At 50.3% G+C, this 57,671-nt stretch carries 49 protein-coding genes, 2 pseudogenes and 1 riboswitch (1 of these 52 running past the window's edge); of the genes and pseudogenes, 31 read left to right on the forward strand and 20 right to left on the reverse strand.

Translation table 11 applies throughout. From position 1 onward, the window contains the following. Positions 1–229: 229 nt before the first annotated feature. The 8 genes from PHQ97_06900 to PHQ97_06935 form a co-directional block, all read right to left on the reverse strand. Positions 230–1,114 (reverse strand): hypothetical protein, encoded by an 885-nt coding sequence (locus tag PHQ97_06900; GenBank protein MDD4392462.1) that lies wholly within the window; start codon positions 1,112–1,114, stop codon positions 230–232. A gap of 196 nt (positions 1,115–1,310) precedes the next feature. After that, positions 1,311–3,095, reverse strand: a complete 1,785-nt coding sequence (locus PHQ97_06905; GenBank protein ID MDD4392463.1) for a DUF262 domain-containing protein — start codon at positions 3,093–3,095, stop codon at positions 1,311–1,313. A gap of 435 nt (positions 3,096–3,530) precedes the next feature. Then, on the reverse strand, positions 3,531–3,773 hold the full coding sequence (locus tag PHQ97_06910; GenBank protein ID MDD4392464.1) for a hypothetical protein: 243 nt from the start codon (positions 3,771–3,773) through the stop codon (positions 3,531–3,533). Positions 3,774–3,827: 54 nt separating this feature from the next. Then, positions 3,828–4,640: a hypothetical protein gene (locus PHQ97_06915; protein ID MDD4392465.1), complete on the reverse strand. Its 813-nt coding sequence runs from the start codon at positions 4,638–4,640 to the stop codon at positions 3,828–3,830. Positions 4,641–4,962: 322 nt separating this feature from the next. Next, positions 4,963–5,331: a hypothetical protein gene (locus PHQ97_06920; GenBank protein MDD4392466.1), complete on the reverse strand. Its 369-nt coding sequence runs from the start codon at positions 5,329–5,331 to the stop codon at positions 4,963–4,965. Between the two features lie 80 nt (positions 5,332–5,411). Then, positions 5,412–6,035: a hypothetical protein gene (locus PHQ97_06925; protein MDD4392467.1), complete on the reverse strand. Its 624-nt coding sequence runs from the start codon at positions 6,033–6,035 to the stop codon at positions 5,412–5,414. A 236-nt stretch (positions 6,036–6,271) separates the two neighbouring features. Next, complete coding sequence (locus PHQ97_06930; protein ID MDD4392468.1) at positions 6,272–6,769, reverse strand: tyrosine-type recombinase/integrase; 498 nt, start codon at positions 6,767–6,769, stop codon at positions 6,272–6,274. Positions 6,770–6,792: 23 nt separating this feature from the next. Beyond that, on the reverse strand, positions 6,793–7,491 hold the full coding sequence (locus PHQ97_06935) for a phage integrase N-terminal SAM-like domain-containing protein (protein ID MDD4392469.1): 699 nt from the start codon (positions 7,489–7,491) through the stop codon (positions 6,793–6,795). Positions 7,492–8,268: 777 nt separating this feature from the next. Between PHQ97_06935 and PHQ97_06940 the strand changes: the two genes are divergently transcribed. Further along, a complete protein-coding gene (locus PHQ97_06940; GenBank protein ID MDD4392470.1) occupies positions 8,269–9,153 on the forward strand; it encodes an ABC transporter ATP-binding protein in 885 nt (294 codons plus the stop codon). Between the two features lie 277 nt (positions 9,154–9,430). Beyond that, positions 9,431–10,480 (forward strand): ABC transporter permease, encoded by a 1,050-nt coding sequence (locus PHQ97_06945; GenBank protein MDD4392471.1) that lies wholly within the window; start codon positions 9,431–9,433, stop codon positions 10,478–10,480. Between the two features lie 70 nt (positions 10,481–10,550). Here PHQ97_06945 and PHQ97_06950 read toward each other — a convergent pair whose 3' ends face one another. Then, a complete protein-coding gene (locus PHQ97_06950; protein MDD4392472.1) occupies positions 10,551–11,447 on the reverse strand; it encodes a prenyltransferase in 897 nt (298 codons plus the stop codon). Between the two features lie 534 nt (positions 11,448–11,981). Between PHQ97_06950 and PHQ97_06955 the strand changes: the two genes are divergently transcribed. From PHQ97_06955 to trpB, 4 genes are all read left to right on the forward strand, one after another. Then, positions 11,982–12,626: a lactate utilization protein gene (locus PHQ97_06955; protein MDD4392473.1), complete on the forward strand. Its 645-nt coding sequence runs from the start codon at positions 11,982–11,984 to the stop codon at positions 12,624–12,626. 23 nt (positions 12,627–12,649) lie between these two features. Next, positions 12,650–13,579 (forward strand): DMT family transporter, encoded by a 930-nt coding sequence (locus PHQ97_06960; protein MDD4392474.1) that lies wholly within the window; start codon positions 12,650–12,652, stop codon positions 13,577–13,579. A 429-nt stretch (positions 13,580–14,008) separates the two neighbouring features. Beyond that, positions 14,009–14,248 (forward strand): PAS domain-containing protein, encoded by a 240-nt coding sequence (locus PHQ97_06965; GenBank protein ID MDD4392475.1) that lies wholly within the window; start codon positions 14,009–14,011, stop codon positions 14,246–14,248. 203 nt (positions 14,249–14,451) lie between these two features. Further along, positions 14,452–15,669 (forward strand): tryptophan synthase subunit beta, encoded by a 1,218-nt coding sequence (gene trpB / locus PHQ97_06970; protein ID MDD4392476.1) that lies wholly within the window; start codon positions 14,452–14,454, stop codon positions 15,667–15,669. Positions 15,670–15,905: 236 nt separating this feature from the next. On the opposite strand, the gene PHQ97_06975 is transcribed toward trpB, so the two are convergent. The 5 genes from PHQ97_06975 to thiM all read right to left on the reverse strand — a co-directional run bounded on the left by PHQ97_06975 (position 15,906) and on the right by thiM (position 20,158). Continuing rightward, positions 15,906–16,859, reverse strand: coding sequence for an ABC transporter substrate-binding protein (locus tag PHQ97_06975; GenBank protein MDD4392477.1), 954 nt, complete (start codon positions 16,857–16,859; stop codon positions 15,906–15,908). Beyond that, a complete protein-coding gene (locus PHQ97_06980) occupies positions 16,843–17,607 on the reverse strand; it encodes an ABC transporter permease (GenBank protein MDD4392478.1) in 765 nt (254 codons plus the stop codon). The genes PHQ97_06975 and PHQ97_06980 overlap by 17 nt, the downstream gene beginning before the upstream one ends. Further along, entirely contained in the window at positions 17,604–18,398 is a 795-nt protein-coding gene (locus tag PHQ97_06985; protein MDD4392479.1) for an ABC transporter ATP-binding protein, read from the reverse strand. Before PHQ97_06985 ends, PHQ97_06980 begins: the two co-directional genes overlap by 4 nt. A 52-nt stretch (positions 18,399–18,450) precedes the next feature. Continuing rightward, positions 18,451–19,275, reverse strand: a complete 825-nt coding sequence (gene thiD, locus PHQ97_06990) for a bifunctional hydroxymethylpyrimidine kinase/phosphomethylpyrimidine kinase (protein MDD4392480.1) — start codon at positions 19,273–19,275, stop codon at positions 18,451–18,453. A gap of 76 nt (positions 19,276–19,351) precedes the next feature. Continuing rightward, on the reverse strand, positions 19,352–20,158 hold the full coding sequence (gene thiM, locus PHQ97_06995) for a hydroxyethylthiazole kinase (GenBank protein ID MDD4392481.1): 807 nt from the start codon (positions 20,156–20,158) through the stop codon (positions 19,352–19,354). Between the two features lie 186 nt (positions 20,159–20,344). Further along, positions 20,345–20,437, reverse strand: a riboswitch (TPP riboswitch). 488 nt (positions 20,438–20,925) lie between these two features. On the opposite strand from thiM, the gene PHQ97_07000 reads away from it, so the two are divergent. The 6 genes from PHQ97_07000 to PHQ97_07025 all read left to right on the forward strand — a co-directional run bounded on the left by PHQ97_07000 (position 20,926) and on the right by PHQ97_07025 (position 27,737). Further along, positions 20,926–22,368 carry an exodeoxyribonuclease III gene (locus PHQ97_07000; protein MDD4392482.1) on the forward strand — a complete coding sequence of 481 codons (1,443 nt, stop codon included), beginning with the start codon at positions 20,926–20,928 and terminating at the stop codon, positions 22,366–22,368. Between the two features lie 494 nt (positions 22,369–22,862). Continuing rightward, entirely contained in the window at positions 22,863–23,114 is a 252-nt protein-coding gene (locus PHQ97_07005) for a DUF3820 family protein (GenBank protein ID MDD4392483.1), read from the forward strand. A gap of 10 nt (positions 23,115–23,124) precedes the next feature. Then, complete coding sequence (locus PHQ97_07010; protein ID MDD4392484.1) at positions 23,125–23,343, forward strand: RNA-binding S4 domain-containing protein; 219 nt, start codon at positions 23,125–23,127, stop codon at positions 23,341–23,343. 113 nt (positions 23,344–23,456) lie between these two features. Then, positions 23,457–24,197, forward strand: coding sequence for an NYN domain-containing protein (locus PHQ97_07015; GenBank protein MDD4392485.1), 741 nt, complete (start codon positions 23,457–23,459; stop codon positions 24,195–24,197). Between the two features lie 292 nt (positions 24,198–24,489). After that, positions 24,490–24,798, forward strand: coding sequence for a serine dehydratase beta chain (locus tag PHQ97_07020; GenBank protein MDD4392486.1), 309 nt, complete (start codon positions 24,490–24,492; stop codon positions 24,796–24,798). Between the two features lie 239 nt (positions 24,799–25,037). Then, the gene (locus PHQ97_07025; GenBank protein MDD4392487.1) at positions 25,038–27,737 is read left to right on the forward strand and encodes a PAS domain S-box protein; all 2,700 of its coding nucleotides are present in this window, start codon (positions 25,038–25,040) and stop codon (positions 27,735–27,737) included. Positions 27,738–27,773: 36 nt separating this feature from the next. On the opposite strand, the gene PHQ97_07030 is transcribed toward PHQ97_07025, so the two are convergent. Both PHQ97_07030 and PHQ97_07035 read right to left on the reverse strand, forming a co-directional pair. Continuing rightward, positions 27,774–29,660, reverse strand: coding sequence for a DEAD/DEAH box helicase (locus tag PHQ97_07030; GenBank protein MDD4392488.1), 1,887 nt, complete (start codon positions 29,658–29,660; stop codon positions 27,774–27,776). A 406-nt stretch (positions 29,661–30,066) separates the two neighbouring features. Further along, entirely contained in the window at positions 30,067–32,574 is a 2,508-nt protein-coding gene (locus tag PHQ97_07035) for a glycogen/starch/alpha-glucan phosphorylase (GenBank protein MDD4392489.1), read from the reverse strand. Between the two features lie 211 nt (positions 32,575–32,785). On the opposite strand from PHQ97_07035, the gene PHQ97_07040 reads away from it, so the two are divergent. The 10 genes from PHQ97_07040 (at position 32,786) to PHQ97_07085 (ending at position 43,035) form a co-directional block, all read left to right on the forward strand. Further along, on the forward strand, positions 32,786–32,914 hold the full coding sequence (locus PHQ97_07040) for a hypothetical protein (protein MDD4392490.1): 129 nt from the start codon (positions 32,786–32,788) through the stop codon (positions 32,912–32,914). 326 nt (positions 32,915–33,240) lie between these two features. Then, entirely contained in the window at positions 33,241–34,266 is a 1,026-nt protein-coding gene (locus PHQ97_07045) for a hypothetical protein (GenBank protein ID MDD4392491.1), read from the forward strand. 368 nt (positions 34,267–34,634) lie between these two features. Beyond that, the gene (locus PHQ97_07050) at positions 34,635–35,558 is read left to right on the forward strand and encodes a chemotaxis protein (protein ID MDD4392492.1); all 924 of its coding nucleotides are present in this window, start codon (positions 34,635–34,637) and stop codon (positions 35,556–35,558) included. 92 nt (positions 35,559–35,650) lie between these two features. Beyond that, positions 35,651–36,400, forward strand: a complete 750-nt coding sequence (locus tag PHQ97_07055; GenBank protein MDD4392493.1) for an enoyl-CoA hydratase/isomerase family protein — start codon at positions 35,651–35,653, stop codon at positions 36,398–36,400. Positions 36,401–36,755: 355 nt separating this feature from the next. After that, positions 36,756–37,544 (forward strand): cytochrome c3 family protein, encoded by a 789-nt coding sequence (locus PHQ97_07060; protein ID MDD4392494.1) that lies wholly within the window; start codon positions 36,756–36,758, stop codon positions 37,542–37,544. A gap of 82 nt (positions 37,545–37,626) precedes the next feature. Further along, positions 37,627–38,883 carry a cytochrome c3 family protein gene (locus PHQ97_07065; protein ID MDD4392495.1) on the forward strand — a complete coding sequence of 419 codons (1,257 nt, stop codon included), beginning with the start codon at positions 37,627–37,629 and terminating at the stop codon, positions 38,881–38,883. An 81-nt stretch (positions 38,884–38,964) separates the two neighbouring features. Then, positions 38,965–39,819, forward strand: coding sequence for a hypothetical protein (locus PHQ97_07070; protein ID MDD4392496.1), 855 nt, complete (start codon positions 38,965–38,967; stop codon positions 39,817–39,819). Between the two features lie 94 nt (positions 39,820–39,913). Continuing rightward, a complete protein-coding gene (locus PHQ97_07075) occupies positions 39,914–41,002 on the forward strand; it encodes a hypothetical protein (protein ID MDD4392497.1) in 1,089 nt (362 codons plus the stop codon). A 12-nt stretch (positions 41,003–41,014) separates the two neighbouring features. Further along, a complete protein-coding gene (locus PHQ97_07080) occupies positions 41,015–42,226 on the forward strand; it encodes an ATP-binding protein (GenBank protein MDD4392498.1) in 1,212 nt (403 codons plus the stop codon). Between the two features lie 11 nt (positions 42,227–42,237). After that, the gene (locus PHQ97_07085) at positions 42,238–43,035 is read left to right on the forward strand and encodes a VWA domain-containing protein (protein ID MDD4392499.1); all 798 of its coding nucleotides are present in this window, start codon (positions 42,238–42,240) and stop codon (positions 43,033–43,035) included. A gap of 245 nt (positions 43,036–43,280) precedes the next feature. Here PHQ97_07085 and PHQ97_07090 read toward each other — a convergent pair whose 3' ends face one another. Then, positions 43,281–43,736 carry a hypothetical protein gene (locus PHQ97_07090; GenBank protein ID MDD4392500.1) on the reverse strand — a complete coding sequence of 152 codons (456 nt, stop codon included), beginning with the start codon at positions 43,734–43,736 and terminating at the stop codon, positions 43,281–43,283. A 361-nt stretch (positions 43,737–44,097) separates the two neighbouring features. Here PHQ97_07090 and PHQ97_07095 point away from each other — a divergent pair, with 361 nt between their 5' ends. The 3 genes from PHQ97_07095 to PHQ97_07105 all read left to right on the forward strand — a co-directional run bounded on the left by PHQ97_07095 (position 44,098) and on the right by PHQ97_07105 (position 47,392). After that, positions 44,098–44,517 (forward strand): hypothetical protein, encoded by a 420-nt coding sequence (locus tag PHQ97_07095; protein ID MDD4392501.1) that lies wholly within the window; start codon positions 44,098–44,100, stop codon positions 44,515–44,517. Positions 44,518–44,586: 69 nt separating this feature from the next. After that, a complete protein-coding gene (locus PHQ97_07100; GenBank protein MDD4392502.1) occupies positions 44,587–45,852 on the forward strand; it encodes an outer membrane protein transport protein in 1,266 nt (421 codons plus the stop codon). Between the two features lie 127 nt (positions 45,853–45,979). Next, complete coding sequence (locus PHQ97_07105) at positions 45,980–47,392, forward strand: NAD(P)/FAD-dependent oxidoreductase (protein ID MDD4392503.1); 1,413 nt, start codon at positions 45,980–45,982, stop codon at positions 47,390–47,392. 58 nt (positions 47,393–47,450) lie between these two features. Here PHQ97_07105 and PHQ97_07110 read toward each other — a convergent pair whose 3' ends face one another. Continuing rightward, on the reverse strand, positions 47,451–49,001 hold the full coding sequence (locus tag PHQ97_07110) for a B12-binding domain-containing radical SAM protein (protein MDD4392504.1): 1,551 nt from the start codon (positions 48,999–49,001) through the stop codon (positions 47,451–47,453). Positions 49,002–49,152: 151 nt separating this feature from the next. Here PHQ97_07110 and PHQ97_07115 point away from each other — a divergent pair, with 151 nt between their 5' ends. The 6 genes and pseudogenes from PHQ97_07115 to PHQ97_07140 all read left to right on the forward strand — a co-directional run bounded on the left by PHQ97_07115 (position 49,153) and on the right by PHQ97_07140 (position 56,635). Beyond that, entirely contained in the window at positions 49,153–49,344 is a 192-nt protein-coding gene (locus PHQ97_07115; protein MDD4392505.1) for an NAD(P)-binding protein, read from the forward strand. Between the two features lie 51 nt (positions 49,345–49,395). Then, on the forward strand, positions 49,396–53,139 hold the full coding sequence (locus PHQ97_07120) for an FAD-dependent oxidoreductase (GenBank protein MDD4392506.1): 3,744 nt from the start codon (positions 49,396–49,398) through the stop codon (positions 53,137–53,139). Positions 53,140–53,198: 59 nt separating this feature from the next. Next, positions 53,199–53,576: pseudogene (locus PHQ97_07125) on the forward strand (hydrogenase iron-sulfur subunit). Positions 53,577–53,596: 20 nt separating this feature from the next. Next, a pseudogene (locus tag PHQ97_07130) lies at positions 53,597–54,817 on the forward strand ((Fe-S)-binding protein). A 51-nt stretch (positions 54,818–54,868) separates the two neighbouring features. After that, complete coding sequence (locus PHQ97_07135; protein MDD4392507.1) at positions 54,869–55,531, forward strand: methylenetetrahydrofolate reductase C-terminal domain-containing protein; 663 nt, start codon at positions 54,869–54,871, stop codon at positions 55,529–55,531. Positions 55,532–55,696: 165 nt separating this feature from the next. Beyond that, a complete protein-coding gene (locus tag PHQ97_07140) occupies positions 55,697–56,635 on the forward strand; it encodes a methylenetetrahydrofolate reductase (protein ID MDD4392508.1) in 939 nt (312 codons plus the stop codon). 31 nt (positions 56,636–56,666) lie between these two features. Here PHQ97_07140 and PHQ97_07145 read toward each other — a convergent pair whose 3' ends face one another. Together PHQ97_07145 and thrS are read right to left on the reverse strand one after the other, a co-directional pair. Further along, a complete protein-coding gene (locus tag PHQ97_07145) occupies positions 56,667–57,068 on the reverse strand; it encodes a VanZ family protein (protein ID MDD4392509.1) in 402 nt (133 codons plus the stop codon). A gap of 173 nt (positions 57,069–57,241) precedes the next feature. Next, positions 57,242–57,671: the 3' end of a threonine--tRNA ligase gene (thrS, locus tag PHQ97_07150; protein MDD4392510.1), read on the reverse strand. It continues 1,487 nt past the right edge of the window; the window shows 430 of its 1,917 coding nt (coding positions 1,488–1,917); the start codon falls outside the window, past its right edge — the gene reads right to left on this strand; the stop codon is at positions 57,242–57,244.

The following is a 57,671-nucleotide window of genomic DNA, read 5'->3' on the forward strand; positions in this document are numbered from 1 at the left end:
GCTCAATCCCTCGAACAATGATGTGATGCAAGGCTCCGGGAGCATCGATGCGTGCTTTACGTGGCATGCAACCTTCATATCACAGCAGTCTTAATTTTTAAAGTTATAATTTTATGGGCGTCCCCAACCCCCCATTTTTGCTCTCGCCATATCTATATTGCCGTTTTTGGCCCCAAAAAGTTCGATATAGCCCTGTTTTGAGGGGTATTTTTAAACTTATTTTTAATATTTATAACGACTTAACTTGGCCCGACCCCAAATGCACGTCTGAGTAAATTGGCGCAGAGTCGAGGGTTATTGGCTCACCCCAACCAAGATGCATACCTGGGGGCGGCCCTAAGGCCATCGACACAAAACGATGTAGGACCCTTTTTAGGTCGTTTTGAGAAAGTTTTTCCGCGTGTGTCAAAACCACGTCGATAGCTAAAGGTGATTTATCGTAATTGCTCACCAAGCGTACTGCCACCGAGAGCTTTTCTTCAGGTTCTAATGGCGCCCTGAGCAACGCTTTTGCGGCAGGTATAGAATACGGCAAAGTCTCGTGCAGCACTGCTGGCAAGAGATGCTCGATCACCTTTCTGGTGAAGGTCTCAGGAGCAAGGTTTGCAAGTTGCTCCAGACGCGGATCATCCCTTGGTATGTCTTCTTTATCAAGCTCATCCAGCAGATCGAAAACGAAGGTTTCATCCAAAGAGAGTTCGTGGCGAAGTTTCGCCCGTTCTTGCTGTCTCTCGGTCTGTTTCTGCTTTCTGTTTCTTTCTTCTTCTTCGCGTGCGTTTTTTCTCTGTTCGGCAGCCTTTTCCCTTGGAAGAATAAAATCCAATATATTGGGAATTCCTACAGGAGCCCGGTTTTCACAATTCTTGCAGTTGTTTAGGTAAAAGTCGTACGCTGCATCTTCCAGTAACCAACAATGCATCGAATTTTTTTTGGAAAATTTGCACTCGACACCCATGTGTCCGATTGGGAGACCAGTTGCAGCTTCAATCATTCCCCTACCAGGAGACCTTACTAATTCGGCGTGGAAACACCAATTGCTAAGCAGCTTAGTTGCCCGAAGGTTGCGCTGGCCTGCTTCAACTGCGTTTTTATAGCTGTCTTCAAAATCGTCCATCTTGACTCCCTCACAAGCACAATTTCACCAATGCCAGCAGGAAAAAGGGATGGGGGCACTGGGCAACAGGGTCGTTCAAAATAAGTTCTTGTATTGTTGCATTGCCACCTACCATTTGATTTGTTTCATTTGAACATAACGCCGCTGCTCAGGGGCCGCGTAGTTCCAGCGGTCCCTTGCAGCAGCATGGTTAGCGCTATTTGGTTATTCTTCTACGAATACGGGGCTTCTCTGTTTGAATTTGAAGAATTTCTTTTAATTTTTTAGTCAATAGATCTTCTCTTTTTTCAAACAACTCGACAAAATTTGTAAAAGAAATATCTACATCAGGAATGTAATGTTTTTTTCTGTACTCTGATTTTTCTTTTTCGGTTTTATATATTTGAGAAAACCAAACGTCGAATTCTTTGTTTGATTTTTCTATGTTGGGAACGGCTTCAAGAAGCTGAAGGTTTCCAAGATAGTTTAGATACAACTTATATGTATCAATGTTGTCTTCAGATACACCTCTTTTCCGCAACTTGCTTGCTGTGAAAAGACTTTTGGGGAAAATATGGTCAACGTGAAATTGATTTCGATAGTCAAGGTATGGATAAAGCAACGTTAAAACAGAAAACGTAAAATTCTGGCCATACTTATGCCAAGTTAAATTTTCAATATCTTCGTCAGAAAATATTAAGGTTTTATTTGTACCCTTGAAATGGGCAATAATTTTATCCAATGGAAAATTAGCACCATTGTCTTTAATTATTTTCCTCAAAGGTCTCAATACATTATCCGGCTGACCACTAAAAGCTCTTTTGATTAAAGAGAGAACAAGCCATTTTTTTATCGAAGATTTCTCTTCGGTGTTTTTGGAAGAGGAAATGAAACTATCTTTAATTTCATTGTTTCGGATATAATAGGCAATAGGTATTATTGCATTATTTGATGTAAGGGTGTCTCGATTATAACCAAAACTAGAAACAAGACCTACAGCTATTCGCAACGCTGAAGTGATTTCTTCCCAATCAGACTCAATTCTCAGCATATTTTTTTTGTTAAAATTATCTACTATAAAGGCAATATTGGTAAAACCGCAAAGAACTAAGCATGATTTTAGGACAAAATCTTTATTGAAATTGAAACCATCTCCAATATTATTTAGTTCTTCAACAAAGCTTGTGATTTCCTCCCTTGCATCTTTTTCTTCCCACTGGGCTGTCGCAATAGAAAGCAATAAGTCTGAATAACTTAAAATGGTCCCGCCGCTATTGATTCTTATAAATATATTCAGGACCTTATCTAAGTCAGAACTTTTTTCAAGATAGTAGCTAATTGTAGATTTTAAATGAATAACGGAGTGAAGTTTCGAAAGGGTTTTGTTGGCAAATGAAGCCTTGTCTTTGCCAAATTCGGTAAAAAGCCCATTATCAATAAGGTATTGATTTACATCATAAGATTCTTTTAAAATTAGAATTTTTTCTACCGGAAACCAAAAACTATCCTTATCATTTTCTTTTGATTCTTTTTCAGTTAAAAAAACAAATTCAAATTTTCTGTCAACTTCCGAAGAATGTTGCAATAAATTAAGATAGAGTTTTCGTTTGGGGAAGGCTTGGTCATTATCCCAACGCTTTCTTGGCAATTTGTATGCATAGCTTCCTTTCAGTGCCAAGTATAAGGATGTAAGCCTCTGCTGACCATCTAAAACAGCAATAACTTCTTCTTCCCCTGTTACATTCGCTTTAGGATTATGGGTATTGTTTTTTTCATGATATTCCCGCAGGAATTCATAAAATTCATATTCAAAAACTTTTTCCTTCGAGACAGTCCAAAATAAAAAAGAATTGATTGGATAATCCCTCATTAGACTGTCAAAAAGTTTTTCGATCTGATCAGTATCCCAGACGAACTCTCGCTGGATAGCTGGCAACAAATATTTCTTTTTATGAATATCGTGAACGACTTCTGCGATTGTGAGAGCTGTTTGATATGACATAATTGTTATCCTGTGATTGCGCTAACGCCCCGGTTCACCTGGCGCAGGGGATTCAAGGGAGTTCTAAATATCGACATATTTCAATAACCCAAAAGTTTTTTAATCGATTCGCCCCCTGCGATCTGGTGAAACCGATGGTTGTGTGAGATTTTTCATTTTATTTTTTTATCTACTTTTCTTAAAGCCGTAGACTATCCAAATTACACCCCATAAGATAGCGACGGGTAAAATGCCAAACTGAATAAAGTCGTCCCACTGGTTATATGTGCCACCTCTACCCCTGTAATGACGAGTCCACGGGTCTGTATTTACTAATGCAACGATAACCCATATTATTGAAGTAACAATTAGGACGCGAAACCAGCCTGATACCTTTTTAAAAAAAGAAATAAATTTCATAGTTTAACTCGTTAAATGTTTATTTAACCATTTTTTCTATAATAGATATTTGGCATTGCCATCCCATTTAATTTCACCAGTTTTTTTTCTATATTGCAGAACATTCCTAACATTCCTTTTCCATTTTGGAATTATAGATAAAGGGGCTTGTGGTTCGAAATCCTCTACATCAAGATTGGCGTTACTCTCAACTAATTTATAAATTTCCTCTAAAGTAATCCAATAACTTTTTGGTGCATTTCGTATTATGCATGACCAAATTTCAGGCAATCGAGTCATAATATATTGTCCTTAATTCTTATTTTTATACACACCACTTTATTGTGTACTAAGTTACTTATTAAATAAGGTATTCAATTCTTCGGCATTAAAATGAAATAATTTTTTAAACTGTTCAATAAGATCGGGATTATAGTTGCTTTCTGGGAAAACTATATTCAACAATGGTTTCAAAGGAATAGAATGGCCTTTTAAAAGTTGTGTTTTTACGACCTTTAAATAATTATGACCGTACGTAAAAGGTGAGGTAGGTGATTCCCTTTTCCAGATAACCCCGTTTCTTAAATCACACTTGTTTTTCATCTTCGCAATATTTTTAGGATGATATATACATTCGTTAACAGAATCACAATTTTCTTTAATATCTTTTCCACCCCAGCATCCAAATTTTCTCGTCTGTTTGAAATGTTCTATAGTCCGCTGACAGCTAATCAAACCATTTTTTTCGCCACCATATGGTGCTTTCATCCAAGGGTTCCGAAATAATCCATTTGATAATTTCAGATTTGTTTCTTCCATAAATTCAGCAATATGAGAAGTTTTATAATTTCCTTTTGTATTTTTGTATTTGTCCATTAAAAAAGTAAGGAATGCAGGATGTGTTTTTAACGAAGCAGCTCTAAGTTCATCAATATATTGCTCGATAATATTTGACCGCAATGATGTTGCTTGAGGTTGTGGCGTTGCTGTAAAATTTGCAGTTTTCTGCATCTTCTCGCCGCCAATAGTTAACTCACTAGTTTCGGGTTGTTTCTCTGTCAATTTTAGCAGACGACGTATCACCATATTCGGAGTTGTTTCTTTGAAAGGCACCGCTATTTCACCTAATTTTTCATAGACTTCATCATCGACTTCAATTTTATTCATTTTCACCCTCCTTTCACATAAAGGTAAAAGATTATTCGCTGCAATTTATCTGTACAGTAAATAAATTTGACTGTGAAGTCAAGAGGGTTTTTATAAAATATAATATTGCATTATAAGGCACACAACGATCGGAATCAGCGGCCGCGGCTTTTTGCGGTCCGCTGGATGCCGAGGTTAGCGTCGCTGCTATTTGCAGATCGTCTTATCTTCCATCACCTTCAGCGTCTTGCATTTCGGGCACCACAGGCCAATTCTGAGTCTTCGGTGAAATCTATGACCACACTTCATGCAGATGAAGAAGTATGGTGGGCCTGGGAGAAGTTTAGGCATTTGACTGCCTCCTGCGCAACTTAAGGGTGCCTCGGGAGTACTCAATCACTTCGTAGTCTTTGAATACGGCAATAACCAAAGCGATCCCAAGTGCAGATGCTGCGATTATTGCAGCCATCCCAACGCCTGTCATAGCTGCTGCTGGAGCAGCAAAAGCAAACGAAAGCCCTCCTGTCACCGGGGCAGTAACAGCAGCAGCACCAAGGATGCCAGTCAATGTTGCCAAGCCGACTTTCCCAATTCTGGAAACTTTCTGAGCCTTCTTGAGTTTGTCGGCCAATTCTCCAACGACCTCAATTTTATCCACGCCGTCATTCTTGGCTTCTTCGAGTTCATCTTTGGTTATCACTGTCCTGAACATGATTCAGTTCCTTTTTTGCTAACGCCGCTGGTCACGGGCGGCTGCTGTTTGCCGTCCCGTGGACTGGCTGGTTATGCGGATTAATTATAAAGTGCCCATTTATGATCCTTTAAGGCTAATTCTTGCGGTACATCTTCGTTTGGTTTTTTTGTCCAAACGAACCAGTTTTCAAGGTATGGGTCTGTGTTTGAGGTTGACTCATTCTGATATACTTCTAATCTAAATTTATCATTTGCAGAATAGGATAAACAGGCAGGATCGGACCAATGGTTAAGCAGTGCGTTATAATCATCTTGGTCTTCAGTTGAAATTGTATCGGGTATTTCGACCACAAGCACGTAATCGGGATTTCCGAAACCACGATACAGCGTGATGCTTTGGATTAATCTATTGAAGTTGTATTTTGGGTTTTTGACTATTAGCGAGATATGTCTTTTTAACGCAGATAAATTAAGAGAGGGAAAATCGTCAGGGTTGTTAATGCGTAAACGAGAAAAAAGTTTTCCTGTACACGGAAAAGCAAAATAGGTGCGAGGTTTTTTTAAAAAATATGCGTAGAGCAAATACCCGTTAAGGAGCAGGAAACCACCTCCCCATACGATGCAAGATATTGTTGTTGAAATATTCCCCAATATTTTTTCGGTTGTCATTTTTAAAATCTCCCACAAGATGTTCCCCGAAACAAACTCTATTAATCGCTTCATCCCACCACCCTCCGGCAAACGCCACGCGCCCTCTATTCTGACACATAACTTTGTTTTAGATGACCTAAAAAAATCGGCAAATGTATCAAAAAGCGACACCTAATCCGACAAACAAATCTGCTATAAAAACTAATAAAATATATTGAAATCAGTTCATTAAAAAACAATTTTTTAATTATCTCCAAAAATATAGATGTCATATTTCGATATCTATACCCGGATCATCGCCGCACAGATTACAAACGATCCGCAGGGCTGAGAACCCCCTGACCGCCCTTGTTTAAAACATGGGTGTAGATCATCGTTGTTGCGACATCCTTATGTCCCAAAAGCTCCTGAATGCTCCGGATATCGTAGCCGTCCTCAAGCAAATGCGTGGCAAATGAATGGCGAAACGTATGACAACTACCGGGCTTGGTAATGCCAGCTTTTCTTACCGCATCTTTTACAGCCCGTTGCAATACCTTGCTGCCGATATGATGTCGGCGTTCTATGCCTGATCTGGGATCGACAGAACGTTTCAAGGCGGGAAAAACGTATTGCCACCCCCAGCTGGTTCCTGCGTTCGTGTACTTACGTTCCAAAGCGTAGGGTAGATAAACATTTCCATAGCCCTCACTCAGATCCCGGTCATGTGCTTTTTTTACCGTTTTCAAATACTTCTCCAATGGTGCCTTGACCTTCTGCGGCAGCATTGTGACCCGATCCTTATTCCCTTTACCCCATCGTTGCATAAACAAAATGATAATGTATAAAATTAATCAATAATTACATATAGATGAAAACAACTAATAGAGAAGTTGCCTTTTATTAAAATTATCATTTTGTTTACCTTCCAGGAAAGCCGAGAATACTGCATCTCCTGCGTTGCCAGGGGCTCGCGGTAACAGACTACAGCTTCACCCCTGGTCGCCTTGGAGCTACAGCATTCTCGACTTTTGCAACGATGGGGCATGCCGCACCTTACGATGATCTGGTTATATGAAAAATCAACATCCTTGACCCTCAATCGGATACATTCCATAAGGCGAAGCCCGGAACCATACAGGAGATTAGCCATGATCCATTTCATACCGACCAGTTGGTACATTACGTCTCTAACCTCTTCTCTGGAAAAAACGACCGGAAGTCTATCAGGCTTTTTCGCGCGTATCATGGACTTCATCGATCCTGTATCCTGGTGAAGAATTTCCTTATAAAGAAATAAAAGCGCACTCAGAGCCTGGTTCTGGGTCGATGCCGCGACATTCCCCTTTACGGCAAGGTGCGTCAGAAACTGGTTTATTTCCGTTGACCCCATGTCCCGTGGGTGCCGTTTGTTATGAAACAGGATGTATCTTCGTATCCATTGGACATAAGCGTCTTCTGTTCGGATACTGTAATGTTTGGCACGTATGGCGTATCTTACCTGATTGAGAAGTTTGGGTCTGTTTTCTGTATCTGGCTGTTGAATCATGTCGGCATAAGTATCCCTGTCTCGATGGCTTTTTTGTAGAGAAGGAGTTCAGCGCATGTTTCCAATATCCGGGGGAAGAGCCAACTATTGGTTTACCAAAAAGGAATAATTGTCAAGGTATAAATTACTATTTGAACTCTTTTTGAGTGCACCTTAACCTAAAATAACATGATACTTTCGATTGCTTAACGTGCTCTTTAACGTCGTCCTTTCAGGACTCATCCCTATATGATTAATTCACCCGGTGGTTAAAACCACCGGCTATACGACTCAACCCCCTATCGGGGTTTCTGCTGCCATCAATTTCGTGTAACTCCAAAGTGTTTGGCATAACGAACAGCGTTTTATCCATTGTCCTGCATACTCTCTTTCCCCTGGTCAATCTTCCAGTTTCGAACAGATAACCGATTTCCCGTTCAACCAGTAAAAGTCTCCATATTTGCTGCGTACTCCCTGCCCCCTGTCTTCCGCCCACCACCCTCTACCCTTTACCCTTTACCCTTTACCCTTTACCCTCAGTCCCCAGTCCTCTGCCTGCTGCATACTCTCTTTTTCCTGATGAATCTTCCCGTTTCAAACACCACAAATTATAATCCCCCCTCCGCGTTCTTTGCGCCTCAAACGAAGCGGGCGGTGAAACTGCTTTTTTTGCGTCTTCGCGCCTTTGCGTGAGATATTTTTTCAATTTCGCCGTAGAATTTTTTGCATCCTCCAATATAATAAGGTAAGATTTTTTATCAGTTCCCAATTATCGGATTATTTAAAGGTTTATTGCCCATGCCCCCAATCCTGGAAGTCAGAAATATTGTCAAAACCTATGGCAGTGTTACCGCGGTGGACGGGGTGAGTTTTGCCATTGAGCAGGGCACCTGTTTCGGGCTTCTGGGGCCCAACGGGGCCGGGAAGACCACCACCATCGAGGTGATCGAAGATATCACCCCGCCAACCTCCGGCGAAATCCTCTACAAAGGCATGCCGCGGAGCGCATCGTTTCGGGAGGAAGTCGGCATCCAGTTTCAGCATACCGCGCTTCTGAACTTTCTGACCGTGCGCGAAACCCTGGAAACCTTTCACCGCCTGTTTCATCACACGCATGATCTGGAAGAACTGATTGATCTGTGCCACCTGAGAGATATCCAGAAACAGGACAACGACAAAATATCCGGCGGACAGCGGCAGCGGCTCATGATGGCGCTGGCGCTGGTCAACAAACCCGAACTCATGTTCCTGGATGAGCCTTCCACCGGGCTTGACCCGCAGGCCCGCCAGAACCTGTGGGAAATCATTCAAAATATCAAGGCCGGCGGCAAGACCATCATCCTGACGACTCACTACATGGAGGAGGCCCAGGTCCTGTGTGATGATGTCGCCATCATGGATCACGGGAAAATCATTGCCCGGGGGACCCCGGAAGCGCTGATCAGAACCTACTGCGGCGGCGCCACCCTGATTATTCCCAAGCAGAACATTACTGTTCCGATGAGCTGTGAATCCTTCAACTACCGGGAGCTTCGAAATACCATTGAAATCCAGACCAGTGATATCAACGCCTGCATCCGGGAAATCCTGAGCCTGGGGATCGATCTGAAGGGCATGATCATCCGAACGCCCAATCTGGAAAATGTGTTTTTGAACCTTACCGGGCGGAAGATCAGGGAGTAAAAAAATAGGACTGAGTGCTGAGTGCTGAGGACTGAGTAAGGGATCAGTAGCGAGTAGGCAGAGGGTTAAGGGCAGTAGGGAGTAGGATGTAAGCAGTAGGCAAAAGACAGAGGTCAGAGGTCGGAGGACAGAAATCGGAAGACAGGGGGTCAGAGGGCAGCTGGGTTTATAAATGGGTTCACGACGCTCTTGACTCTCGACAGTTGTTGACTCTCGCCTTACGACCGTTTTCGACTCACGACTCACGACTATTTTTTCGACTCTCGACTGGATACTTATGAACTTTAAGCGTATGTGGGTGATATTTCAGGCGCGGAACCGGGAATTTTTCCGGGATCGGTCTGCATTCGGCTGGAATCTGCTGTTTCCGTTTCTGATCGTGGTGGGCTTTGGCATCATTTTCGGCGGAAAGGATGGCAGTGAATTCAAAGTCGGCATTTTCCCCTGGAATCCGGCGGCTGTTTCCATCGGGCAGGTGGACATCCCGCCGGCGTTCAAACAGACGCGCTATATCAAGTTCATCGGATTTGCCGCCCTGAACGAAGGGCTTGAAAAACTCCGGCATCATAAAATTGATTTTCTCATCAAAGCCGGCGACTGCCCCTGGCAGTACTGGATCAACGACACCTCCCCGAACGGCTACATTGCGGAAAAGATGTTTACCGCCGCCCTGGCGCCGGACGCAATCGCCGCCATGGCCGAAAAAAAACAGATTCAGGGCGCGGCGATCCGCTACATCGACTGGCTGTTTCCGGGCATTTTAGCCATGAACATGATGTTCAGCGCACTCTGGGGCGTAGGCTATGTGGTGGTGCGTTACCGGAAAACCGGGGTGCTAAAGCGCCTCAAGGCTACCCCCCTGACCGCCCTTGAGTACCTGACCGCCCAGATGCTGTCACGCATTTTCGTGCTGATGGTAACACTGATCATCGTCTGGATCGGCTGCGATGCGATCTTCTCCTTTCACGTGGAAGGCTCGTACCTGAATCTGCTGATCCTGTTCTTTCTGGGTGGCCTGAGCCTTACGTCCGTTGGGCTGCTGCTGGCATCCCGGGGAACGAGCGAGGAATTTACCAGCGGCATTCTTAATTTTATCACCTGGCCCATGATGTTTCTTTCTGAAGTGTGGTTTTCCATGGAGGGCGCCCCGGAGTGGATCAAAGCCTTCTCGCAGGCATTTCCCCTGACCCACATGCTCCGGGCGATCCGGAAAATCATGAACGACGGCGCCGGTCTCATGGATGTCGGTGTTGAGATGAGCGCGCTGCTGGTGATCACCGCGATCTGCCTGGCTGCGGGAGCGGCCCTGTTTTCGTGGAATAAATAAAAACCTTCTCCGTAAACGACTTCTCCATCCCCGGTGAGCTGATCGAGCCTTCAGGGGGCCCGATGCAGTTTTATCCGATCAACATGCCGGCTGCGATCAGCACCGGCGTCAGGATATTGATGGCAACATTCATGCCCAGATAAGGCAGCAGGCTTTCGGGATTTTCGGCATGTTGCCAGACCCCCTTTATTACCGGTAAGGCAAAGCCTAAGGTCAGAAATGCGATAAGGCTGGCCGGCGGCATCTGGTGCGTGTATACCCCAAGGCCGATCACCACGTACGCCAAAACCAGCATAACGATATAGATAAAGGCGCTTTTGCGCTTTCCCGTGGTAACCAGCAGATGTTTTCTGCCGACGCTCCTGTCCGCCTCCAGGTCCGGAAACTGGTTGAGCAGCAGCAGATCATTGACCAGAAAAAATGGAACCAGAGACGCGACAAAGGCTGTAAAGGAGTATTGGCCGGTCAGAACAAAATCCGTGCCCACCACCATCAGGGGTCCGAAGCCGAGGCCGGGGATGATCAGGCACAACAGCGGATGGCGGGTCACCCAATTGGTATAGGTAAAAACGACCACCAGACCTGTAATGCCCAGCGGTAGCAGAGCAATTCCCCTGACTGCCACAAAGTAAAATCCGATCAATGCGGTAATTGCGAGGCTCGTCCATGCGGTAATAAAGGCCATTCCCGCCATGTCAGGCCGCTGGGGCAAAGCGCCGCTTCCCCCGCTGAAAGGGGTTCTTTGGGTGACAAGGTCCAGACCGCTCTTGAAATCATAATATTCGTTGAAGGCATTGACGCTGATATGAGCACATGTCGCCCCGACCAATACCAGAAGAAAATAACCGGGGCTGACAGACTGGGATGACCTCCAGACAGCAGTTCCCAGGCCCAGGAGTACGCAGGCAGGGGTCAGAACGAGAAAAGAAGGTTTCATTGGCCCGAAAAAGGCTTTCAGATTGTTCATGGCTTCCTCTTACAAATGATTTTTCATATCGTGACAGAGGCTTAATTCCCGGGAACGTCCAGCATGCGATTTGTTATGGCAGAGGTTTTCAAGGAAATCAACCCGGAAGAAAAAGTCATGCAGATAAAACACTCCCCGGATCGCGCAATGTCGTACGCCGGGAACGGGCGGGACTCCGAAGCGACACGTACGGAAATATGGCCGAAGTGATATCGAGCCCGAAGCGTAAATTAACCAGGGAGTAAAATTCAGGGTGAAGGATGCTCCGCAACCCGGATCATTTCCGAAAGCAACGCTGTTGATCAGACCTGAAAATATTGTTTCTTGTTTCGGCGGGGATTATGGTATTAAACATGATGCCACTGCCCGATGGTTCAGGGGGAGCATATGACGGGGGCGTAAAAAGCCACACCGTAATGAAATTTATCCTAAAAAAGTCGCAACGCCCGAAACGCTTTATTTTTTGCGTCGCATGTTTGCGTGAGACATTATTAATCTCGAACTAACCGGATCCGAAAAACCATGAACACGCCCATGAAAACATATTGGAAAAAAAGGCTTGAACAATGCAGAAAATCTCTGGAAGGCAACAATTTCGGAGCCTGCATTGCCGATAACCGCACCGATGCAAAAAGGATTGTCATTGAAGATATTCTGCCGGAGATCAAGGCAAAAAGCGCTGCATGGGGCGATTCCATGACGCTTCGTGCCACAGCCGTTTTAGATGAAATCAGGTGCAATACGGATATGGATCTGATAGAAACGTTTGATCCGAATATCTCCCGTGAAGAAAGCATCGAACGCCGCAGAAAGGCCCTGCTGGTCGATTTTTTTCTGACGGGTTCCAATGCGGTTACCGAAACCGGCCAGCTGGTGAATCTGGATATGATCGGCAACCGGGTGGGGGGAATCACATTCGGCCCGAAGCATGGGGTCATTTTTGTCGGCCGGAACAAGATCGTTTCCGATATTGAGACCGCCAAGAGGCGGATAAAAGCTTACGCCGCGCCTGTCAATGCGATCCAGCATCCCGGATTTAAAACGCCGTGCATGAAAACGGCCTTCTGCACGGATTGCAAAAGTCCGGATCGTATCTGCAACACATGGGCCATTACCGAAAAGTCATTCCCCGCCGGACGGATCACCGTAGTGCTGATCAATGAAGGCCTGGGATTATGAAAATCCGGTCCAGGAGTTTTCAAGTGCCAGAGAGATCAGTCCCGTCTTCCATGCTCGCCGGTTATTTTTTTGCGATCGCTGCAACCGCCCTCTGGTCGGGAAATTTTATTGTCGCCCGGGGCCTGAATGAAAGTATCCCTCCCATCAGTCTTGCTTTCTGGAGATGGGTGGTCGCTGTCGTTGTCTTTTTGCCGTTTGCCGCAAAACGCCTGATCGATGAATGGTGCACGATCCGAGAGCATTTGCGGTATCTGTCCGTCACCGCTTTTGTCGGCATTACACTTTTCAATATGTTCATCTTTTATGCCGCTCACACGACGACAGCGATGAATCTTTCCTTGATTGCGATCTCTTCTCCGATTTTTATCGTCATTTTTTCCAGAATATTATTTCAGGAATTGATCACCTTTAAAAAAGGCGCCGGTATCATCCTTGTGCTCGCCGGCGTTCTGCTGCTGATCAGCAAAGGGACTCTTTCCATCCTGCTGGATATTTCCTTCGCGATTGGCGATATCTGGATGCTCGCCGCATCGATTTTATTTGCCGTTTACAGCATTTTAGTAAAACAAAAGCCGAAACAGCTGAGTATTTCAGCGTTTCAGCTCGCTACATTTATTCTGGGGCTTATTTTTCTCTTCCCGTTTTTTATCTGGGAGCATGCAACGACGCCGTCTGTCGTTTTCGACACAGCAATCGTTGCCTCCATTCTTTACGTCGGAATTTTTGCATCCCTTTCCGCTTTTGTTTTATGGCATAGATCCATCTGCATCATCGGCCCCTCAAAAGCGGGGATGATTTATTACACACTGCCTGTCTTCAGCGGCATTTCAGCCTATTTCTTTTTGAATGAAGCAATCAGCATGATCCATTTTTACAGTGTGCTATTGATCGTTTCAGGCATCGTTATCACAAATCATGAAGCAAAGAAGGTCTCAGTGGGGGTTCATCCATAAATCCGGTTTTCAAAAAATGTATATTAGGGAAAGTCTGATTTTTTTATGCCGAAATTATGATCGAGCCCGTTTCCTCAAACGGCATTCCGAAAGTATCGGTTTCCATCCTGATTTGAAAATAATTTTCCGAGCATGAGTCTCCTTCTTGCTTGTTAAACTGAGCGTCATGGGATAAGATTATTTTTGCATGAAAATAGAGACATTGATTTTTTGATTAATCAATTTACTATAGTCACAAATCAATGGCTGCCCCCGGTCCTGTCGATTTGGTTGAGCCTTTTTTTTCGGCTTCAAGAAAGCAGGATATCTTATCCTGCAGAGAGGCCTGACATCTTTTACCGAACGGAATCTGAACCTGACGCACATGAAAAAGGCAGACATCGCTGTATGGACGGATTCCGGCCAATATAACTTAACAACGTACTCGTTATGAATGACGATTCTGAAACAAAGCAGGACCTGATCAATTCCGTCCCGGTCCCGATTTTTTATAAGGACGCACGGGGCGTTTATACCGGATGTAACCCCGCATTTGAGCGTTTTACCGGCCTTGGGAAAAATGACATTATCGGTCGGACCGTATATGACATAGCACCGAAACATCTGGCCGACATTTATCAGCAAAAGGATCGGGAATTTGTCCATCAGTATCGGTACCGTTTTGTATGATCCGAAAACCCCCTGCAGCCTGGATCAACTGATGGCAAAAGCCGATCGGCGCATGTACCGACAGAAAAATGACAAACGGAAATAATTTCTCATGATGCTCCCGCCGCACCGGGAGAATAGTGGGAACGGGTAAATGACGGCAGGCAATAAAACCCATTGCCCTCGTTTCAATCGAGGTGCCAACAACAACTATGAGGTGAGAGATGACTGAAGAGATCAGACAGTATAATGTTCCGGATGAAAACGGTTTTTTTGGAAAGTATGGCGGAAAATTTCTGCCGCCCCAGCTCGAAAAACCCTTCGCCGAGATTACGGAGGCCTACCACAATATTGAAAACGACGCCACCTTCATTGCCGAACTGCGTTATATCCGCAAGCATTTTCAGGGCCGGCCGACGCCGGTTTGTCACGCGCGGACCCTGTCTCTGAAGAACGGCGGGGCGCAGATCTATTTGAAGCGGGAGGATCTGAATCATACGGGCGCCCATAAACTCAATCATTGCATGGGTGAAGTTCTGCTTGCCAAATACATGGGTAAAAAACGGGTGATAGCCGAAACCGGTGCGGGTCAGCACGGCGTAGCCCTGGCCACGGCGGCTGCCTATTTCGGGCTGGAATGCGAAATACACATGGGCGAAGTCGACATTGCCAAGCAGGCGCCGAATGTCAGCCGCATGAAGTTGCTGGGGGCCAAAGTGGTGCCGGTGACCCACGGTCTCAGGACCCTGAAAGAGGCGGTCGACTCCGCGTTTGAAGCCTATCTTGCAGACTACGAGAACTCGATTTACTGCATTGGCTCGGTGGTGGGACCGCACCCGTTTCCGCTCATGGTGCGTGATTTTCAGCACATCGTGGGAATCGAGGCCCGTGAACAGTTTCACGCGATGACCGGGTATCTTCCCGATGCGGTGTGCGCCTGTATCGGTGGCGGCTCCAATGCCATCGGCATTTTTTCTTCATTTTTAAATGATCCCTGCGAGCTGTTTGGTGTAGAACCCCTGGGACGGGGCGAAGGCGTTGGAGAAAATGCGGCAACGATGAGCTATGGGCGCGAAGGCATTATTCATGGATTCAAATGCTACCTGCTGCAGAACGAAGACGGTTCTCCTGCACCGGTTTACTCGTGCGCCAGCGGCCTGGATTACCCGGGAGTAGGCCCTGAACACTGTTACCTGAAAGATGCCGGCCGGGTGAAGTATGTAACCTGCTCGGATGATGAATGCAAAGATGTCTTTTTCAAGCTTTGCCGTCTGGAGGGCATCATCCCCGCGATTGAGAGTGCGCATGCGGTTGCATTTGCGTTAAAAAAGGCACGCGAGATGAAGAGAGGCACGATTCTTGTCAACCTGAGCGGCCGCGGGGACAAGGATGTGGACTACGTTATCGAGAACTGGGGCACTGGCGATCCGGCTGAGGGCTGATGGCACTGTCGTTTTCCCCTGCGACACGCGATTCCATACCGGAAGCTGATTTTTTTTCAACGGTTCGGTTTTAACCTTTTCCAGGGCCCAGGCGTTGAAGCCGTCAAAAACCGTTTTGGCCGGCCGGCCGATGATGGCTTCCGGGCGGGCCCGGATCATTTTCAACCCCGTGCTGTTGCACGTCACGATCTTTCCGTATCGCCCCATTCCATCTTCCGGCAACGGGATCTGGGTCTCTACTCAAGCTCAACCGCCCAGGTGTCAAGCGGCGGGGCATCTTTTTGGATCATGCCCTGGTCTTTTAAAAAGCGGGCAAACCGGGTATAGCGGTGTCTGTCCAGCGCACCGGGTCGAAGTGCAAACCGGGGCAGGGTATCGGCCCAGGCGCGCCGGTTGAGTTCGTCATTGAGGCTTTCTCTGCCCCGGATAAACAGGTCCCAGCTCTCGTCGGGATGGTTGATCAGAAACTGAACGCCCTGCTCCAGGGCATCTACAAATTTTCGGAATTTTTTCTCCTTTGCTTTGTCGGTATTGGCGACGAGAATCAATTCATCGTAAGCGGGAATTCCGTACTCTTCCACATAAAACGCTCTTCCCGGTTTTTTTTCGATGTCCATCTGATTGAGTTCAAAGTTTCGGAAGGCGCCGACCACCGCATCGGTTTTTTTTGAAATCAGCGAGGGCGACAGGGAAAAATTCACGTTGACCAGATTGACATCGGTCAGCTGCAGGCCTTCTTTTTCCAGCATGACCTTGAGCAGCACCGTTTCAAATCCGCCCACCGAGTAGCCGACGGTTTTGCCTTTAAGATCGGCAATCGTTTTGATATCACTTTTTTCCAATACCACCAGGGCGTTTAACGGCGTGGCGATCAGGGTGGCAATTCTTGTCAGGGGAAGTCCCTGGTCTACCTGCATCTGGTGCTGGTGCTGATACGATACCGCAATGTCTGCCTTGCCTGCGGCAACCAGCTTGGGGGGATCATTGGGGTTGGAGGGCGCGATGATCTCCACATTCAGCCCCTGGTTTTCGAAATATCCCTTCTCAAGGGCGACAAACAGGGGTGCATGATCCGGGTTTACAAACCAGTCCAGCAGAACGGTCATTTTTTCACCGGCCATTGCGGACGGAAAGAAACCAAAGATTACCATAAGGGCCGTGAGGACCACGGTTTTAAACAGGTGTTTCATGGGTCAATTCCTTTTTGGTTTCCCAGAAAATCAGTTTGTCCAGGAAACGGTCAATTGAAAAATAAAGGGCCAGCGATATCACGGACAGCAGCGTTAATGCGGCAAACATGATATCAATCTGCATGCGGGCGTTGGCATGGAGCATGTAAAATCCCAGTCCTGAGCTGGACCCGACCCACTCGCCTATCACCGCGCCGATCGGGGCCACGGCCGTTGCCACCCGAAGACCCGAGGCAAACGCAGGCAATGCCGATGGAATAACGATGTGGCGCAGGGTGGCCAGCGGGGTGGCATCCATAATCCGCGCAAGTTCCAGCAGATCCGCTTCGGTCCTCTGCATGCCGTCGTAAAATGAAGCGGTCACCGGGAAAAAAATAATCAGCACCGCCATGGCGATTTTCGATGCCATGCCGTATCCGATCCACAATACCAGAACCGGGGCCAGCGCAAACACCGGTATGGCCTGGCTGATCACGATCACCGGCAGCATCCAGCGTTTCAGGTGCGGGGAGACGATCATGGTCAGCGCAAAGCCAGTGCCGAGGAAAGTGCCGATAAACAGCCCGGCAACCATTTCCGTCAGCGTTGTTTTTAAATGGAATAAAAGGGTCGGAAAGTTGCCGAAAATCGCTTTAACAACGGGCACGGGACCCGGAAGAATGTAGTGGGGAACCCCGGTGACGGCAACCAGCAGCTGCCATGCCAGAACCAGGCTCAAAATCAGTATGGCAGGGCGCGTGATTCTCACGACACTTCTCCCATCAACCGTTTGAGCAATCCGGCATAGAGCCCGGCGGTTTGCGGATCACCCGCATCACGGGGCGGATTGCCCGGCAGATGGAGCACGCTGCCCATCTGGACAGGGGTTCCCGACATTACATGGATCCGGTCGCCCATCCGGAGCGCTTCCATGGGATCGTGGGTCACCAGAAGAACGGTGGCGCCCTTGATCATGCCTGCGGCCAGGTTCTGGAGCCGGATCCGGGTGAGCGCATCGAGCGCCGAAAACGGCTCATCCATCAGCAGGACCTGGCGATCTTCCATCAGGGTTCTTAACAGCGCAACCCTCTGGCGCATGCCGCCTGACAGGGCCGAGGGGTACGCCTGCTCATACCCGCCAAGGCCGGCTTCGATGAGAAGTGCGGCCGCTTTTTTTCTCAAGGCCTCCGATACGTTTTTTTTAAAACCGGGTGCTCTTAAGGTCGCTCCCAGCAATACATTGTCGATGATGCGCATCCAGGGCATCAGAAGGTCATTCTGGGCCATCCACGCCGCCTTGTGATCCTGCCGCTTTCCCCCGGAAAATCGGATCCGGCCTGTGTATGTCAGTGAGGGATTGCCTGAGATCAGCTTCAGCAGGGTCGATTTGCCGCACCCGCTGGGCCCGAGAATACAGGTGCAAAGCCCTGCCTCCACCTCGAAATTCAGGTTTTTGAAGAGGGCGCTGCCGTTAAACGAGAGGCAAATATTTTCAAAGGAGATGGACGGTGCCGCTGCCGCATTCCCACAGGCTTCTTTTCTCTCTGAATTGCCCTCCATGAATCCCTGCCTTCTGGTCTGATTTTCGATTTAATTCGCCGGGAAAATCGTTTCAGCTGAATTTGTAAAAATGATGCACAGGCCCGTGGCCGTGGCCGATGGTATATGCGGCGCCGGCGGAGATGGCCTCTGTGATGTACGTTTTTGCCAGCCATACGGCCTGCTCGATATCGTTTCCTTTTGCGATAAAGGATGCGATGGCCGAAGACAGGGTGCAGCCGGTGCCGTGATTGTTACGGGTCGTTACTCTTTTCCCCTTGAGCAGGATGATCCGCTTGTCTTCGCCCAGATAGAGAAGATCGTCGCTGGTGCCGTCTTCAAGATGCCCGCCCTTGATCAGGATGTTTCTGCTGCCAAATTTTGCAAGGTCCTTTGCGGCCTGCTCAAGTTCATTCAGCTCCCGGATCTTTCGTCCCAGGAGCACGGATGCTTCGGGAAGATTGGGGGTGACGATGTCCGCCATGGGTAGAAGATACTTTTTGATGGCATCGATGGCATCATCCCGGAGAAGTTTATCCCCGCTTTGCGCAACCATGACAGGATCGAGTACGATATTGGCGACATTGAATTTTTTCAGCTGAGCGGCAACCGTTTCGATCAATTCCGGAGAGTAGAGCATGCCGATTTTGACGGCATCGGTTCCGATATCGGTCAGGACCGCCTCCATCTGTTGTTTGACAAAATCCACGGGAACCGGGTGGATGCCTGTTACTCCCATTGTATTTTGTGCGGTCAGTGCCGTGATGACACTCATGCCGTAGCAGCCATTGGCGGACATGGTTTTAAGATCGGCCTGAATACCGGCCCCGCCACCGCTGTCAGAGCCGGCAATGGTCAATACCCTGATGTATTTTTTTTGGGTCATGTTATCAGTCATAACAAAAATTCCTTTGCAAAAATTTACCCGGCATGAGCGGGCTTTTGTTTGGGCGCTGATTACCCGATGGCCCGGATTAATCCCTGCTGATCCGGCAGCCGTTTTTTAATTCCTCCGGGCTGATGGTGTACAGCGCGTCCAGCAGGGCAATCATAAAACTGCCCGGCGCCGATGCGCTCCGGCCTGCCTTTTCTCCGGCAAGCCCGAAAAATGAAAGCGCTGTGGCAGTCGCTGAAACCGGGTCATCATCGACTGAGGAAAACGCTCCGATGACCGCGGTGGCAGCGCATCCGGTACCGGTAACCCTCGCCATCATCGGGTGGCCGTTGGAAACCTTCAAAATCCTTTTTCCATCGGTAATCAGATCCACAGGGCCGGTAATGGCAAGGGTTGTCTCAAGCTCCGTTGCCAGAGCCGTTGCGGTTTCAAAGGCATCTTCAACCGTATGCATGGAATCAACCCCTTTTGTTCTCGAAGTTTCATGGCGGAGTGACAGAATTTCAGATGCGTTTCCCCGGATAACCGTCACATTCGTTTCGGAAATGATTTTTTTTGCGGCGTTTGTCCGAAGCGTTGTGGCGCCTGATCCGACAGGATCAAGAATCACGGGGGTCCCCATGGATGTCGCCTTTTTCCCGGCTTTGATCATGGCGCCCACCCACGAATCGGTAAGGGTCCCGATGTTCAGAACCAGAGCGCCTGCAAACGAGACCATTTCTTCAACTTCGTTCTCCGCATGGGCCATGACCGGAGATGCGCCCATGGCCAGCAGAACATTTGCGGTGTAGTTCATGACCACAAAATTGGTGATATTGTGAATCAGGGGCTTGCGCTCTCTGATCCGGATCAGATTTTCAGCTGATTTTTCAGCCAGATATGTCATACCTTCATGCCTCCCTGTTTCTGAAGCTGACCCAGGGTTTCCGAAATAACCGGCCGTTAGCCAGCTGTCAGGATGATAATGGGTTTCCATGCTTTCAAACAATGTTGATTTGAGCAGAATTATGGCAGAAGGGGCTGGATGAGATGCAAAAAATGATCGGCGAGAAAAACTGTTACCGGACAAAAAGATCAGCTTTCTCTGCAATTCCCTACGCTGGCATTAACCAGTTCAGGTTCAATGGGTATCATCTCAGGCAAAATCGCCACCCCTGCAATAACACTCGCGTTCCCAATCGAAAAAAAACACAATTTCAGGTAAGGATACATTACATAAATGAAAACTTATATAAAAATAAGAAGGGGGTGTCAATGCATAACCAGCACTTCAGGTATGGGATAGCGGGAAAACAGGCATAAGGTAGTGAGTTTGATTTCAAGAGACGGATTTCAAAAAAAAGTCTCACGCAAAGGGGATTTATAACCGAGAATAAAAGTGCTAATGAGTGGTTGATGCGGCGTATCCTGTCAAGAGCCTTTAGAAATGTGAAAGTTCACCACAGGACACAGAGAGCACAGAGGGGGGTGACGTTCAAAGATAAAAGCTTTTTGCTTTTTATCTTTTGCCTCAAACGAAGTGCTCCTTAAGCGGTAGCGCTCCTGGGTCCTCCCGCAGGGCGAATCCCGGCGTTGCCAGAAATCTCCAATTACACTATGATAGGGTCTTTGTATCGGCTACGGGCAAACTCGCAACTTTTGACAGGGGGTGACATGACGGAGATAGTCAGGCTTATAGAAGCGGTAAAAAAAGAGGTTCAATCCTATCAGGTTCCGGTGGTGGATCTGATCGCCGTACAGACCGGGGACCCGTTCAAGGTCCTGGTGGCGACCATTTTATCGGCCCGCACCCGGGACGATGTCACCGCCAGCGCCTCGACCCGGTTGTTTAAGAAGGCGTCCGATGCGGCAGCTCTTGCCCGATTATCCGAAGAAGAGATCAGCAAGCTGATCTATCCGGTGGGCTTTTACAAGAGCAAGGCCGGTTATCTTGCCAGACTGTCGGCAGCACTCGAACCGTTTTCGGGCCGGATTCCGGATGATATCGATTCTTTGCTTCAGCTGCCCGGGGTCGGGAGAAAAACCGCGAATCTGGTGCTCAGCGCGGCCTTTGGCAAACCGGCCATCTGCGTGGATACCCATGTCCATCGAATCATGAACCTGTGGGGGTATGTCAAGACCCGGACCCCGCTGGAAACCGAGATGGCCCTGCGTGAAAAGCTGCCGGAAAAATACTGGATCGAAATCAATTCCATCCTGGTTGCCTTTGGTCAGGGAACCTGCAAACCCGTGGCCCCTCACTGTGACCGCTGTGTGATTCAGGAACTCTGCCCGAAGATCGGCGTTACGCCGCGGCAAATCCCTTCATCGAAAAATCGCTCCAAATCCGGTGGGGGCAGAACCTTTATATCCTGGAATGTCAACGGCATCCGGGCTGTCGAGAAAAAAGGCTTTGTCGATATCGTCAAAGGCCTGTCACCGGATATTTTTGCGATTCAGGAGACCAAGGCCCAGCCCGATCAGCTTTCAGAAGCCCTCCTCAAGATTGACGGATACACCTCTTACTGGCACGGTGCGGTCCGAAAAGGGTATTCCGGGGTCGCCGTGTATGCGAAGGCGGAACCCCTTTCGGTCATCTACGGGTTGGGAGATGAGTCATTTGATCAGGAAGGCCGGGTCCTGACCCTTGAATATAATGATTTTTACCTGATCAATGCCTATTTTCCCAATGCCCGGCCCGGCCTTGTCAGGATCGGGTATAAACTGGACTTCAACCGGGCCCTGCACCGCTTTGTCACCGGACTTGCGGAAAAAAAATCAGCGGTGATCTGCGGGGATTTCAATGTCGCCCATAAGGCGATCGATCTTAAAAATCCGGCGTCCAACGAGAAAAATCCGGGCTATTCCCCCGAAGAGCGGGCCTGGATGGATACCTTTATCGGGGCCGGGTTTATCGATACCTTTCGCAAATTTGATTCCGGCCCGGACAACTATACCTGGTGGAGCTACCGGTTCAATGCGAGGGCCAGGAATATCGGCTGGCGTATCGATTATTTCTGCGTGGACCCGGGCAGCGACTCCCGGGTCACCGGGGCAGGGATTTTAAAGGATGTCACGGGCTCGGACCATTGCCCGATACGGCTTGAATTCAGGTAGCTCAGGAATAAGGGCTCGCTCAGAAATAAGTTCGCAAGTTTAAGTGTTGAGGCGCCTGTCTGGCAAAGCACGAAAGGGCAGGAATATCAAGCATATTGCGAGCTTTCGTAACGCAGCCAGGCAGGATGCATCGGCGCTTAAAATGGGAAGTTATTTCTGAGGGAGCCCTAAGGGTCTCGGCTATAATAAATTTTTCACATGGGCAGAATTTTTGGCCGTTATGCCAATGCGCCATAGATATAGACGCCAGAAAAAAAGATCGAGTTCTGCGGGTGTATCTGTTATAAATTATCGGGTGCCGATGATAAGATATCGGCATGACCCTGTTGAAGATTTTTTGTAACAGAAAAACCCCCGCGCCGGGGTCGGGGTGGAATCAGAATTTCTGAATTTTTATCTGAAAACGGGAAAAGGTGGTACTTTGGAATTTCCTCTTTAAGATTTTGAAAGGGTACGGCGCTGGTTTTAATCTGTTGATCGTACAGGATGATGTTATGAACGATGAAAACAAGTGCCCGGGCACGCCGGTTTTCCCCGACCCTGACAGCTTTCTGAAGCTTGCGAGGGCTAAAATGCCGTTTGGCAGATATGCCGGATGCCTCTTGGTTGACCTTCCTGAGCCCTATGTTGTCTGGTTTGCCCAGAAGGGATTCCCGGAGGGTGAGCTGGGTGAAATGCTGCGGGCGGTGTATGAAATCAAGGTCAACGGGCTGGAATATCTGTTTAAACCTTTTAAGAACGTTTAAGGAAAACCGTATGGATACGTTTGAGATATCCGGTGATTATATCGAGCTCAATAAGCTTTTGAAAGCCTCGGGGCTCTGTGATTCCGGAGGAATGGCAAAATTGATAATTGAAGAGGGCCGGGTCAGGGTGGACGGAAACGTCGAGTCCCGGAAACGATGTAAAATCAGAGACGGCCAGAAGGTCGCGCTGGATGATGCGGTGATTCTCGTCGTCGGGCCCCGGCAGTGAAAGCTTTCCCGCTTTCCAGTATTTTTCTTTCTTTGTCCGGAAAGGGTGAGGAATCCGGTCCGGTAACCGGATTGGATGGCATCCCGGGCCATTGAAGTTTATAAGGAAAAACCATGTCAGACGGAAAAATTCAGAAACTGGCCGTGTTGATAGACGGAGATAACGCTCAGCCGTCCACGGTAGAAGGACTGCTGGCGGAAATCGCAAAGTATGGAACCGCCAATGTGAAACGCATTTACGGTGACTGGACGGTGCCGGGCCTTAAAGGCTGGAAGGAAGTTCTGCTGCAGTATTCCATTCAGCCCATACAGCAGTTCAGGTATACCACAGGCAAAAATGCTACGGACAGCGCACTGATCATTGATGCGATGGATCTGCTTTATACGGACAAATTCGATGGGTTCTGTATCGTATCCAGTGACAGTGATTTTACCAAACTGGCGTCACGGATCAGAGAGGCGGGTCTTATCGTTTACGGATTTGGCGAGAGAAAGACACCATCGGCATTTGTCTCTGCATGCGATAAGTTCATATTCACTGAAGTGCTCAGATTCAAGGATGACGACAGTGAGTCCATTAAACGCAAAACGGCCAATGAACTGATGCAGGACTCTAATCTATTGAATCTGTTGACAAACTCTGTCGATGCATCTTCGGATGACAGTGGCTGGGCTCATCTTGCCGCCGTAGGCAGCAACATCGCCAAGCAGGCACCGGAATTCGATCCGAGAAACTATGGGTACAAGAAGCTGAGGGAGCTTGTGATGGCGATAAAACTGTTTCAGCTCGAAGAACGGTCAGTGGGTGGAGGGCAGTCGACGGCGATTTATTTAAAGGACAAGAGAAAAAAATAAATACATTGTCTAAAATGGCACAAAAAATATACCCTGTGAAGGTCGGTCCCCCCCCTTTTTTGCAGCGGTGATTTTTATTGATATTAATCAACGCCGCATATCATTTGTCTATAATCGTATTCTGCTGATAATCGATTTACGCTTTGATACGGCAAATGCAGCCAGTGCTCCTTTAGAAACTCATTATTACGGTTTGCGCCTTGATCCTGTTTTCAAATGCCAAAAAAACTGTTAGAATTTCAGTTGGGCGTGAACTGTTCATTATTGATGTAATTATTCAGGAACCGGTCAAATGAAAACCCTTCGGGAGCTATACAGAATCGGATATGGCCCTTCCGGCCGTCATACCATCGCGCCTTACAGGGCCGCGACCCTTTTTGGACGCGAGCATCCGGACGCTGAAGGGTTTCGCGTCACATTGTACGGTAGCCTGGCTGCGACCGGCAAAGGGCATATGACCGATGTCGCCATTCAGGAGGCATTTTATCCCCGTGGTGTAGAAATTATCTGGGAACCATCGGCTGAGCTTCCGCTTCATCAGAACGGCATGCGCTTTGAAGCGGTCAATGCTTCCGGCCGTTATATATTGCCTCAAGGATAAGCTTTGCTGCGATCATGAAGCGATTCTCGACGCCCTTTCAACGGCCGGCCTCATACAGGGAAACATCCACCGGCGGGCTTGCACGCGTGTATAAAAAGCGAATCTTCGGCGTAGCGGAAGAAGGACCTTCCGATGGTGAGTTTTCTGAAAATGGAACATAACCCCCGAATTATACCGTGGACGGATGCGGCAAATTATATCCGGTTTACACGTCCTGCCTTTACGACGAGGGTGCTTTCATGAATAGACTGTTATCCCGAATCAAGTCTGTCTGCCTGAAAAATCCGGCCTTCAGAATCGTCTCCATCTATGCAGCATTTGCCATCCTATGTACCCGGTTTTTTGACCGGATAGTATTTTTTCTTACCAAAGATGCTGACGTTGTTAATCGGATACAGACAACCAAATGCTGGATATTTATCATTATTACAACCTCATTTATCTATGTTCTTCTCCATAAAGAGATTTTCAGATGTAGGCAGGCAGAGGAGGTGCTCCGGCAGAGCAGAGAGCAATACCGGTCCCTGGTCGAAGGCATCAGCGAATGGATATGGGAAGTCAACCGGGATGGCGTCATCACCTATGCCAGCCCCAAGATCAAAAGCCTGTTAGGGTATGCACCGGAGGAGGTTGTCGGCAAAACCCTGTTTGATCTTCAGACTGAAGATGATGCGAAGCAGAGTGCGGAATATTTCAGGAAACGGGTTGCCAGCCTCGAAGCCTTTGAAGGGTTTGTGAGCCTGAATTTTCACAGGGACGGGCGGCGGGTGATGGTGGAAACCAGCGGGATGCCCATCGTCGATGGAAAAGGAAATCTGCTGGGATTTCGGGGGATGAACCGCGATGTCACCAAGCGGAAGCAGGCGGAGGACGAGGCGAAAGAAAGCCAGCGCAAGCTCGTTACGCTGATGGGAAACATACGGGGCATGGCCTATCGCTGCCGGAATGATTCGGACTGGACCATGGAATTTGTCAGCCAGGGGTGTCTGGGATTGACCGGATATCTTATAGAAGACCTGGTCGGGAACCGAACGCTCGCATACAATGAACTGATTCATCCGGATGACAGGGATGCTGTCTGGTATACTATCCAGAAGAGGTTGTCGGAAAAGTTGTCATTTCAGCTGAATTACCGCATTCTGACAAAAACAGGAGAAACAAAACAGGTGTGGGAACAGGGGGTGGGGGTTTTTTCTGACGCAGGAGAGCTGCTGGCGCTGGAAGGATTCATCACCGACGTAACGGAACAGAAGCAGGCGGAGGAGGAAATACGGCGAAACTGCGACATTCAGTCCACCATCAATGCACTGTTGAGTCTCACACAGATCGATACGTTTCTTGACGAGTTGTTGCAGCGCGCGGTGGATCTGGTTCTGTCGGGTGAAAGGTTTTCCCCGGAGGCGACGGGGTGCAGTATCTATCTGGTCGAAAATGAAGCAGACGTGCTGAATATGAAGGCTTCGAAGGGGGTTCCCGAATCTGTCCGAAGAACGTGCGCTTCAGTTCCTTTCGGCAGATGTCTGTGCGGGCAGGCGGCGTTGACCGGCCGAATACAGTTCGCAAGCCATCTGGACGACCGCCATGAGATCTGCTGTAAAGGCATGGGACCGCACGGGCATTATTGTGCGCCCATCCTTCTGAGCGGAAGAACCATCGGTGTGGTCAATATCTATCTGAAGGAGGGCCACCGGCATGATCCGAAAGAAGAGTCGTTTCTGTCAGCAATTGCAAATAATCTGGCCGTGATCATTCAGCGCAAGCGCATGTCAGAAGAAAAAGAACGGCTGGAAAGACAGCTCCGCCAGGCCCAGAAGATGGAGGCAATCGGTACGCTGGCTGGCGGTATCGCCCACGACTTTAATAATATTCTGATGGCCATATTCGGGTATGCAGATATGGCCATGATGGAACTGCCCGCAGACAGCGAGGCAGCCGCTCAGATTGCCGAAGTTCTCAGGGCGGCAAACCGTGCCAGGGATCTGGTAAAACAGATTCTCTCTTTCAGCCGTCAGACGGATCATGAACGCAACCCCGTTCAGGTCCACCTGATTGTCAAGGAAGCCCTTAAACTGTTACGGGCCTCCATTCCAACCACGATCGAGATCCGTCGGAACATTGATCCTGCGTGCGGGTATGTGCTGGCCGATCCGACCCAGATTCATCAGGTGATTATGAATCTGTGCACCAACGCCTACCAGGCCATGCGGACAGGGGCAGGGGTGATGGCCGTCTCCCTTACAATGGTTGATATCGGCCGGGATGATCACAAGGCCGCGGACATGGATCTGGTTCCCGGTCCGTATCTGAAACTGGAAATCAGTGATTCCGGGCACGGGATGGACCGTGCGACGCTGGAGCGGATATTTGAACCCTATTTTACGACCAAAAGAAAGCTGGGGGGGACCGGGCTGGGACTTTCCGTTGTCCATGGCATCGTGAAAAGTCATGGGGGTCATATCACGGTGTACAGTGAACCCGGCAAGGGGGCCACCTTTCTCGTATACCTGCCGATGATTGCTTCAGCTGCTGAAAGTCCCCGGTCAGAGGACGTAAAGGCCGTACCGAAAGGAAATGAGCGGATTCTGCTTCTGGATGACGATGCGTCTATCGTGAAACTGGAGCAAAGCATGCTGGAAAGCCTCGGGTATGAGGTCACCGCCGAGATGAGCAGTGAGAAGGCGTTGCAGATATTTCGGGCTGCGCCCGAAAAATTTGATCTTGCCATCACGGATATGACCATGCCCCATATGACCGGTACGAAGCTGGCGCAACAACTTCTTGCAATCAGACCGGATATCCCCATTATCCTCTGCACGGGCTTCAGTGAACTGATCAACGAGGAAACGGCCAGAGCCATGGGTATCCGTGAATATATCATGAAGCCCGTCGTTCGCAAACAGATGGCAGAGATTGTCAGAAAAGTGCTGGATGAAAAATGAACTGTCAATATCCGGATGACGGAGGCGGAAGCCGGATCAGCGCTTCGCCGCGTTCAGGTTTCCTTTGCGATGTACTTTCTTTTTATCCGTTTTCCCAAAATAGCCCGTTTTGCTTCCGGCTCTTGCGTCTTCCTCTGCTTTTCGAACGTATCCCGGTCGGCTTCCGGGTCTTGTGCTTTTTTCCGCTTTTCGAGTGTAGCCCGATCGGCTTCCGGCTCTTGCGTCTTCCTCTACTTTTCGAACTTTGACCGGTCTGCCGTCGAGGCGTGCGTCATTGAAACATGCGTGGATTTTTTCTGCCGCGCTTTTTTCGACCTCAAAAAAAGAAAACTCCCGGTTCAGGTCAATGGCGCCGATCATGCTGGACCGGATGCCGGATTTGTCGCAGATCAACCGGACGATCGCTCCCTCATTGATTTTGTCCAGCTGTCCGATATTGATAAAAAACCGTTGGGTCTGCTTCCCGTTAAGTCTCTCTTTGCGATTTGTCGGTCTTGTCGGCCTTGCCGGTCTTGAAACGGACGGGGCAGCCGTTTTGGCATTGATGTCGCCGGCATGTCGATAATACTCGAGAAGCCGGTTAAACTCAGCTGAAATAAATCTTTGGATCAGCTCTTCTTTGTCGATGCTGCCCAGGGCATCGTAAACAGCGGGGAGATAATCGGCAATTTCATTCCGGTTTACATCTGTATCGACGATTTTTTTCACCAGACCGATCAGCTGCTTTTCGCAAATGGCACGGCCGTCCGGTATCTTTCCGCATTCGAAGCGGATATTGCCTCTTGACTGTAATTCCCGGATCCGACGCATTTCCCTGGTGTTGATCAGGACGATCGAGGCGCCGGACTTTCCGGCACGCGCGGTTCTTCCGCTCCGATGGGTATAGGCTTCCGCTTCATCCGGCAGATTGTAATGAATGACATGGCTGATATCCTCCACATCAAGGCCTCTGGCCGCAACATCGGTTGCCACAAGAATCCGGATGTTTCCTGCCCTGAACTTTCGCATTACGTAATCGCGCTGGGTCTGGGATAAATCTCCGTGAAGAGATTCGGTCAGATAACCGTCCTGCATCAGCGATTCGGCTACGGTCTGGGTTTCTTTCCGGGTTCTGCAGAAAATCAGCGCAAACATGTCGGGCGTAAAATCAATGATCCGTTTCAGGGCTTCATACCGTTGTTTTTCGTGAGTCATATAGTAGGTATGGACGATGTTGGCGGGGGTCTGGTTTTTAGCGCCTACCGTCACCTCAACCGGATTGGTCAGGTAATTTTTGGCAATGGCCGCAACGCCATTTGGCATGGTTGCAGAAAACAGCCAGACTTTTCTGCGCGCCGGCACTTGATCCAGGATGCTGTTGATATCTTCCTGAAATCCCATATTCAGCATCTCATCGGCTTCGTCCAGAACGGTATATGAAATTCCGGACAGATTGACCGCCTTTCGATTGATCAGATCAAGCAGACGGCCGGGCGTGGCGACAATAATCTGGGCGCCGTTTCTCAGCTTCCGTATTTGGGTTGAAATATCGGCCCCGCCGTAGACGGCGACGATGCTGATGCCTTTCACATGCGCTGCAAATTTTTCAAAATCATTTGTAATCTGCATGCACAACTCCCGGGTCGGACAAATCACGATCCCCTGAGGCCGGCAGAGCGCCGGATCGATCAGCTGGATCATCGGCAGACCAAATGCGCCGGTTTTACCGGTTCCTGTCTGGGCAAGTCCCACAAAATCCCTTTCTCCGGTAAGGAGTGTGGGGATCGCTTTTACCTGAATCGGGGTAGGCGTCTTAAATCCAAGGTCTTCGACGGCTTTAACCAGATTTTCCTTAAGCCCTAATGCGCTGAAACTCATTCCATTTTCTCTTTCAAAAAATGCCGGAAGCGGAACTGACTTCAGTTTCCGGCATATATGCTCCATAAAAAAAGCCGCCCAGGTAAATCTGGACGGCATCACGCTTGCGAACCTCTGAAAACCGGAATTTTAAAATTGAACGACAACTTTTGGTGGGCTTTCAGACCAGTTTTGATACATATATCCCTATATGATCGATTTATCAATCTTTTTTTATTTAAATTTGATCGGCCGGGCATTTTATCGGCATGGATTCTGCTTTCCGGCATCAAGGGCGTCACGAACAGGGGCCCGGGAGAGATTTACGCGAAATCCGGATAAAACAGGTTCCGCGCTTCAAATAAGCCGATCGTGCAATGTCGTACGCCGGCAACGGCCGGGACTTTGAAACTACACGTAAGAGAATATGGCCGCAGTGATGATCAGGCCCGATTTTCTATTCCATGGACCGGCCCGCCCCAGGGCTTGCGTTTTACCGCGGGATGCCTTGACCGGTGACCGGCCGGCTCTCTTCCATCGGGGCCACGTTCCAGATGGTTTTGGCATATTCGAGCACGGCCCGGTCGCTTGAAAAATATCCCATGCCGGCCGTGTTGAGAATAGACCGTCGGGTCCACAGCCCGGTATCCCGAAATATCCGGCTGACGTCCTCCTGTTTGCGGATATAGGATCGATAATCCGCCAGGATAAAATATCGGTCGCCGGCTGCCAGAAGGGACTCCCGGATCGGGTCAAACAGGCCCGGAGATCCGGGAGATAACTTGCTGCCGGTCAGCATGTCGATGGCCTGTTTCAGCTCCATATCGTTAAGATAATATGCTTTCGGGTTATACCCTCCGGCTTTCAGGTTTTCCAGTTCTTCAACAGTTAAACCGAATACAAACATGTTTTCCCTGCCGATTTCTTCCATGATTTCGATGTTGGCGCCATCCAGCGTGCCGATAATCTGGCTGCCATTAAGGGCAAATTTCATATTTCCGGTGCCGGAGGCTTCCATGCCGGCCGTGGAGATCTGCTCGGACAGGTCGGCTGCCGGAATGACTTTTTCGGCTTGAGTTACGCTGTAGTTTGACAAAAAAATGACTTTGATCTGCCGGTTGACGTCCGGATCGGTATTGACAAGATCCGCCACCGAATTGATCAGCTTGATGATCAGTTTGGCCAGGGTATATCCCGGTGCGGCTTTGCCGCTGAAAATGAAGGTTCTGGGGACACCCGCCGATGACGGGTTTTCTTTCAGGCGGTTGTACAGGGTCAGGATATGGAGCACATTCAGCAGCTGGCGTTTATATTCGTGAATACGCTTGATCTGAACATCAAACAGCGAATTGATGTCAACGCTGTGTCCGGTTTTTTTAAGTATATACCGGAAAAGGTGTTCCTTGTTTTTACGTTTGACCCGCTGCCATGCATTTTGAAATTTTGGATCATCCGCGTAAGGAATCAGGCCCTTGAGCTTGTTGAGATCGCAGATCCATCCGGTTCCTATGGCTGAATTGATCAGGCCGGTCAGATCCGGATTGATCTGCAGGAGCCATCGGCGGGGTGAAATTCCATTGGTGATGTTGTGAATTCGGCCCGGGAAAAACAGTTCGAAATCTTTGAAAAGGCGTGTTTTCAGTATGCGGGTGTGCAGGGCCGATACGCCGTTGACCGCGTGGCTGCCGACTATCGCCAGGTGGGCCATTCGAACCCGGGGCGCATCTCCTTCCTGAATGATAGACATGCGGGATAATATTTCCGGATTGTCCGGATACCGCGATGCAACCTGTTCCATGAACCGTCGGTTAATTTCATAAATAAGCTGCATATGCCGTGGCAGATTCTGTTCTAATAGCGATACCGGCCAGGTTTCGAGTGCTTCAGGCAAAACGGTATGGTTGGTATAGGCGAAGGTGCGCACGCAGATATCCCACGCTGTGTCCCATTCCAGCTTCTCTTCGTCCAGAAGCAGTCGCATTAATTCGGGAATGCTGATGGCCGGATGCGTTTCGTTCAGATGAACGGCGACCATATCCGGAAAATCGGTAAAGCTGCTGTGGTATTTTTTGTACCTGCGCATAATATCCTGAAATGTTGCGGAAACAAAGAAATACTCCTGTTTGATCCGAAGCGTTTTGCCCACCATGACGGTTTCACTGGGATAGAGCACCTTTGATATGTTTTCACTCAGCGCCTTTGCCTGCATGGCGCCCATATAGTCTCCCCGGTGGAAATATTCGAGGTCAAATTCACGGCTGGACAGGGCGGCCCAAAGCCGCATGTTCGTGACATAGTCATTCCTGAAGCCGGGTATGAAGATATCGCAGGCCATGGCCATGACATTGTCCGTATCTTCCCAGCGGTATCTGAGCTTTCCGTCTGCATCGGTGTACGAACTTGACCGGCCATAGAATTTGATTTCATACAGATAGCCCCGTCGCTGGATTTCCCAGGGGTTGCCGGATCGAATCCAGTTGTCGCATTGTTCCACCTGATATCCGTTGACGATGGTTTGAAAAAATATACCATAATCGTAGCGTATTCCGTAACCGTAACCGGGTATTTTCAAGCTGGCCATTGAATCCAGAAAGCACGACCCCAGTCTTCCCAGTCCTCCGTTGCCCAATCCGGCATCCCATTCCTCATCCTCCAGGTCTTTCAGGGAAAATCCGGATTCTTCGAGGGCCTGAATGCACTCCTCTTTCATGTCCATATTCACGAGGTAGTTCATCAGAAAACGACCGGGAAGGAATTCGAGGGAAAGATAATATACCCGTTTGGTGCAGGTATCGTAATAGGCTCGCTGTGTCCGGAGCCATCGTTGTATGAGCCGGTCCCGTACTGAATAGGCCAGACCGTTGTAATAAAGATGCATTTTGGGCGGGTAGCAGTCATTGCCCAGTGTGGACACAATATGGCTTTGGATGCTGCGCCTGAGGGGGGCGCTTTCGTTAACATTGGTTAATCGGGTCTGGGGAGGATCTTCTCGCTTGTCCATGGTGAAATTATCCGTCCGGGTAAAAGTGTATTGAAACCGTTGCCGGCTTCGGCCTTGCCGGGAAAATTCGTTCCCGTGACTGCCGTCGGGCGCCGGGGATACGGAATTGCCACTGATAGGTGATGGCGTTATTGATGTGCAGCCGGTTCTTATAAAATAACCGGTTGACGGATATAACACAATTGAATTTTTTCCCGGTTCATGAAGACGGATGCTGACGGGCACGCTGGTGGTCCGGTTTATCGAAGCCGGAATGAGGCGTATCCCCCATAAGGTCGGAGTTTTTCAAGAGGATTATCCGTATGTCCTTATTTTTCTGCCCCGGTGCCGAAAAGGGTGAACGCGGGAGAAAAATTCGGCAGATGGGCAGTCGGTCTGGATTGCGGCGGATGTGATACCTGTTGTATTCCTGTTGATTGTGAAATAATTTATATATATTAAGTTGATGACCGCTTTTCAGTAAAGCTTGTGTCATTCGGATTTGCAGGACAGATCAGCAGAAAGGGCTTCCCATGCGCTTCCGGATTTTAAATCGATTGTACGCATTCCGGATGATAAGGACAGGGGCTTCGGCAGGACGGTGCTTTTTTGTACAGGCCCATAGACCATGGCAGTGCCGTACCGGTATAGCCCCGATATACACTTTTAAAACAGGGGATTGTTATCGTGAACCATATGTTTCATAAACGGGTTGTTGAATCGACGTTTCTGGATCCTGCGAACGGATTTGAAAAAAAAACCATTCCGATTGAAATCAGAACAGATCGCTTTACTCAGAGGGTATCGCGGGTGTTGACAGACAGAATGAAATTTCCTGAAGCGGATCTGGATACGGGGCTGATCGAAAAATCATTGCGGAACTGTCCGTTTTGTCCGGGTAATCTGGAAACCATGACACCGAAATTTCCGGCCTCAATGGTGCCCGAAGGCCGGATCCGCTTCGGAAAATCAACCGTTTTTCCAAACGCGTTTCCTTACAGCCGTTATGGAAGTGTAACGGTTATGTCAGAAACGCACTATGTGCCACTGCATCGCTTCGCTGACGAGCCCGGGATACTGGCCGATGCGATAAAAGCCAGCCGGCTGTATATAGATGCCGTGAAAAGTGCCGTTGTGGGGCTTTCATACGCATCCATCAATTGGAACTTCATGCCGGGAGCCGGCGGCGGATTGATTCATCCCCACCTTCAAACCATTGTAACCCGCGAACCGGCTGCTTTCCATCAGAAGCTGCTGAAGGCATCGGCTCAATATTCCTCGGGGCATGGGAAAAATTACTGGGCTGATCTGATCGACTACGAAAAGGAAAATAAGAGCCGGTATCTGTTCGGCTGCGGAGGAATCGAATTTTTGTCATGTTTCAGCCCGGGAGGCATGTTCGGAGAGATTCTCGCGGTGTTCACCGGTATTACGAAGTATCAGCAGATCGGTGAACCGGTCTGGGGTGATTTTGTCAGCGGATTGTCGCGTATTATCGGCGCATTGAGCCGGCAGCATCTGAATAACCTGAACATGACCCTGATGCTGTCTTTTGACGGAGATGACCACTTCTGGATCCAGGCACGGGTCATTCCCCGGCTGACGCTTCCGCCATTCGGGACCAGCGATGTCAATTTTTTTGAAAAAGGCCATGGCGAAATCATCGTCACGGTGCCTCCTGAAGCGCTGGCCGGATATGTGGGAGACGAATGACGCATGTATCAAGTCGGCTGCAGATAAGAATGGAGCCGGGTCAGGGTGCGGAAAATGTGCTGCATCTTCAAATCGTCATGATCGGCCCCTGACCATGCAAGCCGTTTTGCGCTTTAGCTTTATAATTCAGACATTGGCCGGATCGTGTCGGAGAAGCCGGCAATGGGCGGGAAGGCGTCCGCGTCAACGTGGCCGAAATTATGATCAGGCCCAGAAAATGAACCAAAGCAAACCGTACGTAGCATGGGAATCCTTCCGGATGCCGTGTGCTTTTCGAAGCAGGCGGCCACGGGTTAAACAAATATTGTTTTGAGTAATACACTTTCGTGGGGCATAAATATTACCCTGTGTTGCAGAGGCATTGGAGTATGAAACAGAATAAAATTTTGCTGGAAAGCGGTACAAATGAGATGGAATTACTGGCCTTTTCGATTGGAGGGCAGACGTTTGGCGTCAATGTGGCAAAAGTCCAATCCATAGTTCAATTTGATCCGGTGAACGTAACGCAAATTCCCCTGTCCCCTCCGGCTATATCGGGTATGATGTTATATCGGAACCGGACGATTCCTTTGATCGACCTGGCAATCGCGTTAAATATCAAAAAATCTGAGGATATTGAAAGGCCGATCGTTATTATCAGTGAATTTAACAAACGGATTCATGGCCTCAGGGTAGATCAAGTCTATCGGATCTATCGCCTGGGCTGGAAAGATTTTATTCCGCTTGAAGCGTTTTTTGGACAATATGACCCCTTTATTATCGGCTCCGTTCATATGGCTGACACCGAGATCATGGTCATTGATCTGGAGAAGATTCTGGCAACCCTGTTTCCGGATTTATCGTTTGAAGAAATTTCCATATCTTCTATGAAACAGGACGAGCAGCTGGCGAGGAGTCAAGTCCAAATCGTATTCGTCGAAGATTCTCACAGTATTCGGAATAATGTCATCAGAATTCTGAAAAATTCCGGGTATTCAGATATTCAGGCTTTCACCGATGGCCAGCAGGCATTTGAGTCGTTACAGAAGCTTCGTAATGAATTCGATAAGGATAACGGCGCCAGACTGCCGGATGTGATTGTCAGTGATATCGAAATGCCCCAAATGGACGGGCTTACGCTGTGCATGAAAACTAAAACGGAGCTTGGATTCGACCAGATTCCGTTTATCATGTTTTCGAGCCTTATTAATCATCAAATGATTCATAAATGCAGGCGTGTCTGCGCAGATGGCTATGTAACAAAGCCCGAGATGAACAAACTGATTTCCATGATCGATGAGATGTGTCATTGACATGCCGGTTTTGTCAAACGCCCATGTGCTGAAGCAAATTTGAATAAACGCCGGGGGTCGCGGGCGTAGAATGATTACACAGGGAGGTGTTCATGAGCGATGTGGTGGTATCCAGGGACGGGCAGGTTGCCGTTGTCACCTTGGCCAGGGGCAAGGTGAATGCGTTGAATGAATCCATGGTAGGTGAGCTCCGCGAATGTTTCGGCCGATTGGAGAAAGATCAGGCTATCCGGTCGGTCATGTTGACCGGCCAGGGACGGTTTTTTTCGTTTGGATTCGATATCCCCGAATTTTTTGATTGTTCCAGAGAAGATTTTACCGGATTTGTTACCCGATTTACAGAACTGTATACCTTCCTGTTTTTGTTCCCCAAACCGGTGATTGCAGCATTGAACGGTCATGCGATGGCGGGCGGGTGCATGCTGGCAACCGCATGTGATTATCGGGTGATGGTCGACGGGAAGTCAAAAATTTCGTTAAATGAAATCAGTTTTGGCGCCACAGTCCTTGCCGGAAGTGTTTATATGCTTCGGGCATGCGTGGGCCATCGAAATGCGGAAAAAATTCTCTCTGGCGGATCGCTTTATTCTGCACAAGAGGCGCTGGAGGCAGGATTGATTGATCAGGCAGCAGACCCTCAGCGCCTGGCAGATGTGTCCATGCAGATCGCATCGGAATTTGGCCGGAAAGACAGCCGTGCGTTCAGCAGTATAAAGCAGCTGCTAAGAGAACCGGTAGCCCGCCGGATGCGGCAGGATGAACCCCGGTCTGTCAACGAATTCGTAAACATCTGGTATTCCGCGTCAGTTCGGGAAAACCTCAGGCAGATCAAAATTTTTTAAGATAAGTTCTTGACGCTGTGATCCGATCTCGATTATTTAACAGAGTCAATCCATGAGAAGTATTCAAAAGGACTGTTACTGTCAGAGGCGTTAGCCTTAAAGCGGATTGGGATGCCGTCCGGATCTGATTTCCGGGTTTTCGTCCGTCCACTGCATAAGCTGTTGGAAAAAAAATTAAGACCTGTTATGGTGCATTTTGGAAGTTGTCGGATTTTCTGACGGTGTTGACTCATAACCTTTCGATTTGATGGCTAACTGCCTTATTTTTATGGAAGAAATCGAGCGCTTAAAAAAGACAACAGATGTAGCGCTTTCCTGTGCTTAATCATGCAGCAGGAGAGAAAGGAGACGGGCAATGAGAAGGAGGGGGGTATTCGCTGTATTGGGCATCTTGTGGATCATTTCCGGATATCAGTGGGCCCGGGCTGAAGTAGAACCGGTCCCCCTGGTGGAGGAGGACTGCTATAAATGTCACATGGAGATTGTCAATCTGGTTAAGGAAAAAGGCGGACTGCATCAGGATGTGGCCTGCCTTGAATGCCACGCGGAACATCCCCCTCAGGGAAAAGATGTTATCCCGGCATGTGATATGTGTCATGCCGCTGATGACTCGTCTCATTATGCGGTGAGTGGATGTAATTCCTGCCATGATCCGCATGCTCCCGGGAAAATCGATTTAACCCGGATCGATCCGGCCAAACCCGCCTGCCTTTCCTGCCATCCGGATCAGGGCAAGGAAATGGATGCCGTTCCGACGCTGCATGCCGAACTCGACTGTAAGGAATGTCATACGGAACACGGCCAGGCACTGGGGTGCCTCGAATGTCATGAAACCCATACCGCCGCTATGGAGGAAAAAGACTGCCTCCGGTGTCACAAGCCTCACAGCCCCACACAGATTTTTTATGATGATCAGATCCCATCAGGGTTCTGTGTCTGCTGTCATGACAAGGTCGGCGCCGGTCTTGCGGCAAGCAGCAAGGCGCATCAATCCATGGCGTGTACCGAATGTCACGAGCACTCGCATAAGGCCGCATCATCATGTGATGCCTGCCATGATCAAACGGTGCACGGCACGTATATGCATGAAAAATTCCCCGAATGTCTGACATGTCACAGGGATCCGCATGCGTTGGCTGAATAGGTGAAAGATGATCAGTAAACATGGCGGCCGCCCGTCATGTTATATTCCGGGACGCTCTCGGAAGAGAGCATGGGGGGCAATCATGAGAAGATACCTTATGGCGATTACAATCGGTTGCGGGGTGATGGTTCTGTCAAGCACATTATCCCTTGCCGGCGACGCTTATCCGCTGACGGATAAAGATTGTGTCAAATGCCATTTGCAACAGGTCAGGGATGTGGATGAACGCGGCGGGCTCCATAAAACAGAGGTGGGTTGTCTGGACTGTCACGAGGAGCATTCTCCCCGGGGGAAAAATACGATTGTTTCCTGCAGCCGTTGTCATGAACCGGCAGAACATGCGCATTATTCCGTAAAAAATTGCATTGCCTGCCATTATCCCCATTATCCGATGGAAATGGATCTGGCCCGGATCGATGCGGTCAAACCGGCATGCGTTTCCTGCCATCCGGCTCCGGAAACGGATATGAACCGGTATCCCGGTGAGCATGCCCGGATGGATTGCAAGGAGTGTCATCCGCGACACGGGGAATCGACCGCATGCGGGGAATGTCATGATCCGCATGCCGATGGGATGGCGTTCGAGGATTGCCTCATGTGCCATCAGCCTCACCGGCCGGCCGCTATCGAATTTGCAGGTGCGCCGCCGGCAGGGCTGTGCAGCAGCTGCCATCCGGATGCGGTTCAGGAGATCACGGACAGAGGCGGGGCGCATGAGCAGGTGGGGTGCGTTGAATGCCATCTCCAGCATCCGCCGTCTGAGGCCGATGTCATTCCAGAATGTGCGATGTGTCATTCTCCGGGCGAATCAAACCACTATGGCGTGGGTAACTGCGGAGCGTGTCATTATCCCCATTATCCCCTGGAAATCGACTACAAGCAAATCGCTTCCGTGAAACCGGTTTGTCTGTCCTGTCATCCAGAGCCGGGACGTCAGATGAAGAACAGTCCCAGCGGGCACGGGGCGCTTGACTGCAAGCAATGTCATGCGGATCATGCACAGTCATCCGAATGCATGCAGTGCCATGAGCCCCATTCGGCTGCAATGAGTACCGAAAACTGTTTTATGTGTCATCAGCCTCACAGTCCCGCGCCGGTTGCTTATACAGAACAGGTTCCGAATTCGTTCTGTGTCTGCTGCCATGATCGTCCGGGTGTTGATCTGAGCAGAACCCCTACGGCACATCGGGCCCTGGCGTGTATCTATTGCCATCAGAAACAGCATACGAACGTGGTTGAATGCAGGACCTGTCATGGGCAGCCGCATGCATCCGATCTTCATGCCAAGTATCCGGACTGCCTCAGGTGCCATCAGGACCCGCATGCCCTCATCCGGTAGCCGACCCGCTGACCGAATGGGGTGAACGACTTATGAATCCGGTGGCGTTTGTGAACGGTTAATCAGATGGGAAAATATGAGATGAAACAAAAAATATGTGCTATTTTTACGCTGTGGATGTTGTTGCTTTGGGGATGGTCTGCTCCGGCCTTCAGCGCTGCCGAGGCAGAGGGGCCTGATGTCTATCGTCAGGAAATAACGCCTATGACCACTGGCGAATGTGCCCGCTGCCATTATTCGGTTTTTACGGATATCAGGGACAAGGGCGGTGCGCATCAGCTGGCATGTGCCGAATGCCATGAAATCTATCATACGTATAAGCCGGGGAAAGCTTGGAAAGATGTCGTTCCCGGCTGTGGCGGATGTCATGGAAACGAGCACGGAGAGGCGCTGACCGATTGCCTCAGGTGCCATGAAAATGCCCATGCACCTGTGAAGAGCCTCAGATCGGATACGATGGGCGGCGATTGCCGCCTGTGCCATTCTGAACCGGCAGAAGCGCTGAAAAAATATGTCAGTTCTCATTCCGACCTGTCATGCAGTGAATGTCATCACGGTGAACACGGCTTTGTACCGGATTGTACCGAATGCCATGACCAGCCGCACGTCGATTATGTGAGCAATGGTGCGTGTGCCGCCTGCCATCCAGTGCACATGCCGCTGGTGATACGATATGCCGGGGAGCCAGATGATGCGCTCTGTGCCGGATGTCATGGCAAAGAGCAGCAGAATATGGCCGGCAGCGAAAAAAACCATCGGTTTCTCAAGTGCGTATTCTGCCACTCCGGTGAGCACGGTTTTATCCCGACCTGTCAGGCGTGCCATAAAAATGGACCGCACAGTCAGGATATGCTGCAGAAATTCAGAGGCTGCAACAACTGCCACGGGGATGCTCACAGCCTGAAGCTGCAGGGATCGGGAGCCCTTGAACCCTGAGGACGGATTGTGAAGATATGTGTTCGGAAGGCCCGCTGAAGGGGCGGATATTGAACCGGGTAGCCGACCGCAAGATGTCAAAGGACCAAAACAGATGAAAACACGACGTATAATAATATATGCAGTCATACTGGCCGTCATTTCTGCCCTGGCCTGCGGAGGGTATTGGGCGTATACATATATGGCCGATCAATATTGCTGGAAATGTACGACCGGCCAATACTACGAGCGGGCTTCCGTACTGATTCAGTCGGATGATCAAGCAAGCCGTAAAAAAGGGATCGGTTTTTTGAAGTCGGCTGCGGCCGGCGAGAATATCGATGCCCTGATTATTCTCGGTGAGCTGTACATGGAATCGTTTCCTCAGACCTGGTGCCGGCATTTTCCCGATATGATCGATGCGCTCAGGCTCCATACGCCGCCTGATTCACATATGGCGCTATCGTTTTTCAAGCGGCTGGCAGATATCCTGTCGTCCGAGATTGGCCAATACGCTGATATGCAGTACAATTTAGGCCTGCTGGCCAGGGAAGGGATGCTGACCGGTCCGGCCTTCGAAGGGATGGCTTACAAATGGTTTGAAATCAGCGCCGCACAGGGAAATGTTTATGCCATGGATCAGGTCGGACTGCATTATGATGCACTGGGTGAGTATGGCACGGCGGCAAAGCTCTTCAAACAGGCGGCCTCTTCCGGGCGCGTTCCGGCTTCAGCTGTTATGATGGGCGATTATTATCAGTATGGGAAGGGCGTGGATCAGGATTTTCAGCAAGCCATGCTGATGTACCGCCAGGCACTGAGCATACTCAATGAGGCCGGGTTGGGTATCAGCCCGCAAACCATTCACGACCTTTCCGACAAGGCAACCCAGCGGTTGGCGGTTGTGCAGCAGAAGGTTGCTCAACTGCCGAAAGGCGCGGCCATTAAAATTTCATACGCAATCCGAGGGAGTGTGAACCAGTACAGCGTGCATGTCCCGGATTCTGCCGGCCAGCTGATCGGCCGCGTTGAAAATCAGAAGGGGACGGTTCGTGCATGGTTGACCGGTCAGATGCAGGCGGGTTCGGATGCACTGATCGGCAACGCCGCCTCGATGAATGACGGATTGATATGGATTTTGAACACCTACGCAAAAACGAAGCACGGATCTGATAAGCGGTTTGCTTTTATCATGACAAAATAGGGTCATTTTTCAATGAAACGATATCTGTTTCCATTTACGGCGATCATCGGTCAGGAGTCCATGAAAACGGCCCTGATCTTAAATGCGGTGGACCCCACCATCGGAGGGGTATTGATCAGCGGCCACAAAGGGACAGGAAAATCGACGGCTGTCCGGGCGCTGAGCCGGATTCTTCCGGAAATTGAAGTCGTGGATGGATGCCCGTACAACTGTTCTCCGGATGAACCTGAATTGATGGATCAGGAATGCGCTGATCGGTTGCAACAGGGCGAAACGCTGTCCCGAATGCGGCGTACGATGCCGGTCGTGGAACTCCCTTTGAGCGCAACTGAAGACCGGCTGGTCGGGACCCTTCATGTTGAGCATGCGCTGCGGACCGGAAAACGGCGTTTTGAACCCGGCCTTCTGGCAGCCGCCAATCGCGGAATTTTGTATGTGGATGAAGTCAATCTTCTGGATGATCATCTGGTGGACATGCTTCTGGATTCAGCATCCTCAGGGGTAAATATAGTTGAACGCGAGGGAATTTCCTTCATCCATCCGGCCCGGTTTATATTGATCGGGACGATGAATCCGGAGGAAGGCGAGCTTCGGTCTCAGTTTCTGGACCGGTTCGGCCTGAGCGTAACGGTCAAGGGGTTGGATGATATCAGCCAGCGGCAGCAGGTAGTCCGTCAGCGCATTGCGTTTGAGCAGGATCCTGAAGCTTTTCTCGGCAAATGGTCCGTATGGGAAAAAATGATGGCGGATCAGATTATTCAGGCCAGGGCCGCCCTGCCGTCGGTCCGCATGAGCGATGCCATGCTGAATCTGGCGGTACGTCTTTCCATGGAAATGCACGTTCATGGTCACCGGTCCGACATCGCGATTCTCAAATCCGCGCGGGCGTTAGCTGCCCTGATGGAAAGTGATGAGGTCACTCAGAGCCATATCGCGGAAGCGGCCCGTTTTGTTCTTCCACACCGCATTCAGGATGCGCTTCTGGCCTCTCCGGAGGCATTGATGAAAAAGCTCGATGCGGCCCTCGGCATCATTCTGGACGACACCCCCTCACTGCCGGGTTATGCGGATGGTGAGGGGATGGAAGCCTTTGATTTTGATGACATCGACCGGGAGGTACCCGGCGCCATGGCGGCCAGCAATGCATCGATGTTTTTTTCCTATTTTTCCAAAAAAAAAAATCCATATTTGAAGCCGATGAAAGCGTCTGTGTTGCCGGCATAAATTTCGATGAGTTGAGAACGGGCGGCTGTCTGCCGGGTCGGCAGCAAAAGTCCTATACCACCTCCCGTTCAGGCCGATATGTATATGCGGCTCCTGTTAAAAAAGGTGAAAAAAACTTTGATATTGCCGTTGATGCGACGCTTCGCGCATCAGTTCTGAGACGGGCTCAGACAGGGCATATCGAGGGGAATCCGGTTTCGATTAGCCCATCTGATTTTCGTAAAAAAGTCCGTCTTCGGCCCGAAAACAATCTGGTGATTTTTGTGGTGGACGCCTCTGAATCCATGGGAGAGGGTACATTTTCCCGAATGGCTGCTGCCAAGGGGGCCGTTCTGGCGATGTTGTCCCGGGCGTATCAGAAGCGGGATCGCGTTGGGCTCGTAAGTTTCAGAGATGAACAGGCAGATGTCCTTTTATATCCGACAAACAGCATTCTGCTCGCCAAGGAACGATTGCGTCGACTGCCAATCGGAGGGGCGACGCCTTTCGCCGACGGGTTGATGACGGCATGGAGTCTGGTCAAAACTGAACGTACAAAAAATCAGGGAATTAAACCGCTTCTGGTGGTTATTTCCGATGGCGAGGCGAATGTGTCCCTGCAACGCCGTGTGAATGTGATGGATGAGCTGCTGTCGATAGCCGGGAAAATACAGGAAGATAACATCCCCTCGATTGTCATCGATACGCAACGGCTGGCAAAACGGACGGATGACATGCGCCGGATTGCACTGTCACTGGGCGGAAATTATTATCATGTGGACCGGATGAAGGCGCAGAATATATTAGCGGCCATTTGTAACACAAATTAGCGGGTTTCCATCGGCAGTCTGTTTCCCGCATAGGCGATTGGCCGGTGGAGGGCAACGCCGATTCCTCCGGAGTCAGCCTCATATTTTAATCCTCAAAATGCCCCATGGATTTTTTCGGTTCAAATCGTCGCACCCCTTAAACTTGAAAAAATCATCGTGATTTATGGCCGGCAGAAAAATTGCCGGAGGTTGACGCATCAGCCGGAACCGAAAGCCATGTGCCGTTCACATGACCTTCCGTCAGGTCAGCGGGATATGAACCGGATTTTCTGCTGATCGGTTATGATGAACTTCATCCCGTCGATTTCAATGCGGTCAAACGAAAATCCTTGAGACAGGAGGGCGGCTGCCGCCAGTCTGGCGTTCTGTACGTTTTGTTTTTGAATACACACCGCTGCAACCTCTTTCAGCTGCTTTATGTCATCCGCAACTTTCTCCAGCTCATGATGCAGCTGAGGAATATTTTCTGTTGTTAACCGGCTCGTTGATTCCTTTATTTTGTTTAATCGGCAGTCAACTGACTGGAGGAGTTCTTCCAGAGAATGATCCTTGACAGATCCTGTATCCGGAACAGACGGTTGAGGTGACCGGGGAGGCGAGGATGACGGCGGCACCGGCGATGAAGCTTGAAATTCCTTTAAATTATAGGGCTTTAATGACTCGACCAGCTGGAGTTCTTCCGGTGTCAGTTCATCGTTCATGGGGTATGTTCCGATCGTATGTTTATTGATTCAACTGCAAAGGCAGCGGCGTGAATATCCGCTCGATGCGGTCAGGAATAAATCTGCCGGTCATTGAAACCATAACCGGCATGACGGGTTTAACGTATTTGAATGTCGATATAATACAAACCGGCTGATTAGTAAACGGATAAAAGTCAATTATCAGCTTAAGATATGATGGGTTTGCCTTGAGTTATGAGCAAAATATGGTATATAACGCCTGATGGCGTTTCAAGGCCTCGCTATCCTGTTAAATCGTCTGCAATACGAGTCAATGCATCAGCGTGTTTAAAACGGATTTGGCCAGGGCTTTTTATAACGTATAACCGCAGGATACATCATGAAAGATCAACAGAGCGTAACGATGGATGAAGCAGTCGAAGCGTATGCCGCTGCTTGGAACAATCTTGATTTCAGCCGGTTTGAACCTCTGGTCGCTGAAGATGTTCAATATGTATCACAAAATGTTATTGTAGAAATTGATTGTAAAACCGGGCTCATGACCTATTTCCGGGATCTGGTTGAGGTGATTCGATTTTCTCCGGAAAAAAAAGTGTTCGCCGAATTAGGCATGACCATGCCCTATGATATGTATCCCAAAGGCGGGGAACCCTGTGTCATATTGTCCCAGGGGGGAAAAGACCATATCATCGCCCTGGTTCTTTTTGAACTCAAAGAAAATAAAATTTCAAAAATAGAACATTGTACGTTTATTCCCGATCCCTGCACCGCGCATCGGTCGGGGAATTACCCGAAGTAATGCGGTTTCTTGTTTCAGGCATGACCGCTGCTGAGGTTATGGCCGGATACGTCTGGAGTCGATCGTTTCATGATTTTACGAATTATTTCAAAGGTATGTTTCATGCTGCTGATTGCCCTTGCTGCAGTCAGCTGTTTTTTTTCAGGTGATTACCGCGCGGAGGCTTCCGGATTTGCCATTTATACCCATGGCGCAAAGGAACTGGGCATGGCAAACGCTGTCACGGCCCATTCCGAAGGTGCGGCATCCAATTTTTTCAACCCGGCGCTGCTTGGCGAAATAGAAGGCAATCAGGTAGAGGCGGGAACCTCTCTGATATACCCGGGACGGGAGTATACCGGTTCTGCGTCCGGAGAAACCGTCAGTGCCGAATCACAACTGTATTTTCCGAGCACCCTGTTCGGGGTATATCATCTCAATGACCGGTGTACGGCCGGGGTCGGGATAACCAGTCCTTTCGGGCTTGGAACCAGCTGGCCGGATGACTGGGAGGGTCGTTACATCGTTACTGATGTTGAAATGGCCACGTTCATGTTCAATCCGAATATCGCCCTGAAGGTAACGGACCGACTCACGGTAGCGGGCGGTATTGATATGCTTTATGCCGATGCCGTGTTTGAAAACAATATGTTGCTGATCCCGGGATTTTCCGATGCTGAATCAAAATTTGAAGGGGATGACATTGCCTGGGGGTACAACCTTGGCCTTTTGTTTAAGCTGACAGAGGCTACTTCATTGGGCATGGCGTATCGCAGCGGTATGGATCTGCATCTGGAAGGAACTGCCGAATTTGTTCTGCCTTCCAGTACGCCCACGGCATTGAGGGCCATGCTTCCGAATACCGGGGGCAGCGCAACCATGCAGCTGCCTTCCCAGTTGTTTGTGGGGCTTGCCTGTAAGCTGAAGACCGGATGGCTGATCGAGGCAGGCGCAATCCGGGAGGAGTGGTCACGGTATGATAATGTCGTCTTTCATTTTGATACCGGCCTCGTCAGTGTTAAAGAAACAAAATGGAACAATTCGATGGCCTACATGCTCGGGGTGAAGTATAATATTACGCCGACAGATGCACTGACCGTGGGCTACCTTTACAATGAGGACCCGATTCCGGACGATACGTTCGATCCCCAGATTACGGCTTCAAAAAAGCAGGCGTTGAGCGCGGGATGGCAGATGTACCGGGGAAACTGGGGTGTGGCGGTCAGCTGGATGTATGAACGATACGATGACCGAATCAAGGATAATCAGGTCGATGGGGGCTCCGGCCTGACAGCAAACGGAACCTATGAGCAGTATACGCATATCGGCGCGTTGTCTGTCACATATCGGTTCTGAACCGGTAATATTTTCCTTTTCGAAAAATGTTGCTGAAGGACACCTTAGTTCGCGCGTTAAGTTCATACCCTGTTTGTTCCAAGTGCCGGATCCGCAAACCATATAACCCTTGTTACAGGTAGACTCTATGTGCCCAGTTCATTCCAGCATGACGGACCCCTTTGATGTGATTATTGTCGGTGCCGGGCCGGCCGGATTGTTTGCCGCTTTTTATTTATGCGAGCATTCGGATCTGAACGTCCTGGTGATCGAGCAGGGGCGTGAACCTGACCGGCGAAATTGCCCGATCAATGACAAACATCAATGCATACGATGCCGCCCGTGCCATATTTTGTCGGGCGTGGGAGGGGCCGGCCTGTTTTCGGACGGCAAACTCAATTATATCGCCAAACTGGGCAAGACGGATTTGACCCAGTTTAAATCACCGGCTGAGGCCGGAGCGTTGCTTGATGAAACCGAAGCGATATTTAATCGGTTCGGAATGGATGGGCCGGTCTATCCGACCTCCATGACGCAGGCCAGAGCGATCCGTAAAAATGCCAAGCGATACGGCGTTGACCTGCTGCTCATCAAACAGAAGCACCTGGGCACCGACCGGCTGCCGGATCATATCAACGGCATGTATGCGCATATCCGATCGGCAGACGTTGCGGTCCATACGTCTGAGGAGGTCCGGGATATTATCGTTGAACAGGGGCGCATTGCCGGCGTGATCACCAGCAGGGGAGCGTATCGCTCACCGCATGTGATTCTGGCGCCGGGACGGGTGGGGGCAGACTGGATCGGCCAATTGGCATCGGCCCGCGGCATCGGCCTGAAGCAGAGAGGCATCGAGGTGGGGGTTCGCGTTGAAGTCCATAATGATATCATGCAGGACCTTTGCGATGTCATTTACGATCCGGTTTTCTTTATCCAGACCGAAAAATATGATGACCGGACGCGAACGTTCTGCACCAATTACGGGGGATATGTTTCGCTGGAAAGTTACAGCGATTTTGTCTGTGTCAACGGCCATGCCTATATGGACCGAAAATCCGAAAATACCAACTTCGCATTCCTGTCAATGGTGACGCTGACCGAGCCGGTGACGGACAACCACGCCTATGGAATGGCGATCGGCAACCTGGCGACGCTCATCGGCGGAGGAAAGCCCATACTCCAGCGGTTTGGCGATTTGAAGCGGGGCAGGCGAAGTACATGGAACAGAATACACAAAGGATACATCACCCCGACGCTGCAGGATGTGATCTGCGGGGATATTGCCATGGCGTTGCCCGAAAGGATGATGACCAATATTATCGAAGGACTTTTCAAACTGAATGCGGTGGTGCCCGGAGTCGCCAATGACGAAACCCTGCTGTATGCTCCGGAGATTAAATTTTTTTCGACACAGGTCAACACCACCGGTGATCTGGAAACGAACATCAAAGGTCTGTATGTGGCCGGTGACGGGCCGGGAGTCGCCGGCAATATCGTGTCTGCTGCGGCAACCGGTCTGATTCCCGCCAAAGCCATTATCCGGCAGATGGCTGAAAGCTGAACGGCTTTGTGACAGGTTTGTTTCCGGTCTCAGTAGCCGGCTGCCGGCTGGCTGCCAGTCACCACTCAGAAATTTTCTGCCTTTTACCGGATGCGGCTTTCGACATCACAAACAAAGGCGCATGGTTGGAGGTAAACAGCGGCGGCACATTTCGAAGTATCGATGCCACCGCCGGATGCTTTTTAAATTCCCTCTCAAGAAACTGTCTCACCAGATCTCGGCTCCAGCCTTTTGGATGGATGAATTCCTGATAAAGGCCAAGGTCTGCCTGATAAAAATCACGTGTATTCAATGCACCGGCGTCAGGTCCGTAAACCGGCAGATTAAATATGGCCAGGTTTAAAAAGGTAACGCAATCACTGAGCCTGGCGGTAAAATCGAGCGTCTGCCGGGCCTCTTTCAGGGTTTCTGAGGGCGTGCCGAATAGAAGATACACAAAAGTGGCAATGCCGGCGTTTTTCAGGTGGGTCAATACCTCAGATATCATCCCGATATCGGTTCCTTTGTTCATTTCGTCCAGAACGTTCTGACTGCCTGATTCCACCCCGAGTTTCAACATCACACAGCCGGATTTTTTTAGCGCCAGACAGAATTGAGGGTCGGCCAGATGCCGGGTGATTCGGGTAAATCCATACCAGGGAATCTGGCGGGTATCGGCACAAAGCGCCTTCATCATGGCCGGGCTGATGGCATTGTCGGTGAGATGGACCAGCGCCGGCTTCAGGCAATGGGTCAGCAGGGACAGTTCACTGACAGCCTGAGCGGGCGGAACCGGTCGGTAGAGATTTTTTTCGGCTTTTTCCGGGCAGAACGAACACTGGTTCCAGTAGCATCCGGTAGATGTGTTATAGGGGAGGATCATGGCCGGAGCCAGATAGGGCTTTTCAATAAACGCTGAATAGTCCGGGGCGTAAAATGGCCGGTCGCCTGTTTTTCCCAGCAATGCCAGCAGGGGCGTTTCGCCCGGGCCGGAAATTATATGATCGATCAGGCCTGTAAACGGATTATTCCATGCCGGCCCTGCCATCCAGGATGTCACCAGACCGCCTCCCAGAAGGATTTGAATTTGAGGAAAATGGCGCTTCACAAAGCCGATCATGGCAAATGTGGTGACGGCCTGGCTTAGAAAGTTCAGGGAAAAACCGATCCGGGAAGGGGTATCCTCTTCTATCAGCCGGCTCAGCCTGTTGCTGAAATAGTCATAAAACGGGTTGATTTCAAAAATTTCCGAAGCCCGGATCAGATCCGTGCTGCGGACAGCCGATCGGTTGGGGTCCTCATAATTGGTCAGCGTTAACCGGATGCCGAATGACTGGCCTTTTACCGTAAGGAGGCGATTGATATCACTGACCGCACGCCGGTAACGGTCCCTGTGGGCGTAAATCTGCCATTGGCCCAGCGCTTCCAGATGTCTGAACCGGTTGCCGAACGCTCTCCGGGTCCATGTGTCGGCCGGGGAAAAATCCGTTTCAAGCAAGGCAGACAAACCCTCGATATTGGCGTCAAGTATGCGGTGAGAAATACCATGAGCGTTCAGTGCCCCGGCAAGCCTTGCAAGGCCGGCCGGCGGTTCGCAGGGTTTGACCACCGGTGGATAAATCAGAATCATAATGCCTCGGGGTGCGGTCAAGAGTCGTGAGTCAAGCGTCCTCTGACCTCTGCCCTTGAGTCCGCCTTGACACGGTTTGTAAAAAAGAGGATATATTACCACGGCTGTTTGTTGTGGAACAAGAGGTATTCATTGGTTGAAGGAAATGGTTATGTCAGGCCCTTTAAAAGTTAAGTCCTGCGGTGCGGTGTTGATCGTTGGCGCCGGGATTGCCGGTTTGCTGGCAGCCGAAGAACTGGCAGCGTCCGGATATGATGTCTGGTTGATCGAAGAATCCTCTGCGGCGGGTGGCCGGATGGCGCAACTGGACAGGTTGTTTCCCGCCGATGACTGCGCCATGTGAGCGCTGGCTCCCAGACTGGCCGGGATCGGCCGGCATCATCGAATCAAGATCATGACAAATGCCCGTCTGATGGAATTGAATGGAGCGCCCGGGGATTTTACTGCCCGAATCTTTCAGCATCCCGGCTTTGTTGATCCTTCCCGATGTACAGGCTGCGGCGACTGTACCCGTGTCTGCCCGGTGAAGATTCCGAATGAATTTGATGAGGGGCTTTCCCTCCAAACCGCTATTTCCCGCCGGTACGCACAGGCCGTGCCCGAAGTCATGTCGATTACCCGGCGCGGAACTGCGCCCTGCAAGGCCGCCTGTCCGGCCCATGTCAACCTGCAGGGCATGATCGATCTGATTCGCGAAGGCAGGTACCGTCAGGCGCTGATACTGTTCAAACAGGATCATCCGTTTCCGGGAATCTGCGGCCGGGTATGTCATCATCCCTGTGAACAGAACTGCTCACGCCGGCAGGTTGATCAGCCGCTGTCCATCAAGGCGTTTCACCGGTTTTTATCCGATTTCGATGCGGATAGGCCGGATCCGTATGTGCCTGAAGTTTCTGAGAAGAAAAACGACAGGCTCGCCGTCATCGGCAGCGGGGCGACAGGCCTTTCAGCGGCATATTTTCTGGCACTGAAAGGGTATGCGGTGACCGTGTTTGAGCGGCGTGATAAGGCCGGCGGGATGATGACGGACGCCGATGCCGGGGGGAGCTTTCCGCAGGCGGTGGTTCAGCGGGAAATTGCCGTTATTGAAAAAATGGGGGTAACGATTTTAACGGGCATTGATGTGGGGCAGGATATGACCCTGGATGCAGTCAAACAGGCCGGATTCAAGGCCGTGTTTCTTGCGACCGGGGGCGGGCGTCAGCCCGGGCAAAAGCGCATGGATGCGGTTTTGCCCGCGGGCGTTCACGATGAACCGGAACCCGGACGAAACGGTATGCCCTGGCTGTTTACGGAAGGGGCTTCGGGTAACCACCGATCCATAGTCGAGGCAGTTGCCGCGGGAAAGTCAGCGGCTGGCCGGATTGAACGCTATCTGAACGACGGGGATTCAAATTGGAATCCTCCGGAAAATCTGGACCCGGCCCGGCCGGATACCGTCGGAGTCCGGGTATTGAACAGAATCCCGCTGTACCGGCATCCGGGCCGTGCGTCCGGGGGCTGCATTGACGAACGGGAGGATATGGCGGCACTGAAAATCAACGCCCGGAAGGAAGCGGGCCGGTGTCTTCAATGCGGGATCTGCGGGGAATGCCAGGAGTGCGTGAATGTCTGCGGTGCCGGTGCCATAGATCTCAGCGCCCGTGCCGTGGAAAAAACAATTGAGGTGGGGGCCGTCATTGTTGCATCCGGTGCAGAGTTGTTTGATCCCGCCGGTCTGGATGAATTTTATCTGTACCGGCGAAACCCGAACGTGTTGACCAGTCTTGAATTTGAGCGGATTTTAAGCCCTGAGGGACCGACCCGTGGTCAGCTCCTCAGGCCGTGGGACCGTATTCGGCCGGGAAAAATTGCCTGGCTGCAATGTGTGGGTTCCAGAAGCACCCGGCAGGGATTGAACAGTTATTGTTCAACGGTTTGCTGCATGAGCGCCATAAACCAGGCCGCCAGCGCCAGAAAAAACGGCAAAAATTCTCCGGAATGCACGGTGTTCTACCGGGATATCCGGACAACCGGCAGGGACGGGGAAGCCTATTTTCTGAAGGCCGGGGAGGACAGAAAAATCCGTTTTGTCCGATCGGCCATCCATACCCTTGTCGAGGTGCCGGGAACAAGAGACTTAAGGTGCCGGTATGTCAATGACTCAGGAGATATCGTTGAGGAAATTTTTCAGATGGTGGTGCTGTCCGTAGGGATTGGCGCTTCCGAATCGGGTCAGCAGATGCTGCATCAGGCTGGGGTAAGGTTGAGCAGCCACGGGTTTGCAGCCACTGACAGTTTCAGGCCTGTGGCGACCAGCCGGCCGGGCGTGTACGCGTGCGGTACGGTCAAAGGCCCGGCGGATATTTCGCAGGCGGTCACGGAGGCAGGCGCGGCGGTCTGCATGATAAAGATGGATCTGTTAACGGCTGACCGGGCAGCACCGGAAGCCGAATCTGTTTTACCGGTCCGGGAGGATTCCTGCGGACCGGCCCGCATCGGGGTGTTCGTGTGCAGCTGCGGAACGAACATCGGTGGTATCATCGATGTCAACCGGCTCAAAGACTATGCAGGATCGTTGCGGCATGTGGCGCATGCGGCGTGCCATATGTTTGCCTGTTCCCAGAATGCAGCCCGTCAGATGAAAGAGAGCATCCGGCGGTATCAGCTCAACCGGGTGGTCATTGCCGGGTGCAGTCCCAAAACCCACGAGCCGGTTTTTCGGGAGTTGCTCGTGGAATGCGGGCTGAATCCCTTCCAGCTGGAATGGGCCAATATCCGAAATCATTGCACCTGGGTTCATGCCGATGACAGGCCGGGGGCATGGGAAAAGAGTAAAACCCTTGTCCGTATGGCTGTGGCCCGGGCGGCATTGCTAAAACCCCTGCAGGAAAAAATCATACCGGTTTGTTCCCGGGCGTTGATTGTCGGTGCGGGCGTGGCAGGGCTCAATGCGGCCTTGTGCCTGGGGGATCTGGGTATTGCCGTTGATTTGATCGAAAGACAGCCGCAAGCCGGTGGCATGGCCGCAATGGTGTATCAAACCATCGAAGGAAAGCAGGTACGTTCCTGGCTGAATGAACTGACAGATCGGGTTTGCCGTCATGGGAATATTCGCCTGATGACTGAGACACAGCTGACCGGATGGGACGGATTCGTTGGAAATTTTACCGTGACCATGCAGTCAGATCGTGACCATGAAATCCATACAGGTGAATATGGGGCCGTGATCCTCGCGACCGGTGCCGGCCAATATCAGCCCGATGAATTTGGCTATGGTACCGATTCGCGTATCGTTACTCAGATAGAACTCGAACAGCTGCTCGGACAGGCAACCGCCGGCAGCTGGGGCCGCGTTGTCATGATTCAGTGCGTCGGGTCCCGCAACAAAAAAAATAACCGGTGCTCACGGATCTGCTGCCAGAACGCCATAAAAAATGCCCTGATAATAAAACGGCAGCATCCGGCGGCCCACGTGCATATCCTCTACAGGGATATCCGGACCTGCGGGGTGATGGAGGACTATTATACAGAAGCAAGGCAGCTGGGCATCCGGTTTATCCGATATGAAGCTGATTTTTCTCCTGAAGTCAAATTGGCCGGCTCCCGGATCGATATTTCGGTATACGATCCCGTGATTCAGGAAACCATCGACCTTCAGGCCGATCTGCTGGTACTGAGCGCCGCGACGGTTTCACAGGATATACAGCCGCTTCAACGGCTGATGAAGCTGAGCCGGTACCCGGACGGGTTTGTGATGGCGGCCGATTCCAGACTCCAGCCGGTACAACTGTCTCAGGAGGGCGTGTTTGCCTGTGGAAGCGCGCTGGGGCCCTGTCTGATGACCGAATCCATCGGCCAGGCTCAGGCCGCAGCATCCAAAGCGGCCGCACTGCTTTCCGGATCCTGGATCAGGGGCGCTGCGGTAACCGCAATCGTTGATGAAAGGCGGTGCTGCCGCTGTCTGAACTGTGTCCGTATCTGTCCCTCTCATGCCGCCAGATACGATGGCGTCGAGAAAAAGATACGAATTGAACCCGCGTTGTGCCGGGGATGCGGCATATGTGTGGGTGCATGTCCGGCAAAAGCCATTATGTTGAATAACTGTGAGTCTTCGCTGATGATGAGTCAGGTTGACGCGCTGATGGAGAATGGATGATGGATAAGAAACTGGTTATTATCGCATTCTGTTGCGACAACTGAGGATATACCGCCGCGGACCTGGCAGGTTCCATGAGGCTGGCGTATCCGGCACAGGTGAACATTATAAAAGTGCCCTGCTCTGGAAGTGTCCAGGTGATGGACATGCTGAGAGCAATTCAGAAAGGCGCGGATGGCGTATATGTCGTTGGCTGCCCGGACGGGGGATGCCGGTTTCAGGAAGGCAATCTCAGGGCGCGTGAACGGGTTTCCCATGTCCGCGAGCTGCTTGAGGAGGTCGGTCTGGAGGGCGGACGGGTCGCTATGGTTCAGCTGGCCTCCGGTCAGGCCCGGGAGTTTTCCGATACGGCCCGGCAGATAACGGAAAAAATAATAAAGCTCGGTCCCAATCCATTGAAACGGTGTCGAAAAAATAGCGAGAGCATGGATCTGTGATGAATCATATCCGGATAGATGACTTAAATTATTGTATGACCTGCAACGCATGTTCTTCCGGATGCCCGGCTTCCGGACTCGATGGTATGCATCCGGCAAAACTGCTGCATATGATGGCGCTCGGCATGGAGCAAAAACTGATTCAGTCGGATTGGATCTGGATGTGCACCCTGTGTCAGCGGTGTCAGTATGCCTGTCCGATGAACGTGGATATCCCCGGACTGATATTTGAACTGCGAAGCCGGCGATTGCGGGAATCTCGCCCTGAAGGCATTCGCCGGTCCTGCGATGTGGCGCTTGACAATCCGGGGTGCAGCGCCATGGGCCTATCGGATGAGGACTGGCAGTTTGTGGTTAACGATGTTCTCGAAGAGGTGCGCGGTGCCCAAAAGGGCTTTGAATCTCTCGAGGCACCTGTCGACCGGGAGGGTGCCTGCTTTTTTCTCAATCAGAATTCAAAAGAGCCGATGTTTGAGGCGGAGGAAATGGTGCCGCTGTGGAAAATCCTTCATCTGGCCGGTGCGGACTGGACTTACGGTTCCCGGGGGTGGGCGGCAGAAAATTACTGCATGTTTCTGGCCGATGATCAGCACTGGGAGCAGATCGTGCGGATCAAGGCAGATGCGGTCAGCAAACTGAGGTGCCGGGTCTGGCTCAATACCGAATGAGGCCATGAGCTGTATGCCGTCCGGTCCGGACTGCAGCGATTCAATATTCCCCATTCGTTTGAAGTCAAAAGCATCATCGAATACTATGCCCGATGGATCCGGGAAGGAAGGCTCCCGGTCAGTGCCGAATGGAATTCCGATCTGAAAATCAAGTTTACCATACATGATCCGTGTAATCTGGTTCGCAAGAGTTTTGGCGATTCAATAGCCGAGGACTTGCGATTTGTGGTTAAATCGGTTGTCGGTCCGGAAAATGTGGTCGAGATGACACCGAACCGGTCGAATAATTACTGCTGCGGCGGCGGCGGCGGGGCAGTACAGTCCGGAAAGGCTGATTCCCGGCGACAGTTTGGAACCCTGAAACTGGAACAGATTCTGGCGACAGGCGCGCAATACTGCATTGCCCCGTGTCATAACTGCCATTCCCAGATATCGGATCTGAGCAGGTTCCACGGGGCGGGGTTCCGCGTGGTTCATTTGTGGACCCTGATATGCCTTTCTATGGGTATTCTGGATGAAAATGAGAGAATCCATCTGGGACCGGAACTCAAGACCGTGGGCTTGCCGTCATAGCCGATGAAAACAGTGCCTGTAGCAGGCGATTGAAAGTGAAGCGGAGGGATTATGATAGTGGTTCAACGAAAACCGTTTGATGAAATCAGGGACATGATCCATGGTTTCGGCAGGGTTCTGATTGTCGGATGCGGCACCTGCAGCACGGTCTGTCATGCCGGCGGAGAAGCTCAGGTGGCGGTGTTGAGCGCCCAGCTGGAGATGGCATCGCGGCTTGCCGGCCAGCCGATGGAACCTGTATCGGTAACGGTGGAGCGGCAGTGTGACAGAGCGTTTTTTACCCAGCTCGATACCCTGGCAGATGCGTCCGATGCCATATTGTCCATGGGCTGCGGCGCAGGTATCCAGCTTCTGGCAGAGGCATATCCCCATAAGCCGGTATTCCCGGCAGTCGATACCCGGTTTGTCGGGATCACCCGGGAGGACGGATGGTATGAAGAACGGTGTCGGTGTTGCGGCAGGTGCATGCTGGGGCTCACTGCCGGCGTCTGTCCGATAACGATGTGTGCAAAAAAAATGCTCAACGGTCCCTGCGGCGGGGTTATGAACGGGGCATGCGAGGTTCATCCGGATCTGCCCTGCGCATGGCAGATCATCTATGATCGGCTGCGCCTCCAGGGGAGACTGGATTGCCTGGAGCCGATCATTCCGCCGGTTGACTGGATGGACCAGGTGCCGGCATCGGTGGTTCAACCGGGATTCCGGAAACGGTGATCGAATTATATTCTTTCGACAGATTCCACAGATTATTATTGATTTTACTAAATTGAAAATCCCGTAGTCTATTTTTTTTAATCTGTGAAAATCTGTGGATACTGCTTTTTCCCCATAGATTAATATTTTTAAATCCACTGAAGTATTTGAGTGAAAAGGGCCTGTATGACATTTCGAAGCCATCTGCAAAGTGTTCTTAAATCCGGTCAATTTGCGGTTACCTCAGAGCTTGCCCCTCCCCGGGGAGCGGATCCGACTGTGGTGAGGGAAAAAGCCTCGTGGTTCAAAACATTCGTTGATGCGGTCAACGTGACAGACAATCAGACTGCCGTGGCCCGGATGTCCAGCTTGGCGGCTGCCGTTATGCTGCTCAGGGAAGGGGTGGAGCCTGTCTGGCAGATGGTATGCCGGGATCGAAATCGTATTGCCATGCAGAGTGATATTCTGGGGGGCTGCGGACTTGGCCTTCGTAACCTTCTCTGCCTTTCGGGCGATCACCCGGTATGCGGGGATCAGCCTTATGCCAGAGCCGTTTTTGATATTGATTCCATTCAGCAGATACAGATGGTCCGTCAAATGCGGGATGAGGCAAGATTTCTCAGCGGGGATACCATTTCAAGCCCTCCTGATATGTTTATCGGCGCGGTAGCCAATCCGTTTGCATCACCGGTTCAATGGCGTGTGCATCGGCTGGCGAAAAAAATCAGGGCCGGCGCCGATTTTATTCAGACTCAGTGTGTGTTTGATATGGCAAGGTTCGGAGAATGGATATGCCAGGCCCGGGATATGGGGCTGACTGAAAAGACATTCATTATGGCCGGGCTGGTTCCGTTAAAATCTGTGGAAATGGCGGAATATATGGTCAGAAAAGTTCCCGGGATCGATATCCCGGATGCGGTGATCCGCCGGATCAAAGGTGTGGACAACCCCCGCCGGGAAGAGGAGGGCATCCGGATTGCCTGTGAGCAGATAGAACAGCTCAGAGCGCTTGACGGCATATCCGGGATTCACCTGATGACGATCAACCGGGAGCATAAAATTCCGGAAATTGTCGAGAGGGCGGGATTGCTTCCCCGGCCCCGGCCGGAGGGATCACTGGTTTGACGGTTTGGCATCCGGCTCTTTTGAGAAGTCTTCAATTCGGGTTTTCCGGAAGGATTTTCCACCCTCTGATTTTATAAAATATATAGATTCCGCTGAAACTGCCCAGGGCGTCCGCCAGCAAATCAAATACATCCGAGCTTCTGTGGGGGATAAAATACTGGTGGATTTCGTCGCTTAATCCGTAAAAGGTGGAAAAAAGAATACTCAGCGTAATGAGCAGCCGGATGCTGCTTATGGCCGGTAAGGTGCTCAGCGCCCTGAAAAACAGGATGCCCAAAACCGCATAGCCCATAAAATGGAGGACCTTGTCGATATGGATTACTTTCGGGATGTGTTTCGGAGCGGGATGGGAGGACATGATAAAAATGACAATACAGAACAGGATCAGTGGAAGCCAGAACAGAATAAAATTTTTGTACAGTTTTTCCAGCATATGGGACCGTCCCGATGGGATAGGTTGTTCAAACCTGTTTGAAGATGGATTCCGGTATTGTCCGGCGCATGAAAGCTAAATCTCATTCGGCAGGAAATTCGCTTAAACATTCCGGGACCGGTATCCGTTTTCCCGGAATCGATCCCGGAATGGCATTCCGGTTTTCATTATAGCTATTTTGTGAAAATATTAAAATCAATTTTTTTATCGTTGATATGAGACAGCACCTGTTTGAAAAAGTCTTCATGTGACAGACCGTATTTGACATGACCGTCCAGCGTTCGGACGGAGAGGGTGCCGGATTGTTTTTCCTTTTCACCGACGGTCAGGATCAGCGGCGTTTTATTCAGCTGTGCATCGCGGATTTTTTTGTTCAGGCTTTCGGTCCTGTCGTCAACTTCCACGCGGAGCCCTTCAGCTTCAAATGCTTTTTTCAACTCGCGGGCATAGGACGACAGCGCATCATTGATCGGTAAAAGCGTGATCTGAACCGGTGCAAGCCACAGCGGAAACCGGCCGGCAAAATGTTCGACCAGAATGCCGAAAAACCGTTCGATGGAGCCGTAAATGACCCGGTGAATCATGATCGGGCGGTGTTTTTCA

It is taken from the genome of Desulfobacterales bacterium, assembly GCA_028704555.1.
Taxonomy (GTDB): domain Bacteria; phylum Desulfobacterota; class Desulfobacteria; order Desulfobacterales; family JAQWFD01; genus JAQWFD01.

Excerpts from the sequence above, each read along its gene's own strand:
- PHQ97_06900 (MDD4392462.1), bottom strand. The coding sequence starts at position 1,114 with ATGGACGATTTTGAAGACAGCTATAAAAACGCAGTTGAAGCAGGCCAG.
- PHQ97_06905 (MDD4392463.1), bottom strand. The coding sequence starts at position 3,095 with ATGTCATATCAAACAGCTCTCACAATCGCAGAAGTCGTTCACGATATT.
- PHQ97_06910 (MDD4392464.1), bottom strand. The coding sequence starts at position 3,773 with ATGACTCGATTGCCTGAAATTTGGTCATGCATAATACGAAATGCACCA.
- PHQ97_06915 (MDD4392465.1), bottom strand. The coding sequence starts at position 4,640 with ATGAATAAAATTGAAGTCGATGATGAAGTCTATGAAAAATTAGGTGAA.
- PHQ97_06920 (MDD4392466.1), bottom strand. The coding sequence starts at position 5,331 with ATGTTCAGGACAGTGATAACCAAAGATGAACTCGAAGAAGCCAAGAAT.
- PHQ97_06925 (MDD4392467.1), bottom strand. The coding sequence starts at position 6,035 with ATGAAGCGATTAATAGAGTTTGTTTCGGGGAACATCTTGTGGGAGATT.
- PHQ97_06930 (MDD4392468.1), bottom strand. The coding sequence starts at position 6,769 with ATGCAACGATGGGGTAAAGGGAATAAGGATCGGGTCACAATGCTGCCG.
- PHQ97_06935 (MDD4392469.1), bottom strand. The coding sequence starts at position 7,491 with ATGATTCAACAGCCAGATACAGAAAACAGACCCAAACTTCTCAATCAG.
- PHQ97_06940 (MDD4392470.1), top strand. The coding sequence starts at position 8,269 with ATGCCCCCAATCCTGGAAGTCAGAAATATTGTCAAAACCTATGGCAGT.
- PHQ97_06945 (MDD4392471.1), top strand. The coding sequence starts at position 9,431 with ATGAACTTTAAGCGTATGTGGGTGATATTTCAGGCGCGGAACCGGGAA.
- PHQ97_06950 (MDD4392472.1), bottom strand. The coding sequence starts at position 11,447 with ATGAACAATCTGAAAGCCTTTTTCGGGCCAATGAAACCTTCTTTTCTC.
- PHQ97_06955 (MDD4392473.1), top strand. The coding sequence starts at position 11,982 with ATGAAAACATATTGGAAAAAAAGGCTTGAACAATGCAGAAAATCTCTG.
- PHQ97_06965 (MDD4392475.1), top strand. The coding sequence starts at position 14,009 with ATGAATGACGATTCTGAAACAAAGCAGGACCTGATCAATTCCGTCCCG.
- trpB (MDD4392476.1), top strand. The coding sequence starts at position 14,452 with ATGACTGAAGAGATCAGACAGTATAATGTTCCGGATGAAAACGGTTTT.
- PHQ97_06975 (MDD4392477.1), bottom strand. The coding sequence starts at position 16,859 with ATGAAACACCTGTTTAAAACCGTGGTCCTCACGGCCCTTATGGTAATC.
- PHQ97_06985 (MDD4392479.1), bottom strand. The coding sequence starts at position 18,398 with ATGGAGGGCAATTCAGAGAGAAAAGAAGCCTGTGGGAATGCGGCAGCG.
- thiD (MDD4392480.1), bottom strand. The coding sequence starts at position 19,275 with ATGACTGATAACATGACCCAAAAAAAATACATCAGGGTATTGACCATT.
- thiM (MDD4392481.1), bottom strand. The coding sequence starts at position 20,158 with ATGACATATCTGGCTGAAAAATCAGCTGAAAATCTGATCCGGATCAGA.
- PHQ97_07000 (MDD4392482.1), top strand. The coding sequence starts at position 20,926 with ATGACGGAGATAGTCAGGCTTATAGAAGCGGTAAAAAAAGAGGTTCAA.
- PHQ97_07005 (MDD4392483.1), top strand. The coding sequence starts at position 22,863 with ATGAACGATGAAAACAAGTGCCCGGGCACGCCGGTTTTCCCCGACCCT.
- PHQ97_07010 (MDD4392484.1), top strand. The coding sequence starts at position 23,125 with ATGGATACGTTTGAGATATCCGGTGATTATATCGAGCTCAATAAGCTT.
- PHQ97_07015 (MDD4392485.1), top strand. The coding sequence starts at position 23,457 with ATGTCAGACGGAAAAATTCAGAAACTGGCCGTGTTGATAGACGGAGAT.
- PHQ97_07020 (MDD4392486.1), top strand. The coding sequence starts at position 24,490 with ATGAAAACCCTTCGGGAGCTATACAGAATCGGATATGGCCCTTCCGGC.
- PHQ97_07025 (MDD4392487.1), top strand. The coding sequence starts at position 25,038 with ATGAATAGACTGTTATCCCGAATCAAGTCTGTCTGCCTGAAAAATCCG.
- PHQ97_07030 (MDD4392488.1), bottom strand. The coding sequence starts at position 29,660 with ATGGAGCATATATGCCGGAAACTGAAGTCAGTTCCGCTTCCGGCATTT.
- PHQ97_07035 (MDD4392489.1), bottom strand. The coding sequence starts at position 32,574 with ATGGACAAGCGAGAAGATCCTCCCCAGACCCGATTAACCAATGTTAAC.
- PHQ97_07040 (MDD4392490.1), top strand. The coding sequence starts at position 32,786 with ATGCTGACGGGCACGCTGGTGGTCCGGTTTATCGAAGCCGGAATGAGG.
- PHQ97_07050 (MDD4392492.1), top strand. The coding sequence starts at position 34,635 with ATGAAACAGAATAAAATTTTGCTGGAAAGCGGTACAAATGAGATGGAA.
- PHQ97_07055 (MDD4392493.1), top strand. The coding sequence starts at position 35,651 with ATGAGCGATGTGGTGGTATCCAGGGACGGGCAGGTTGCCGTTGTCACC.
- PHQ97_07060 (MDD4392494.1), top strand. The coding sequence starts at position 36,756 with ATGAGAAGGAGGGGGGTATTCGCTGTATTGGGCATCTTGTGGATCATT.
- PHQ97_07065 (MDD4392495.1), top strand. The coding sequence starts at position 37,627 with ATGAGAAGATACCTTATGGCGATTACAATCGGTTGCGGGGTGATGGTT.
- PHQ97_07070 (MDD4392496.1), top strand. The coding sequence starts at position 38,965 with ATGAAACAAAAAATATGTGCTATTTTTACGCTGTGGATGTTGTTGCTT.
- PHQ97_07075 (MDD4392497.1), top strand. The coding sequence starts at position 39,914 with ATGAAAACACGACGTATAATAATATATGCAGTCATACTGGCCGTCATT.
- PHQ97_07080 (MDD4392498.1), top strand. The coding sequence starts at position 41,015 with ATGAAACGATATCTGTTTCCATTTACGGCGATCATCGGTCAGGAGTCC.
- PHQ97_07090 (MDD4392500.1), bottom strand. The coding sequence starts at position 43,736 with ATGAACGATGAACTGACACCGGAAGAACTCCAGCTGGTCGAGTCATTA.
- PHQ97_07095 (MDD4392501.1), top strand. The coding sequence starts at position 44,098 with ATGAAAGATCAACAGAGCGTAACGATGGATGAAGCAGTCGAAGCGTAT.
- PHQ97_07100 (MDD4392502.1), top strand. The coding sequence starts at position 44,587 with ATGATTTTACGAATTATTTCAAAGGTATGTTTCATGCTGCTGATTGCC.
- PHQ97_07105 (MDD4392503.1), top strand. The coding sequence starts at position 45,980 with ATGTGCCCAGTTCATTCCAGCATGACGGACCCCTTTGATGTGATTATT.
- PHQ97_07110 (MDD4392504.1), bottom strand. The coding sequence starts at position 49,001 with ATGATTCTGATTTATCCACCGGTGGTCAAACCCTGCGAACCGCCGGCC.
- PHQ97_07115 (MDD4392505.1), top strand. The coding sequence starts at position 49,153 with ATGTCAGGCCCTTTAAAAGTTAAGTCCTGCGGTGCGGTGTTGATCGTT.
- PHQ97_07120 (MDD4392506.1), top strand. The coding sequence starts at position 49,396 with ATGACAAATGCCCGTCTGATGGAATTGAATGGAGCGCCCGGGGATTTT.
- PHQ97_07135 (MDD4392507.1), top strand. The coding sequence starts at position 54,869 with ATGATAGTGGTTCAACGAAAACCGTTTGATGAAATCAGGGACATGATC.
- PHQ97_07140 (MDD4392508.1), top strand. The coding sequence starts at position 55,697 with ATGACATTTCGAAGCCATCTGCAAAGTGTTCTTAAATCCGGTCAATTT.
- PHQ97_07145 (MDD4392509.1), bottom strand. The coding sequence starts at position 57,068 with ATGCTGGAAAAACTGTACAAAAATTTTATTCTGTTCTGGCTTCCACTG.